Raw genomic sequence first — 56,747 nt, forward strand, 5'->3', positions numbered from 1 at the left:
AAATGCGCCGCGTTCATCCGGTTAACACGCGTAATCGTTAACGACCATCGCAGGCAAGCCAGCTCCCACAGGGGACCGTGCCCACGCTGAAACTGTAGGAGCCAGCTTGCTGGCGATGGATTCAAATGCGCCGCGTTCATCCGGTTAACACGCGTAATCGTTAACGACCATCGCAGGCAAGCCAGCTCCCACAGGGGACCTTGCCCACGCTAAAACTGTAGGAGCCAGCTTGCTGGCGATGGATTCAAATGCGCCGTGTTTATCCGGTTAACACGCGTTATCGTTAACGACCATCGCAGGCAAGCCAGCTCCCACAGGGGACCGTGCCCGCGCTGAAACTGTAGGAGCCAGCTTGCTGGCGATGGATTCAAATGCGCCGCGTTTATCCGGTTAACACGCGTTATCGTTAACGACCATCGCTGGCAAGCCAGCTCCCACAGGGGACCGTGCCCACGCTGAAACTGTAGGAGCCAGCTTGCTGGCGATGGACTCAAGTGCGCCGCGGTTATCCGGTTAACACGCGTAATCGTTGACAACCATCGCTGGCAAGCCAGCTCCCACACGGGACCGCGTCCGAGTCCAACCCAGCGAAAGAACCGATCAAAGCGTCGGCAATTGCCCGATGCGGCCCATCATTTCGGTCACGATCTGCAAGTCCAGCAGGAACTGTTCGGTCGTCTTGAACTCGTTGTCGTTGTGACCGGTGTATTTGACGTCCGGCATGGCCAGGCCGAATTGCACGCCGTTAGGCAGTTCATGCACGGACGTGGCGCCGGCGGAGGTGCCGAACTTGTGTTCCATGCCGAGGTTTTCGCTGGCCACCGCGAGCAGGGCCTTGACCCATTCGCCCTCGGGGTTGCGGTACATCGGTTCGGCAATCGACAGGTCGAAGGTCGGGGCGATCCCGGTCTTCTTGCTCCAGGCGTCCAGCTTGGTGGCGATTTCGGACTTGAGCGCTTCTGGCGTCTTGCCCTTTGGCACGCGCAGGTTGACGGCGAGTTTGAAGGCTTTGTCATCCATTCCGACATACGTCAGGGAGGTGGTCAGCGGGCCCATGAACGCATCGGCAAAACCGACCCCCAGCTTGCCACCCAGGTAGTCCAGCCCCCAGTTGTCGGCGGCGTAGCGGGCGGCGTCGGTGATCTGGTTGTGCTTGAGCGCGACCTTGCCGTCGAGGCTATTGATGAAGTCGAGCATCCTGGCCACCGGGTTGACGCCAGACTCGGGCTCGGAGGAGTGGGCGGAAACGCCGGTGACCGTCAGTTTGACGTCCTTGCCGTCGACCTTGGCAGCCACTTCGAAGTTGCCGCCGTTGCGCTTGGCGTACTCAGTGCCGGCCTTTTGCAGGCTGGCAGCCAGTTCGGCGGGCTTGTCGGTCACCAGGGTCGCGACCGATGTCGATGGAATCTGGTTGGTGGCCAGGCCGCCGGTCATCGAAATGATTTCTGCGCCTTTGCCCTCGCCAGCGCGCTTGGCGAAGCTGGCCATGACGGTGCCGTAGCCTTTCTCGGCGATCACCACCGGGTAGCCGCCATCCAGCGCCAGGTTGTAGTTGGGTGTCGGGTTGCGCTCGAAGTAGTAGGGGATGGCATCACCGGTGGTTTCTTCGGTGGTGTCGACCAGCAGCTTGAAGTGGCGCGCCAGCGGCAGTTGCTCTTCCTTGATGATCTTCATGGCATAGAGCGCGACCACGATGCCGTTTTTGTCATCTTCGGTGCCGCGGCCATACATGCGATCGCCGACCAGGGTGACCTTGAACGGATCGAGGCGGGTGCCGTCCTGCAGCACCCAGTTCTCCGGCGTCACCGGCACCACATCGGCGTGGGCGTGAATGCCCACGACTTCATCGCCCTTGCCTTCGAGGGAGATCTCGTAGACGCGGTTGTCGATGTTGCGAAAGTTCAGGTTGAACGCCTGGGCGAGGCCCTTGATCTTCTCGGCAATCTTGAGGAATTCCGGGTTGTCGTGCTGGTCAACGCCGTCCACGCGCACGGTCGGAATGGCCACCAACTCCTTCAGGGTCTCGGTGGCCGCGCTGCCGTACTTCACCCGGGCATAAAGACCGAGCAAACGATGGATTTCGTTCTGCTGCTCAGCGGACAGCGTCTTGTTGCCGAGGAAGGCACTGATGGCCGGGCCGAGGTCGTTGGTTTTGGCGACATCGCTCTTCGCCAGGGTTTGCAGGAACTGGCGGAAATCCTTGACCGACGCATCATTGAACGTCTTGAGGATGATCGCGCTCTGTTGCGGTGTGATGTTGGCGTGGGCAGCACTGGTGAACGACGAAAGGCTGGCGAGCATCAGGGTGGTCGCAGCCAGGTGCTTGAGTGAAAAATCCATTGCTGGGGGCATTCCTTTGCAGGCGGGTTGTAAGAAATATCTGATCGTTTGATCAGAAACATTTCAAAACTAACACCATGAGTCGGTGAAGCGGGAGTCCCTTAAGTGGGATCTGTCGCACAAAAATGCAAAAGCGACGCAGAAACGAAAAAACGCTCTTTCAGTGTTTACATTCCGCCAACACCACCTGGCAGGTATCCGGCGTGCCACCCGATCGGCCGGCATAGCGTTTGCAATTAGCCAGGGATTTCTGGCGAGCGATGTTCAAGGTGTTGCCCCAGGCGAGGCCTCCTTCGCCGACAGTGGGAAGTGCCTTTGCATAGCAGGTTGAGCCGATGCTTGAGGCTGCAGGGCGAGCCGTGGTGGTTTTGCCTGAACATCCGGCTGTCAGCGCCAGATTGGCGGCGAGCAGGGAAAGCAGGAGCCATGACGAGCCTTGGCGTGCTGTATGTCCCGTCATTGCGGTTCCCCTGTATCAAGAGGCGTGCTCAAGGTCGTGCCTATTCAGATTAGGCCTCTTTCAGGACATCCTCCACCTTCGGCTGGACCTGCCTCATTCAATTGAATTATGTGATTTTGGTATTACTGCTATCCGATTGGGTCTATTCATTAATTAATACCTGGGCGGTAGTTTGCCTCTCTGCGATGACACGTCGAGAGCCACTCATGACCCGGGATTCCATCCGCAAGTACGCACATGCCGCCGTCAGGGCGGGCACCCTCTGTCTCACCCTGACTGGCGGGGCGCTGGTGGAGGCTGCCGAGTGCAGCGAGCGCAGCCCGCTGATCATCAAGGATCAAGGCAGCCTGATTGCCGGCGGGGGACTGATCACCCAGCCGGGTCGCTTTGATCCTTACAAACCGCTGATGCCGGATGGCCAGACCTACCATGGCGACCATGTGTATGCGTTCTATCAGGTACCGGTCGATGCGCACCCCTTGCCCATCGTCATGTGGCATGGCGCGGGGCAATCGGCGAAGTCCTGGGAAACCACGGCCGACGGCCGCGAAGGCTTCCAGAACATCTTCCTGCGGCGCGGGTTCTCCACCTACCTGATTGACCAACCGCGCCGTGGCGATGCGGGGCGCAGCCTGGTGGAAACGACGATCAAGCCAGTGCCGGATGAGCAACTGTGGTTCAACCAGTTCCGCATCGGGCTGTGGCCCGAGCCTTTCGAGGGCAGTCAGTTTCCCCGTGGGCCGCAGGCGCTGGAGCAATTCTTCCGTTCGATGACACCCAACACCGGCCCTTATGACATTGAAGTCGCCTCCGATGGCGTATCGGCGCTGCTGGACAAGACCGGGCCCGCCGTCCTGTTCACTCACTCTCAGGGCGGTGGACCCGGCTGGATGACCGCGATCAAGAGCCAACAGGTGCGGGGCATCGTCGCGTTCGAGCCGGGTAGCAGCTTCGTATTTCCCGAAGGCGAGGTGCCGGCGCCGATTCCCAGCGCGTTCGACACGCTCTCGGCGCAGGTCGTATCGAAGGCGCAGTTCGAAGCGCTGACGCATATCCCCATCCTGATCATCTACGGCGACAACATCCCCGACAAGCCGGTTCGTTTACCGGCACAGGACAGCTGGCGTGCCCGGCTCGAGATGGCGCGACTGTGGCGTGACACCGTGAACCGCCATGGCGGCGACGTGCGGCTCATTCACTTGCCGGAGATCGGCATCAGGGGCAACAGCCACTTCCCGTTTTCGGACCTGAACAACGTCGAGATCGCGGACCTGGTTTCGCAGTTTCTCACCGAGAAAAACCTCGATTGATAGCGAGCAGGGCAATCGCTGCCGCACACCCTTGGAAACTGGAATAGTCAGGAGTATTCACAAGATGCGAACCACGCTGAAGGCCACACTCATGGCCGCCATGATCGGCATGTCGGGCGTTGACGCCGAGGCCGCGGACTACAAACACAATCCCTACACCTTGACCTACGCAGGCGCGCTGGTGAAGAACGAACCAGGCAAGGTCAACATCCATCCGGTCACCTACAGACTCAACGGCCTGGACATCGCCGCCAACGTCTACACCCCGGCCAATTATGACGCGGCGAAGCAATACCCGGCCGTCGTCGTGGCGCATCCCAATGGCGGGGTGAAGGAACAGGTCGCCGGCCTGTATGCCCAGCGCCTGGCCGATCAGGGCTACATCACGATCACGGCGGATGCGGCGTATCAGGGGGCCAGCGGTGGCGAGCCGCGCAACATCGACAAGCCCGCGTACCGCATCGAGGACATCCATGGCATGGCGGACTTCATCGCCCGCTATCCGGGCGTCGACAGCGCGCGACTGGGCTTGCTCGGTATCTGCGGCGGCGGGGGGTATTCGTTGAAGGCGGCGCAAACCGACAAGCGCTTCCAGTCGATCGCGACCTTGAGCATGTTCAACTCCGGGCTGGTACGTCGCAATGGCTACCGGGACTCGCAACTGTCGACGATCCAGGAGCGCTTGCGACAGGCTTCGGCCGCCCGCGCGCAGGAAGCGGCGGGCGGGGAGGTGCTCTACGTCGGCGACGCCAGACTGACCGATGAACAGATCGCCAGGCTGCCGTTCGATCTGTATCGGCAGGGTTTCGAGTATTACGGCAAGACCCACGCCCATCCGAACTCGACCTTCCGCTACACCCAGAGCAGCCTGCTGGACCTGATGAGCTTCGATGCCACGGACCAGATCGAACTGATCGACCAACCCTTGCTGATGATCGCCGGCAGCAAGGCCGACAGCCTGTACATGTCGGAGCAGGCGTTCGCCAAGGCCACTGGAACCCGGGACAAGAAACTGTTCACGATCGATGGCGCGACCCATATCGAAACCTATTGGGTGCCTGAGTATGTGGACGTTGCCATTGGCCAGTTGAACGCGTTCTACGCCAGAACACTCTGACTCGAGGGATCCTTCATCATGAAAAACACGCTTTTTGGCATCGCGGTGTGCGCCGCGGCGCCTTTTGCCGGCGCAGCAGGGGCCGACAGTGTCAGTGAGCCCAGGGCCGCCCAGCAGATCAGTCGTGCAGGCAGCCATGCTTCGGTCGTGGGCCCGGCGGATTATTTCACCGGACAGGTGCGCGTCGATCCGTTGTTTCCTGCCACGGGCGAGAACAATGCGTCCGGTGCCTACGTCACCTTCGAACCGGGCGCGCGTTCGGCCTGGCACACCCATCCTGCCGGCCAGCGATTGGTGGTGACCTCCGGTGTCGGCCTGACGCAGGAGTGGGGCAAGCCCGTGCAGGAAATCCATCCGGGCGATGTGATTGTCTGCCCGCCGGGCGTCAAGCACTGGCATGGTGCCGCTGCGACGAGCCGCATGACGCACCTGGCTGTGACCGGTTCGGTAGAGGGCAAAAGCGTGCAATGGCTGGAGAAGGTCACCGATGCCCAGTACAGCGCCCAGCGTCCTGTTGCGCCGCAATCCTTGCCTGCTACGCAACCCGTTTCCGAGACATTGTCGTCCAGGCAACAGGCCATCCCGTTGATTGCCGCTGCCATGGCCACGAGCAATATTCCCCGACTCAATGCGGCCCTGAACCAGGGGCTTGATGCGGGCCTGACGGTCAGCGAGGCCAAGGAAATACTGGTGCAGCTCTACGCCTACAGCGGTTTCCCGCGCAGTCTCAATGCCCTTGGCGAGTTGATGAAAGTGGTGGATGCACGCAAACAGCGGGGCATCAAGGATGTTGCGGGGCGCGAGCCCGGTCGCGTCATTCCCGTCGGCGATGAGTTGCTGGCAGTTGGCAAGGCGAACCAGACGCGCATTGCCGGGGCGCCTGTCCAGGGGCCGCTGTTCGACTTCGTCCCAGTCATCAATCAGTACCTGCAAACGCATCTGTTCGGCGACATTTTCGAGCGCGACAACCTTGACTGGCAAAGTCGAGAGCTGGCGACCGTCGCGGCGCTGGCCGCCACACCGGGCGTAGAGTCACAACTGCGCTCGCACATGGCCGCCAGCCTGCGGGTTGGCCTGACTGTCGGGCAATTGCGTCAGTTGACCCGGTTACTGGCCGATCAGGGGGATGCTGAAGCCGCCAAGCGCGCCGCCGAGGCGCTGGACGCCACCCAGGCCAATCAGCCCGGATAGCGCAAGGCTTCGCGCAGCAGGGTAAAGGCCGGCGAGCTTTGCCGCCGGCTCGGGTAATAGAGGTGGTAGCCAGAGAAGGGTTCGCACCAGTCCGTGAGCACGCGTATCAACCGGCCCTGCGTGACATGCTCCTGCACCAGGTCTTGCGGCATGTAGGCCAGGCCCAACCCCTGCAGGGCAGCCTGCAGGCGCATGGCGATGTTGTTGAACACCAGTTGGCCCTCGACGCGGACGTTCACTGGCTGGCCATTCTTCTCGAACTCCCACGAATACAGCCCGCCGTGAGTCGGCATGCGCAAGGTGATGCAATTGTGCTGCATCAGATCAATCGGGACGACGGGCTTTGAGTATCGGGCGAAATACGCCGGGGAGCCGACCACCGCCATGCGCATGTCGGGGCCGATGCGCATGGCGATCATGTCCTTGGCGACCTGCTCACCCAACCGTACGCCAGCGTCGAAGCCTTCGGCCACAATGTCGGTAAAGCCGTAGTCGACGATGATTTCGATGTTGAGGTCAGGATAGTCCGGCAGCAATTTGGCCAGTACGGGGTGCAGAACCGTGATCGCTGCATGCTCGCCGGCCGTGATCCGCAATTTGCCCGCCGGCTTGTCGCGGAACGCGCTGAGCAGGGCCAGTTCGTTGTCGATCTCTTCGAACCTGGGGGCGATCACCCGCAGCAGATGCTCACCGGCTTCAGTCGGCGAAACGCTGCGCGTGGTGCGAGACAGCAACCGGACACCCAGTCGATCCTCCAGCTGGCGCATGGCGCGGCTCAAGGCCGGCTGCGACATACCCAGCCTGGCAGCGGCACGGGTGAAACTGCGCTCCTGTGCCACGGCCGAGAAGATCGCCAGTTGGTCGTAGCTTTCGACGGTCATTGATACGCACCTGTTATGAACCGGTTGCGATTATGCCATCTGAAGTGAGTAATGGTGTTGTCCTGGAACGCTTACGGTCTGGTCAAAAGAGTGCCCCTGGGATCTCTGCTCGAAAAAACGATTTTTCAATCCCCTGGTTGCAGAAAGTCGACAAGTACCGTCCTCAAGCCAATGCCTCCTGCGCCGAGCCTTGTTGAACGAAGCGTTCAATCAACCATCGCGCCGCCGGCCCCGGTGGCACATCCGTGCGGTAGATGACGTCGAAGGCATATTGGCCGCTTTTGTATTCCGGAATGTTCAGTTGCACCAGTCGGCCGCTCTCCAGATCTTCCTGGACCATCGGGGCCGGCATGTTGCCCCAGCCGATGCCTTCACGCAGCAGCATGTGCTTGGCGCCCAGGTCCGCCAGCCGCCAGGTGCGGTTGCTGAGCACGGCGAAGTCCTTGTCTTTGGTCAGCACCGAACGGTCGGACAGCACCAGTTGCGTGAACTCTCGCCCGGCGCCCGGAACATTCGCGTCGCTCGATGCCAGTGGATGATTGGGGGCTGCCACCGGAATCAACTCGACACTGCCGACGCCCATTCTTTCGATACCGTCGATGCCTTCATTCATGGGCCCACTGACGCCGATGATCGCGCCACGGTTGATCACCAGCTCGGTGACGGCGCCGAGGGCCTCCATGTGCAAGTGCAGGGCAACGGTCGGGAATGCTTCGCGAAAGGATTTGAGTGCGTCCACCACGCGATCGGGGGGAAGCATTACATCGAGTACCACGTGAACCTCGGCTTCGAGCCCCTGGAGCAGGCCCTTCACTTTGGCGCGTAATCCATGAATACCGTTGGCGATGGTCCTGGCTTCGGCCAGCACGGTGCGGCCGGCATCGGTGAGCTGGGGTTTGCGGGTGGTCTGACGGTCAAACAGCGACACGCCGAGCTGCATTTCCAGGTTGGCGATCGAGTAACTGATGACCGAGGTGGCCCGGTGCAGTTTTCTGGCCGCTGCGGCAAAACTGCCGACTTCCACGACCGTCAGGAACACGCGCAGCTGGTCCAGTGTCGGTGTTCCGGGGTCAGAGATCATGCCAATTTCCTCGAACGTAATGGCCAATTTTATCCCGGTACATCGTATAGCGTCATGCATCTGCCCGGTGTGCTGAAAAAATGAAACACCAGGCAGATAAGCGCAAAACCACGACAGGTTGAACAAGGCTCCTAAAGAGTGGCGAACCGTGATCGGCGACAGTTGAGTCGTCGAAAGCGACACCCGCATACGGCGTATGCGCAGCGGCTGGAATGGTTCAGCTGCTCTCTGGAAAGGAGAAACGAAATGACTGATTTTATGCCTACCCCCAACGAAATCGCCGGCAAAGTCGTGATTGTGACGGGCGCCGCCAGTGGTATCGGGCGTGCCATCGCCGAGCTGTTCCATGCCCGTGGCGCCAAGGTCATTGCCGAAGACATCAACCCTGAAGTGAACGCCCTCGAGCGTCCGGGCCTGGTGCCATTCGCGGCCGACATCACGGTCGATGGCTCGGCGGAACAAGCGGTTGCCCTGGCCGTTCAGCACTTCGGCAAGCTCGATGTGCTGGTCAACAACGCGGGACGGATCATCTACAAGCCTCTGGTCGAGATGACGCGCGAGGACTGGAGCTGGCAGATGGAGACCAACGTGACGGGCGCGTTCCTTCATTCCCGTGAAGCGGCGAAGGAAATGATGAAGCGCAAGTCCGGCGCCATCGTCAACATCGCGTCCTATGCCTCCTACTTCGCGTTCCCGGGCATCGCGGCCTACACCGCATCGAAAGGGGCCCTGGCGCAACTGACCCGAACCCAGGCCCTGGAAGCGATAGAGCACGGTATTCGGGTCAATGCGATTGGCGTGGGCGACGTGGTCACCAATCTGCTCAATCACTTCATGGAAGATGGCCCGGGTTTCCTGCAAGAGCACGGCAAGTCGGCACCGATCGGCCGTGCGGCTTCGCCCGATGAAATCGCCGAGATCGTGGCGTTCCTGGCCTCCGAGCGCGCCAGTTTCATTGTCGGCTCGGTGGTCATGGCCGATGGCGGCATGAGCATTCCCGTGGGCAGTTGATTGGCCGGTTGTACTTGCGGCACGGCGAGCGCCGTGCCGCGTTTTCATTTGCGGTAATGACTGGGCGGAACGCCGACCTCCCGTTTGAATGCCTGGGAAAAATGGCTGGCGCTGCTGTACCCGACCTCAAGTCCCGCATCGATGATGCTCATGTCGGTTTCGATCAGCAGTTGCCTGGCCTTGGTCATTCTCAGCCTGATGAAGTAGCGCGAGGGTGAAAGCCCCGTGGCGCGCTTGAACAGACGGCTGAAGTGGTACTCGCTCATCCCGGCTGCGTCGGCCAGATCCCCTAGGCAAAACGTCTCTCCCAGCGACGTCTCCATCGCAGTCACCGCACGCTTGAGCTTGAAGGCCGGCAGGGCGTTGCGCTGAACGATGTTATCGGCTTGCGCATCCAGATAGTGGCGCGCCAGGTGCACGGCGATGCACTGGGCGATGCCTTGCATCAGCAGCGGGCTGGTTTCTCCCCGGGATCGCAGTTCGACTCTGAACTGTTCGAACAATAACGATAAAGTCTGGTCACGCCCCCCGGATATCTCACGCAGACCAATCGAACCCGTGACGTGTTTGCCGGTTTCCTGAATCGCTCGTTCCAGCAGGGGCAGGCCGAGGTAAATGTGCATCACTACAAAGGGCTCCGCACTGGTCACTTGCCAGCGCATTTCGTAGGGCACGGCGCTGGTGGTGAGGAAAAAATCCCCCTTTGTCACTTCACTCGCCCGCCACGCTTCGCCAGCCTCCCGTTCCTCAATGGTGGCGCTCCCGGAAAGTACCCAGACAATCAGCGGCTCAGCCACGGCGGGAACGATGACGCTGTGCTCGATGCGCTCGCGGGTAAAGATCTGCACCAGCACATCGTTGGAAAAAACCTCGTCGGAGGCGGCCAGGCGCTGACCGCGAATGTGGGCCTCCAGGCCTGTTGCAGACGTTCGCTCAGCGGTTTGCACGATTGAGCTCCCTTTCGATGGGGTGATTGGCTTGTCTATTTTGTCGAATCTAATGATCTAAATTAGTCGGCTATTCAGATGAGCTGGCCGAGAGCAACATTTCCTCACCAGGGCGGTTCATGTCGAATCGCACCCCCATTGAAGGAAATGCCTCATGTCGACTTCCGCAAACATCGCTCATTCCGCCACCGCTGAACAGAGCCGTAGCGACGTCACCCAGGCCTCGGCCTCGTTGATCGGCCGCGTACTGCTCAGCGCAATCTTCATCCTCTCCGGTTTTTCGAAACTGGCCGCTCCGGCCATGATGGTCGGCTACATCAGCTCTGTGGGTCTTCCCCTTCCGCAATTGGCGCTGGCGCTGGCGATCGTCGTTGAAATCGGTGGTGGCCTGGCACTGATCGCCGGTTACCGCACCCGCACCGTTGCCGCTGTGCTGGCTGTGTTCAGCGTGTTTACCGCACTGGCCTTCCATAACGCCCTGGGCGATCAAAACCAGTTCATCCACTTCTTCAAGAACATCGCGATGGCCGGTGGCCTGTTGCAGGTCGTGGCCTTCGGTGCCGGTCGTTTCAGCCTCGACGCCTGCCGTCGTTGATACCCCCGCGCTGCGAAGGCCAGCCCCTCGCAGCGCAATGTTCTTCTCCCTTCTTTTTTAATAGTCGAGACCTCCATGAAAGCCATACGCGTGTACGAATACGGCAGCCCTGAAGTTTTACGTCTGGAAGACATTGCCGACCCGGTGGCCGGTGTCGGTGAAGTGCTGATCGATGTCGCCGGAGCCGGGGTGAACCCGATTGACTGGAAGATTCTCTCCGGTGCCATGAAAGCCTTCATCCCTTTGCCGCTGCCCTTTACCCCCGGGGTTGAAGTGGCCGGTACCGTGATCGCGCTGGGGCAGGGCGTCACTGAATTCAGCCTTGGCGATGAAGTGTTTGGCTTCATCAACATCGTCGGAGGGTATGCGACCAAAGCCGTCGCCCAGGTTGCAAAACTGGCGCTGAAACCCAAATCACTCAGTGCCTTGCAGGCCGGCGCTGTCCCCGCGACGGCCCTGACGGCCTGGCAGGCCCTGACCGAACACGCGGGTGTGCAACGTCGGCAGAAAGTGTTGATCCACGCCGCGGCCGGTGGTGTGGGCAGCATGGCCGTGCAGATTGCCAAGTACCTGGGCGCCGAAGTCTACGCAACGGCCTCCGCGCATAATCATGCTTACCTGAAAGACCTCGGCGCTGATTACACCATCGACTACAGGACCCAGGCATTCGACGAACTGGTGTCCGGTGTCGATGTGGTACTGGACCTGGTGGGCGGCGACACACAGACCCGTTCCTTTGCGGTGCTGAAAAAACACGGCTTGCTGGTATCGCCCGTGAGCCTGCCGAACATGTCGCTGGCCAACGACTACGGTGTGACCCCGGCCAACTTTGCCACCCGCTCCGATGGCCGGCAGCTTTCGCTGATTGCCGAACTGTTCGACAAGGGACACCTCAGGGGCGACGTCGAGGCATTCCCGTTGAGTGAGGCGAAAGTGGCGATCGAGAAAAGCATGGGCCGGCATTTGCAGGGCAGGCTTGTTCTCGACGCCACGAAGTAAGGGGTTCCCCGACAGGATCAGGCAAGTTGTCAGAAGGATCTGACTAACTGGCCGAGCGCCGTTATCCCTAATCTGGACTGGCAGCGAGACACCGCTCTCGCGTCACCAGGCACTCAAGTGAGGGATTAGGTCATGTCGGATATCTCGAAAAAAGTCGTTCTGATCACGGGCGCGAGCAGTGGCATAGGCGAGGCGACAGCGCGCCTGTTGGCCAGCAAGGGGGCGCATGTCGTGCTCGGGGCGCGTCGTACCGAGCGCCTCGAAATACTCTGTGGCGAGATCAACGCGAGCGGTGGAGTCGCGCACTTCCAGGCATTGGATGTCACCCGCCGAGACGACATGCAAGGGTTTGTGGACTTTGCGTTGAAGCTGCATGGCCGGGTCGATGTGATCGTCAACAATGCCGGGGTGATGCCGCTGTCGAAACTCGAGGCGCTGAAAGTCTCCGAGTGGGACCGGATGATCGACGTCAATATTCGCGGGGTTCTGCACGGTATCGCGGCCGGTTTGCCGCTGATGCAAAAACAGCAATCAGGCCAGTTCATCAATATTGCCTCGATCGGTGCCTACACCGTCAGCCCGACGGCGGCGGTCTACTGCGCGACCAAGTTTGCCGTGCGCGCCATCTCGGAAGGGTTGCGCCAGGAGGTCGGCGGGGACATTCGTGTCACCGTGATTTCCCCGGGCGTTACCGAGTCCGAATTGGCCGAGAGCATTTCCGATGAAGGCGGGCGGGCCGAGATGCGCGAGTTCCGCAAGATCGCCATCCCTGCAATGGCGGTCGCTCGTGCGATCGCTTACGCCATTGAACAACCTGCCGATGTGGACGTCAGTGAGCTGATTGTCCGCCCGACCGCCAGTGCGTTCTGAACGGAGGACCTGAACATGACGAGGAAAAAATCCGCTGATCAGGCTAAGTACGTCGGTCTGTGGGTCACGGCAGACGGGCTCATCCGCCATGAGCTGTTACCCGGTGGCCGGTACGATGAAGCCCGGGGCCGCAAGACGAGTGCCTACCAGGGCCGCTATTGGCTGGAGAGTGACCACATCGAGTACGTCGATGACACCGGCTTCACGGCTGACGGGGAGTTCCGCGACGGGATCCTGTATCACGCGGGCATGATTCTTTACCGCCAGATGTAGATGCCTGAGGCCGCAGTGGCGGGTGCTCATCCGACTAAGAGTGAGCACCGCCGCCATCCGTCATCGAGCATTGCGCCCGTTATGCGTGTACCGACCTCACCACTCGCCTCACATGGCTCAACAGGTGATCGACATCCTCGGCGGTGGTGGCGAACGAGGTGACAAAACGCACGATGTTGGGGCCCCAGCGATCATGGTAGAAGACGAACCCGGCCTTCAGCAGCGCATCGATCACGGCTGAGTCCAGCCGACAGAACAGGATATTCGCCTCGGTGCCGCCCAGCACTTCAACGCCGCTCAGCCCGGCAAGCCCCTGCGCCAGGCGCTGGGCGGCATCGTTGGCCTTGCGGGCATTGCGCAGCCAGAGATCATCGCTCAGGTACGCATCGATCTGCGCCGAAAGAAAACGCATTTTGGAGAAGAGGTGACCTGCACGCTTGCGGCGGTACCTCATTTCGGTGGCGAGCGAGGCGTTGAACAGGACGATGGCTTCCGCCGCCAGCACGCCATTCTTGGTGGCGCCAAACGACAGGGCATCCACGCCGGCCTTCCAGGTCATCTCTGCCGCCGAGCAATCCAGGGATACCAGGGCGTTGGCGAATCGGGACCCATCCATATGGAACCCAAGGGAAGCCGACTTGCAGACCTCACCGATAGCCGCGATTTCGTCCAGGGTGTAGAGGCTGCCGACTTCGGTGGCCTGGGTGATGCTGACGCAGGCGGGTTGGGTCGTGTGCACGTCACCCAGTTTTTCGCGGGTGCGCTCACGCAGTCGGTTGATGTCCAGCTTGACCGACGGGCCGTCGATGGTCATCAGCTTCGCGCCGTTGGAGAAGAACTCCGGCGCGCCACATTCGTCGTTGTTGATGTGACTGGCGGGATGGCAATAGATATTGCCCCAGGGGGGCGTCATCGCACTCAGGCACAGGCCATTGGCGGCGGTGCCGGTGGGCACGAGAAGGACCTCCACGTCGCGCTCGAAGATCTCGCTGAATTTGCGCTGGACCTGCGCCGTCAACTCGTCGCTGCCATAGGGGCCCGCCTGGCCCGTGCTGTGTTTCAACATGGCGTGTGCCACCTCAGGCGATGCGCCTGCGATGTTGTCACTTGAAAAACCCAGGGCGGGCGGTCTGTTTGTTTCACCGTTCATCATCCAATTCTCGGCTGCGCAGGCGAAGGTGTTTCGCCTGGATTGGCGCATCCTAGGGAGAGGGACGGTTGTCGCGCTTGTAAAAAATTGACGCTCGCCTGATGCGACGCCCTAAGTCCTGTAGCGCGAGGGTGCAACGCCGAATGCCTGGCGAAAGGCGCGGTTGAAATGGCTTTGATCGTAAAAGCCGACGGCGTGGGCGACATCGACGATCGGTTGCCCGCTGCGCGATAGCAGGCCACACGCCCGTTCCAGACGCAGCCGAAGCAGCCATGCGTGCGGCGTCATGCCAATGGTCCGCTTGAACTGCTTGAGGAACGGGAATCGGCCCAGACCGCACAATCCGGCAAGATCATCGAGCGTGATTCGCTGATCGATGTGACTGAAGCAATAGTCCCTGACGCGCGACCATTGCAGGGCTGAGAGCGATCCGGGAATGCTTTCGGGCGTGATTGTCCGTGACTGGTGCAACAGGCGTTCAAGCAGGGTGATCCATTGTGTCTGCAGCGCGAGGCTGCCAGGCCCAACGGCCTGCTGCATCGCTTCGTGCAGACCGCGCAGGTTGCCCACAAGCCGCGGGTCTTCCAGCAACACACTGGTCAACTCAAGCTCCCTCGGTTGACCGCTGATCTCCTCGGTCATGTCCGCGATCAGTGCCTGCGACAGGCGGAACGTCTTGAGCGTATAGGCGCCGCCGCCTTCAGACGCACCATCGTGAATTTCACCCGGCGGCATCAGGGCAATGCGTCCCGGCCCCAAAAGAAACGACTCGCCTTTCGAACGATGACGCTGGATGCCTTCGGTGACAAAGCCAATGTGGAAGTCGAGGTGGTAATGGCGATCGAAGCCGACATCGGCAAAGCGTGCGGAACCCAGCACCAGACCTGGTACTTCGGACACGTGATGGTACTTGGCATGCTCAGTCATGGGACCCGTTCAACAATCGGCGAGGAGGGCAGGGGCGCCCAAAGTCTAGGTGCTCACGCGGTTCAGATCCATGGGGTGCCAGTAACGGAGGTGGTTACTGAGGCACCCGCGGTCGCTACAGGCCACTGAACAGGCTGATGATCACGGCATTGACCAGGTCAATGAAAAAACCACACACCAGTGGCACGATCAGGAAGGCCTGGTGCGCCGCGCCGTACTTCTGTGTCACGGTCGACATGTTGACGATGGCTGTCGCCGTGGAGCCGAGGGCGATCCCGCCGAATCCGGAAGCGATCACGCTGGCTTCGTAATCGCGCCCCATGAAACGGAAGACCACAAAATACGTATAGGCGACCGTCAGCAGAATTTGCAGGGTCAACGCACACAGAATGAACAACAGCGCGCCGCTGAGCTGCCATAGCTGAAGCCCCATCAGGGCCATGGTCAAAAACATGCCCAGGCAGATATCGGAGATCAGTGACAGACCCAGGCTGGCGCCGCTCCAGCTTTTCAGGCGTTGATCACCCACGAAGGCGAGTACCAGGTGGTGAATGACGATGCCCGCGAACAGGCAGCTGACAAACTTGGGCAGGGTGATGCCGGCATCGACCAGCAGCAGGTTGAGTCCATAGCCGAGCATCAGGGTCAGGTTGAGCCACATCCACGCCCAGAGCACGTCGTAGTAGTCCAGCGCCTTGCTCGGTTGTTGCTCGAGAATGCCGACTTCCAGCTCCGCATCCCTGGACGGCGTCAGTCGGTAACGATCTATCAGTCGGTTGGCGATAGGGCCGCCGATGACACAAGCGGCAATCAGGCCGACGGTGTTGCTGGCGATGCCCAGTTCATGGGCGTTACTGATGCCCAGTTTCTCGACGAAAAGCGGCGCCCAGGCCAGGGTGGTGCCCACTCCGCCCGTGAGGGAAATGGAGCCCACCATCAGGCCCGCCTTGGGATCAAGCCCGAACGCCTGGGCCACACCCATGCCCAGCGAGTTCTGCAGGAGAATGAACACGGCGGCGAGTAACAGCAGGATCAGCAGCGGGCGCCCACCCTTGAGCAGTTGGCGCATGTCCGATTTCAAGCCAATGCCGGCGAAGAAATAGAGCAGCAGGGTGTCGCGAACCTGCAGGTCGAATTCGACCTGGATATTCAGGCCAAAGTAGAGCAAGGACGTCACCGCCGCACAGACGAAGCCGCCGACCACCGATTCGGGGATGCAGTATTGACGGAGAAAGGCGTTGTGCTGGACGAGGGTTTTGCCGAGGAAAAGCAGGAGGATGGCAAGGGTAAAACTCACGAGGCCGTGAACCTGGAAGAGCTGTGAAGTCATTTAAGGCCTACCTAAAAACTGATCAATCATTATCAGGATTCGATCATTCAATGTTTAGACCTGGATCAATGAATGGTCGATACAGCCACTGCCAGCCTTGCTCGTCCAGATAGTCCAATCATCAGCTACGTCTGTGCGCCAGCAGTGAGGACAGCCTAGCCTGAATGGGAAAACCCACCAGTATTGGCATAGGCCGCCATCACGCTCCCGATGGCCAGTCAAACGGCTGAGTTCAGCGCTTGATCAGGGAAATCTTCGTTCCCTCGATACTGACCCCCGCCATTAGCCCTTGCTGGTCGAAGATGAACGCGTAGGCGTCGTCTTTCAGCGTCGAGCTGGACAGGTTCTTCGCCACCCCTTCATCAACCACGACAACCGTTGGCCCCACACCAATTTCCCAGCCTTTGGTTTCGGCGACATATTTCACGGCTTTATCGGTCATCAGGAAAACCGCATAGCCGTACGACTGGGCGCCGGCCTGCAGCCCCCATGAACCGCTGACGGAGTTGTAGTAATTGTCGACTGTGGTGCCTTTCATCATGACGCCTTCGCCGTAGCTGCCACCGAACACAAGACCCGCCTTGATGATTTTCGGGAAAACCAGCACCGCTTTGGCTTCGTGCGAGATTTTTTCGGAAAACGGATGGGCCTTGTAAAGCGTTTGCAAGGCTTGTTTGGCATCGGCATTCAGATCCTCGGCGGTGGCCGCTCCTGCATTGTTCAGGAAACCGGTCGATGCCAATGTTGCAGTGGCGAGGAAAAACGAGAGGAAGAACCGCATTGATTGAGTCATTTGCATACTCCGCTGAGGGAGCATTGGATGAGAGCAGCGGCAGGCGCCTGCATTTGGCAGCAACTGAATCCGCTGAGGTTATCCGGCGCACCCTGAAATGTGTGAATTCAAGCGTCGCTTTTGGATGAAGCAGGTTCGTAACCAGCTGTCATTTGCGATGCCATCAGATGTTGTGACCACTGCGTAATGGCGGTGTTCGTTCGCCGGGCCTTTCTTTGGGGGGGCTGTCGAGAAAAAAGGTGTGCGGTAGAACTTTTGTCAAAGTTCACGCAGGGGAAGTGTTTAGTGTTTCTTAATGTTTCCTCTGGTCGCCGGAGATAGCAGATTTTCAAACCCTCCTACCCTGAAACCCCCGAACCAGCCATGTTGCGATATTGAAGGTGGGCGAGGGCTCCAGAACCCCCGTCTGTATTCGCGATAAACGGTGAGGCCCAAATGGCGCACTGGCGACCCCTTGGGATTGTCTAATTCACCCAACCCGCTGTAACGCAGTTAACGCGTACCATTTCCTTTAATGGAGGGTAGTACCATGGCTGTTATCAATGGGACTGAACAAGGCGACTTCATATTTGGCAACCCCGAGGATGATCAGATCTTCGGCCTTGGCGGCGACGACTTCATCCTGGGTGAGGGAGGCAACGACACGATAGAAGGGGGTGACGGCAACGATGAACTCGTCGGTGGTGACGGCGATGACCTCCTGCGCGGTGGCGCCGGACTCGACAGTCTCACGGGCAATGTCGGTGCCGATACCCTGACCGGGGGCGCGGATAATGACGCTTTCAACTGGTTCGTCGGCATTGGCGCGGATTCCACTTCCCTGGCCCGCGACACGGTGACCGACTTCCAGGGGGCCGGCATTGCCGGTGGTGACAACCTGCTTCTCTCCGCGAGTAACCGCCTGGTTTTCGAGGGGGCTCGCCCCACGGTGCCGACACTGGGCGCTTCGCTCGGTTTCGGCGGCAACGGCTTTACCGAGGTGTTTTATGCCGTAGGTGCCGCCAGCACGCTGCTGTTCGCGGACTCCAACGACAATGGCGTGCTCGACGCCAGTGACTTCTGCGTAGAGTTGACGGGACAGCACAACCTCACAAGAGCCGATTTCGGCACCACGGCCTTCGTCCTGCGTGGCACCGAGGGTAATGACGTGATCAACGGCACCCCGGACCCCGATACGATCCTGGCGCTCGGTGGCAATGACGTGGTCAACGCCGGCAACGGCAATGACATCGTCGACGGCGGCGCCGGCAACGACATCCTCAACGGTGGCGCGGGAATCGACCGGCTTACCGGGGGGCTCGGCAATGACACCCTCAACGGCGGCGATGACCGCGACCTCATCACCGGGGGCGACGGCAACGACATCATTGACGGTGGCGCCGGCAATGACACGACGCTTTCCGGCGGCAATGGCACTGATATCGTCAATGGCGGTGCCGGCAACGATACCCTCGACGGCGATGCCGGTAACGACCAGTTGTTCGGTGGTGTCGGTAACGACGACTTCTTTGGCGGAGAGGGTAACGACCAGATCTTCGGCGAGGACGGCAACGACGAACTGTTCGGCGATGCCGGCAACGACCAGCTGTTCGGCGGCAATGGTGACGACGCGCTCGAAGGCGACGCCGGGGCAGACCAGTTGAACGGCGGTGCCGGCAATGACGAGTTCGAGTTCTTCCTTGCCTCGTTCAACCCGAGCTCGACCTTCGCGACCTTCGATACGATCCAGGACTTCCAGGGCGCAGGTGTGGCCGGGGGCGATACGCTCGAGCTGAACGATGAGTTCGTGTTTCGTGGCCAGGTCACGTTCAATCCACAGCTTGGCGCGGCACTGGTCGGCGGCGGCAATGGCATCACCGACCTGTTCTACACGGTCCGCCAGGGCAACACCTGGCTGATAGCGGACAACGATGACAACGGCCGGCTCGACAGCACCGACTTCACGGCGAACTTCCTTGGCGTCAACAACTTCACGGTGGGCGACTTCGGTAACAATACCGAGTTCGTCACGGCGGGCACCGATGGCAACGACATCATCGTCGGCACCGATGGTGACGACAAGATCTTCGGCCTCGGCGGCAACGACCAGTTGTTCGGACAGGCAGGAGAGGACCTGCTCGATGGCGGTACGGGGGACGACGTGCTGCTCAGCGGCACTGGCCTGGATAATTTGTTCGGCGGCGAGGGTAACGACACACTCACCATCGAGGATTTCGGCAGTGCCTTCGGCGGAGCCGGCAACGACCTGGTGATCGGCAGCAGCGCCGAGTTCGCCTTCCAGACGACCCTTGAGGGCAATGAAGGCAACGACACACTGCAATCGGGCAGCGCAGGCGCCTTCATGATTGGTGGCACCGGGGACGACCGGCTGGTGGGCAGCGCGGCGGGTGATTTCATGGTTGGCAGCGTCCAGTTCGAACCCGGCCTCGATGCGGACAGGTTCCAGTTCGGTGCCCTCTGGGGAACGGACACCATCGCCGACTTCGAGGACGGCATTGACCTGATCGATCTGAGCGCCAGCGGTCTGACCTTCGCCAACCTCACCGTTGCAGAACAGTCCGGCGAGGCCGTCATCAGCGTCACGGGCCAGCCGGGGGTGGGAACCATCACCTTGAGCGGCGTGCCACAGGCCGCCATCACCGAGTCGGATTTCGCCTTTACCTGAGTGAACGACGCATGCTCGCGCCTGATGAGGGCGTGAGCATGCCTCAGGCCGGGCGACGGGCCCCTTCAAGCGCCAGGGAGACATCATGACCGTCAAGCGCATGGACAACATCGGCATCGTTGTAGAAGACATCGACGCTGCCATTGAGTTTTTCACCGAACTGGGCCTTGAGCTCGGGCAGCACGCTTGTCGATGAGCACCTGCGACAGTTGCTGAGCGTCACCACCAGGACCGGTTGCAAGCACGAGATAACTTGGGTGCCTTGCAAATCGCTGATCTTAACGATGGAAACTCAGTATTAACCTGGTTGGCTTGTCGGTTTTATTATTGATGTTCCAATAGTTAAACAGTCGGTTTTTGCATTTGATGGGATCCGATACTGCATAAAAATCTAGCAGATATCGCATATTGACAGGTAGTCAAGCCAAAACTACCATCCGGCGTCATGAGCTTTAAGGCAGCTAATAACGGGTATCTTGCATTTGCTCGGGCACCCGGGTGTAAATATATATTCATCTGCTGTTGTGCCTGCAGTATTGCTGAATGCCGAGCCTGTCAGATTCAAACTCAATGTGCGTCAAGGCGAGCCAAAGTGAAAAAGTCACTCATCCTGTTGACCCTGCTTGCACCCCTTATCGCCATTGCTGGCGAACCTGATCACCTGGCCATTTGCGACGAGCTCAAGCCAGATATCACTCGTAGTTACGGCGTGCACAACTTGATGCTGGTGGATAACGGTAGTTCATACGTGCCAAGTGAAGGGGTTGTGCTCTGTGTGTATGACGGCATTATCCAGAAGTTCTACGCTGATCGTTCTGTCCGGGTTATGGCAACACTGAACATCGCCAATAATAAATACAACGTCCTGTTCTAATAGTGGGTTGTAATTCGTGAACTAGTGGTTCTGATGCATCTTCTGCTGGTTATTGAAGCCATGCTCTTTCATCAGGCGCTCCAACCCGGCTTGTTGAATATTACGCTCTGCCCCTTAACCTGGTGAGTCCAACGGCTTTCGTATGAAACCTGGCGCGCGCGGCCAATGAGTTTTTTTATCAGGGAAAGGAGCGCAGAATGATCAGCCGGGCGTTCGAATGTAGTGCCGCAGGCGGGGCTGGCGTGTGGTCAACTCGAGCAGCCGGGGAGGGACTCTCTCGGCGATGATGAGCGCTTGCCGACGACGGCAAGGGCTGGAGACGCGCTTTGAAACCATTCCCGCTCAGACCAGGCGCCTCAACTCTGGACATGTTTCTTCAAGCGTGTCTGCCACGTCGTGACGCTGTTCCGCCAACCTTGACGGAAAAAGCGGTCATCCCGGACATTCCCAATGCTCGCTACAGGCTGGACCACGACCTGACGCCTTTCATTGAGGATGCGGTTCAGTCCAACAAGCGTGAGAGCGAGGTGCTCGCCAAGGCCGGGAAGCCGAACCATATCCTTCCGCTGGCCAATATGCTGGCGGTTTCCGGTGGCGGCGATGCGGGCGCTTTCGCAGCGGGATTGATTGCGGGATGGACGACGCATGGGACTCGCCCCCAGTTCAAGGTCGTCACAGGCATTAGCGCGGGTGCCTTGGTCGCCCCGTTCGCTTACCTGGGGGCCGATTACGACAGCGTGATTCGGTATGTCTCCAACGCAATCGGTCCCAAAGACATTTTTCATTCGCGAAACGTATTAACCCGTTTTGCCAGCGACGGTATAGCGGACAGCAAGCCACTGTCGCGGCTCATCGCAAAATACGTCACGGCACAGACTCTTGAGGCAATTGCGACGGAGTACGCCAAAGGACGAATCCTGCTGATCGGCACAACAGACCTTGATTCCGGCCGGCCAGTCACCTGGAACATGGGCGCGATTGCTGCAAGCCGGGCACCGGGAGCGCTCGACCTCTTTCGCAACATCATGCTCGCGTCAATGAGCATTCCCGGTGCAGTCTCACCCGTCATGATTGATGTGGACGTGGACGGCAAACAGTTCCAGGAAATGCACGTGGACGGAGGGGTTATCACCCAAGTGTTTCTTTACCCACCCAGCACCGTGATGGCGCTAAGCAAAGCCACCGGAGCACCGTTGCGATTCGACCGCCATTTCTATGTCATTCGTAACGGGACACTGGAGCCACAGTGGTCCGGGACCAAGCGCCGCACATTGAGCATCGGCGGTCGAGCCATCAGTGCCTTGATTCAAACCCAGGGGATCAGCGATCTGGAGCGTATCTACCGTATGGCGCAACAGGATGGGGCGGATTTCAATCTTGCGTACATTGGCTCCGACTTTAACTTTGCGCACGATCGGAAATTCGATGGCGAGTACATGAAGCGTTTATTCGATTACGCCTTTCAACTCAGCGCGAAGGGCTATCCGTGGCATAAATTGCCGTACCTGGAAAACGCTAAACGATGAAACAAGCGCGTCATCGAACATTCAGATTTTTTCCGGAGAAACCACCCACACGCTGCAGGGCAACTTGTACAGCAGATGTTCCACCGTGCTGCCAACCAGCCGCTCCATGCCGCGATGACCAATGCGTCCCATGACAATCACATCGATGTCATAAGTCTGCGCGTAGCTGGAAAGCACCTTGACCGGATTGCCCATGATCATGTGCTGGTGCTCCGACGGGATACCGTTGCGCTCAGAAAGTTCGCGAAACGCATCAGCCTGCGCCTCGAACAGCGACTTGGCTTTTCCCGAGGAGAAAAAAGCCGATCCATTGCTGAAACCGAATTCGTCCGCACTGATGCTGGAAAGGTCATGGGCGTAGATCACGTCCAGTTCTGCATTACAGGTGCTCGCCAGTTTGGAGGCCTCGCGCAGAATGCTGTCGTTGAAGCCTTCGTATTGCTCATCAGAATGAAAAGGGTCAACGGCGGCGACGATCTTGCGCGGCAAAGCGTTGTGCAAATGACTGACAAAATGCAGGGGCACCGGGCATTCACGTAGCAGGTGGATATCCAATGGCGTAAACATCAGGCGTGACAGCAGCGATTCGTGTTCCAGTGCCTTGATCAATACGGCCATTGGCTGTTCTTTGAGATGAATGAGGATTTCCTGCAAGGGCCTTTCGACCCAGACGACTTCCGTGGTGACGTGCACACCGATCTTGCGCAGGGGGCGGGCCTGGTCTTCCAGCCACTGGCGATGGCGCTCGACATAGCCCAGCCGCATCTGTTCCAGCGCCTGTCCATTGACCATTCCTGCAGTCGCCAGCCCTTCAAGATAATCGAACGCCACGATGTGCAGGGCAGCACCTGAGGCCTTGGCCAAGGCAGCGGCCCGGTCGAAGGCGGGGCTGTTTTCCATCAACGGCGAAACGACCAGCATGAAGCGTAATTGATCAGACATGACAGATCTCCGGTAGGCAATCGCGCAGTCGCTCGCCCGAATGCTGCGGCGTTATTGGGCAGTGAAACCTTTCCTTTAGCTTGCCGCTGTTCAGGGCGTCGGGTTTGATCTTTGTCAAATGGAAGGGAATGGAGGGTGTTGCCCGACGTGCGGTTGTCCGGGCTTCATCCAGTGCCCTGAAGGATATCGCGCGCGCATCTGATAAAAATCAAGTGGTCGGAACAAGGAGTAATCAATCTGTGGTTCTATTCCTGGATTGAAATGGCCGTGTGCCGAGGTGCTCCATGTCGCAATCTCAGCGTTTACTCTTGATCGCTCCTGCCGCCATGACTCGGACACCGGCATTCGACCGGGCTGCTGCGCTTGCGATCGCGATGCAATTGCCGTTGCACATCGTGGCGTTCGACTATTCCCAGGCCTTGGCGGTGGCCGGGTTGTTCGCCCCGGAACAATTCAGTCGGGCTCGGGACGGCTACTTGCAAACCCATCGCCAATGGCTCGTGGATCAGGCCGGATTGATGAGCAAGCAGGGTGTCGAGGCCACCAGCGAAGTGGTGTGGGTACAGCATCCTTATGAGGAGATTCTGAACTTCATCAATGAGATGCCGCTGACGCTGATCATCAAGGACGCCCAGGAAGAATCGGCGTTAAAACGAGTATTTTTTACTCCGCTGGATTGGCAGCTGCTGCGCGATTGTCCTGTGCCGGTGCATCTGGTGACTACTGCGCTGTATGCCCGACCACGCAACGTGCTGGCCATCATTGATGTGTTGCGCGATGAAGATCAGGACCGCGTGTTCAACGACCAGGTTATCGACGCCGCGGCGAAACTGGCCTCAGTCTGTGATGCCAGTCTTGAGTTGCTGCATGTGTATGACTGGACGGCTGTATACGTACAGGACATGGGCATTGCCGCATTGCCGCTGGCCAGCGGGATCCATGAAATGTTGGGAGCGGCTCAGCATGAGGCATTTGCGGCCATCGCTGAGCGCCACGGCGTGTCACCGGAGCATCGTCACTTCATAGTGGGGGCACCCGTACCGAGTATTTGTGAGTTTGTCTTCAAGCACCGCTGCGATGTCATTGTCATGGGCACGGTACAGCACAAGGGCTTGAGCAGACTGCTAGGAACCACGGCCGAGCAACTCCTGCATCGGGCGCCGTGCAGTGTGCTGGCGATCAAGCCGGGAAGAATGCTGCAATCCTGAGGGCTTGATCGCCCCGCGACGAGTCGTTGGCCGGAACATCGCGCAGCGATTGTCTACAGGTAAAGATGATGAATCACCTGACGGCTGTCGTCGGGATCATTGTGTGTCTCGAATCCGAGCGCCTTGGCCAGGTCGCGCATGGGGGCATTGCTGGAGGCGTCCATCGAATACATTTGACGAAAGCCGTTTTTGCGCGCCGCCTTGATCAGATGGTCCATCAGCAATGTGCCCAGACCCAAGTACTTCCATTCATCGGCGACCGTTACGGCACATTCACACTCATGGTCGCCAGTGGCCGCGTAACGGCTGATGCCGATCTCGACCAGATTCCCTTTGTCATGGACCAGGGCGATATAGGCCACGCGCTGTTTATTGTCCGTGTCCATCAACTGATCGAGCATCGCAGCGCCGGGTTCGCTGATCTGCGCGAGAAAGCGCATGTGCCGGGATTCGGGAGACAGCCGTTTGATGAAAGCGTATTCACGGTCGCGATCCTTCTGCGCCAGTGGTCGGATCAAAACGTGGCGACCGTCCCTGAGCGCTTCTATCCAGTATTGGCCGTCGACCGCTGCATAGGTGGCCGCGGCCCGATCATTGTGGTCTTTGACGGTAAGCATGAGGTGTTCCTCCAGTGCGGTTTGCAAGGTTGGCATGGGGTAAAAAGGTCGCGTTTGAGTACTTTTCTACACCGCTGTCGATGCTTGAATCTGATCTGGATCAGATAGCCGTGCCGGCGGCACTGGTTTGCGTGGGCTTGATGTAAATCAAACCGCGCCAGGTGATAGAGCGCAGTCTGGAAAATATGCCGGCACTGTATGACCGGAGTCGAACGGAGGTGTGTGATGGGTCAATATCAACGTTTTCTGCTGATCGCTGACCAAACCCTGCATCAGTCTCCCGCCCAGTTGCGTGCCGTCGCATTGGCCAAGGCAGCCGGGGCCGTACTGGATGTGCGGGTCTTTGTCGAACCGGCACCGGTGGTGCATTTATGGCAAGAAAAAGTCGATGACGCAGAGCAACAGCGGTATTTGCGTCGCTACCGTCGCTGGGAGGTCGAAGAGCTTGATCGACTCAGCGACCTGGGGCTGCAGGTGACGGTCAAAGCCGTCTTCACCACCCATGCGCTGCTGGATATCTTGAAGACGGTAGAGGATCTCAAACCCGACCTGTTGCTCAAGGATGTAACCCTTGAACCTGTGCTCAAGCGAGTGTTCATCACCCCGCTTGATTGTCACTTATTGCGTGAATGCCCGATCCCCGTGCATCTGGTCAACCACGTTCGTTACAGCTTGCCGCACCGAATCGTGGCGGCAGTGGATCCGTTCGATCCGTCGACACAATTAAGCGGTTTGAACGACACCATCATTCAGACCGCCAATGCCCTGGCCCTGCAATGCGATGCGCCGCTACACCTGCTTTACGCCTATGACCTGTCACCTGCTTTCAACAGCGACGCGCCATTGGCCGGGGGCGGTTGGGGCGTGGATCTGAGCGAAGAGCTGCGTCAATCCTTGCACCAGGCGTTTGTTGCACTGGCGCAGCGCTACGGGGTGCCACCGGAGCGACGGCATTTCGTCATGGGGCTGCCGGTGCCGGTGATCAGTGAGTTTGTCGAGCAATACCTGACCGATGTCGTGGTGATGGGCACTGCGCATCGGGTGGGGCTCGACCGGTTGATCGGCAGCAACACAGAGCGGGCGCTGTACTCCGTGCCAGGTAGTCTGTTGGTGGTCAGGCCGCATGTCAGGGATTGAGCACTGTCGCACCGTTGAACTGACCTGTGCGCAACAGCGCCAGCTGGCACAAGGGCACGCATGAAGATTCTCCAGGCTGCAGGTGTCAGTGGAGGTTGCGATGGCAGCCCACGATCAGTTGCTTGAGTCCGTCCATGTTCAGGATGTTGACGTCGCGGCCGTTTATTTCCACCAGTCCCTGGTCACGCAGGTGCGCGATGCCCCGACAGATGGTTTCAAGGCGCAGTCCCAGGTAGGAGCCAATTTCCTCCCGACGCATTTTCAGCACAAAGCTGCGGGATGAATAACCGCGGGTATTCAAGCGCTGCGACCAATTGAGGAGAAAAGCGGCCAGGCGTTCTTCCGAGTTCATGTTGCCCAGCATCATCAGCATGTCGTGATCGCGAACGATTTCCCGGCTGAGGATTTTGTTCAGGTTGTGCTGCAATGAAGGCAGTTGTCGAGCAAGTTTTTCCAGGTGAGCAAAATGGACGGGGCAGACCTCGCTATCTTCCAAAGCAACGGCATTACACGCATGCAGATCGGTGCTGATGGCGTCCAGACCGAGCATTTCGCCGGGGATCTGGAACCCTGTGACTTGCTCGCGACCATCGACCGACAGCACGCTGGTCTTGAACGAACCGATTCGCACCGCATACAGCGAACGCAACGGGTCGCCTGCGCGGTAAAGCGTCGCGCCCTTTTTGACCTTGAATCGTTGCACGATCAGTGTGTCGAGACGTTCGATTTCCGGACTGGTCAGGCCAAGCGGCAGGCACAGCTCCAGGACGCTGCAGTTGGAACATGCAGACTTGAGGTTCTGACTTTGAAACGGCCTGGCTTCAGACATGATCTAAATGCCCCCGTATGGATGGGCTTAGCATAGGTGCTACCTGCCCAAACCACCGGTTGTTCCGAACTATTGTGGATGTAACAGACAAACGGGTAAAAAACCGCTCCGTCGGCTGGCTCCCATGAGCAATCATCCAAGTGCCGGGCAACTGCAGGCACATGACGTTCAGGCTGAGCGGCAATTGCCATTGATGGACAGGCGCTTTCGTCTACACAGAGTCCGCCTGCGTCGAATTTCCACCCCACGGGAGATTTATCATGAGCCAGTATCAAAGCCTGTTACTGATCATCAACCCGGCCTTGCGCCATTCTCCAGCCATGAGTCATGCAGCGGCGTTGGCCAAGGCCAGCGGTGCAAGTTTGCATGTCGCGGCGCTTATCCCGTCGTTCAAATGGTTATCGCTGCTTGAAGAGGGCGATCGAGAATCGGGTCGAGAGCGCTACCTGCAGGATCATCACGGCTGGCTTGAGGCTCAGGCCGAAAATTTGCGTGGCAGGGGGATAGAGGTGACCACCGAGGTGGCCTGGGCTGAGGACATGAAGCAAGACATCATTGAACACGTCACGGACATGCAGCCCGACGTGTTGATCAAGGAGATTCAGCATGAGTCCGCGCTCAAGCGGGCCTTCTTTACCCCGTTGGACTGGCACTTGTTGCGTCACTGTCCGGTGCCGGTTTTTCTGGTGGGCGGGAGCAGCTTCGTTTTGCCTCGCAAGGTTGTCGCAGCGGTCGAGGTATCGGATATCGAGTCTACCGACAATGAACTGAACGACCGAATCATCAAACAGGCTTGCAGCCTTGCGATGCAGTGCAACGCCGAGCTGCATTTGCTGTATGCCTGCGATATCTCGGCCGCTTTTCTGGCGGACATGGGCGGCCTGACACTGGCTGACCTGACCAAAGCACTTCGCAGAGACCTGGAAAAGTCTTTCATTGAGTTGGCAGATCGGTTCGGAGTGCCCTCCGATCGTCGACATTTAATTGAGGGAAACCCGGTCACGGTGTTGAGCGAGTTTGCCAATGAACACAATGTGGATGTGATCGTGATGGGCAGAGTCCAGTCCCATGGTGTGGGCAAGTTTCTAGGCAGCACGACCGAGCATATTCTGTATCAGGTGCCATGCTGCGTTCTGGCGGTCTAGATCCTGTCTGTACCAGACTTGATCCAGACCGTCAGTTCGATAGTTGAGTCTGATATGAGTCAGAAAGAGATTATTTGCGCTTCCAGTATTTTTGCATTTCCAGAAACAGGAAGGATGCGGTCCATGTGATGAGCACCAGCCCGGTAAGGGCTTGTAGACCGGTCAGGTATTTGAGGTTGCCCACTGGCGAAATATCGCCGAAGCCGATTGTCGTGTACGTCGTAAAGGAAAAGTAAACGCAGTCCATCAGCGAACCGTCGAAGTTACCCGTCAGGTTGCCCCATTTCCCTGAGTGCACCATCAGGTAATAGACCAGCGCAAAGCACCAGACCTCTATGGCGTGGGCCAGGAGGGCGCCGAATACGCCAACCACGATTCTGAAGCGGTTCCACACCTTGAGCCGGGGCAGCCAGTCATTCAGGCGTAACAGGCATTCGTAATGGATCACTACGGCGATGACCACCACCAGTGTATTGATCAGCGTGACTGCCAGCATGGCAAATCTCCAGCGATAGGGGAGGTGGTGCATCAGCGTAGTTCTACGCCAGGAAGCCGGAAAATCGTTGAGCTGAATCAACAAGGGTTTAAGTCATCGAAAGCCAGTCGCTCCGTTAACGATAGCTGTTGATTAGTTGATAAAAGTCAGATCCCCCACGGCATAACGCCAAATAATCGAACTGCCGCTTTCCGGTCGCAACCAGTCGACAGGACGATTATGAACACGTACCTGTTCATTCTATTGCGGGGCATTTTTTGCTGGCTGCCGTCACGAGTTCGCTCGAACTAACAAGCATTTGACTCAAGGCCCAGACAGCCAGTCGGGTTTGCACTCAGGCAGGTTTCAGGGCGAGGTAGGTGATGCTCAAGCTCAAACGCATTCTATTGATAGCCCCCAGCGAAATGACCCTGACCCCGGCGTTTGAGCGTGCACATGCCTTGGCGGGTGCAACCGGTGCCTTATTGCACATTGTCGCGTTCGATTATGTCCAGGCCCTGGCGGTAGCCGGTCTGCTTGACCATGACGCGATGGCGCAGGCACGAGAAGGCTATCTGCAGGTTCACCGTCATTGGCTGGAGCAGCAGGCCCGGTTTCAACGATGCGGCGGCATACAGGTGACCACGGAAGTGGTCTGGGCCAAGTCGAGCCTGACAAACCTGCTGGAGTACGTGAACGACTTTGTTCCGGACCTGGTGATCAAGGACACCCATTATGTGCCGGCACTTGACCGTGCCTTTCACCGGCCTGTGGACTGGCGACTGCTTCGCGAGTGTCCGACCCACCTGCACCTGGTGACCAGCGCCAAAAATCCCAAACCCTTGAAAATTCTCGCGGCGATCGATCTGTCCCATCTGGAGGAACTCACTCAGGGATTGAATGACCGAATACTCGACCTGGCCTCTACTCTGGCGGCCAGTTGCGGTGCGCAGTTGCACTTGCTTAACGTCAGTCGTTGGTCAGAGATAAGCGATGCGCCGATGAGTGTACCGACAGAGAGTCTTGATGAGAGTTTGAGAGACGCTATCGAGGATGTCCAACAAGAGGCTTTCGATGTGCTTGCCGAACGCTACTGCATCAAGGATGCCCGTCGACATTTATTGACGGGCTCCCCCCACAAGGTTATCGCACTGTTCGCTCAACAGCATGCTTTCGACATGGTGGTGCTGGGCACGGCTTATCACCATGGGCCTGACCAGTTTATCGGCGATACCGCCGAGAGCGTGTTGAGCCGGGCACCGTGCAGTTTGATGATCGTCAAACCATTATCGGGGGCAGGATGTAGGAAGGCGGGAATACGGGATGGTTTTGCCACGCTTTGAGTGTGGTCGCATGTTCGCCAAACCCCGGAAACGACAAAGCCCTGAAAAATCAGGGCTTTGTCGTATAAAGATGGCGGAGGCGATGGGATTCGAACTCATGGACCTGTTACAGTCGACGGTTTTCAAGACCGTTGCCTTAAACCACTCGGCCACACCTCCGTTTGCGTTGCGGGCGCCATAATACCTGAATGAAACACACTGTCAAACTCTCTGCATAGCTAGTTACAGAGTGTCTGTTATGATCTTTGCGACTGAACGTTTCAAACCAACAGGAGTGTCGCCATGCGCGAACAGGATTACGCAGTTAATAACAGCGTGCAGGCTGAGCAGCTAGAGGTTAGCCGCGTCCTGCGCAACACATACGGCTTGCTCGCCCTGACCCTCGCATTCAGTGGTGTGATGGCCTACGTTGCCCAGCAGATGCGTGTTGGCTACCCGAATATCTTCGTGGTGCTGATCGGCTTCTACGGTCTTTTCTTCCTCACCAACAAACTCCGTGATTCCGCCTGGGGCCTGGTGTCGGCATTTGCCCTGACCGGTTTCATGGGTTTCCTGCTTGGTCCGATCCTCAACCGTTACCTGGGTATGCAGGGCGGCGCTGAAGTGGTCAGCTCGGCCTTCGCGATGACCGCGCTGGTGTTCGGTGGCCTGTCGGCCTATGTGCTGATTACCCGCAAGGACATGAGCTTCCTCGGCGGTTTCATCACGGCAGGCTTCTTTGTGCTGCTGGGTGCGACGCTGGCGAGCCTGTTCTTCCAGATCAGCGGTCTGCAACTGGCGATCAGCGCAGGTTTCGTGCTGTTCTCCTCGGTCTGCATTCTGTTCCAGACCAGCGCCATCATTCACGGCGGCGAGCGCAACTACATCATGGCCACCATCAGCCTGTATGTATCGATCTACAACCTGTTCGTCAGCCTGTTGCAGTTGTTCGGCATCATGAGCCGCGATGACTGATCGTCGGCTTTGAAGTAAAAAACCCGCTCAGGCGGGTTTTTTATTGCCTGGAAACCAGGGTTACTCGGTAATGACAATGCTGCCGTCAGCTTGCTGGCGGTAGAGGGTGTAGGGCAGCAGCAAGGTGTCCATCGCCCCGGACACGACCACGTCAAGCAGCACGACGGCGGGGGCGGGGCCATGTATCTGTGCATCCCGACCCTCTTCGAGGGGCGCGTTCAGCATGCAAAAGTCGTAGGTCACGCCGCTGTAGATTCGCGGTACCGCGCCGCAGTAACTCTTTTGTTCCTTGAGACTTTTCGACGCTACTTCATCACTGCGCACAACCGTCTGAATCGTGCCGCAACCCGCAAGCATCATAGCCACCAGTAGCATTGCCTGAGTTTTCATACCGTCAATCCTTCGCCGGAAACCATCAATCTACTGCAGCCTGAAACAAATATCACTCACGCCATGGGCGGTAACCGGCGCTTGACCGGGGTTTTCTTGACGATGGCCGTGTTGGTTTCAGCGTGGGTGTTGAGGCGGTCGAGCAGGGTGTCCAGTTGCTCCATCGAGCGCACGTGCAGGCGTGCGATGAAACAGTCGTCGCCGGTCACCTTGTCGCACTCGGTGAATTCGGGAATGGCCATGATTTGCCGCTCCACCTCTTGCAACTGGCCCGGCAACGGGCGAATACGCACGATGGCCTGGAGTTGATAGCCGAAGCTTTTCGGGTCGATTTCAACGGTGTAGCCCTTGAGCACGCCGCGCTCTTCCAGGCGGCGCAGGCGCTCGGCGACGCTGGGGGAGGACAGGCCGCTGATTTGCGCCAGGGCCTTGAGCGAGCGTCGCGAGTCTTGCATCAGGGCCGTGATCAGCACTTGGTCGATGTCATCGGTCATGGCGAAACCCTCTGTTAGGCATTTTTTCAAAACCGCCTTTATAAAAAAGGCAGATTCAGAGTTTAGCCTGCTTTCTGCTATGGAGTAGCCCCCGGCTGCATTGGCATACTTTGGCCACAAACACAGGAGTCTGATGATGGACAAAACCCTACGCCGCGGTTCGTTTGAAATGACGGCCGCCATGCTGATCTCCGGCACCATCGGTTGGTTCGTGCTGGTGTCCGGGCAACCGGTGCTGGATGTGGTGTTCTGGCGCTGCCTGTTCGGTGCCGGCACCTTGCTGCTGATTTGCGCCGCCTTCGGCTTTCTGCGCCCCGGCATTCTGACCCGCACCACGTTTTTGCTCGCCGTGCTCAGCGGGGTGGCGATCGTCGGTAACTGGGTGTTGTTGTTCGCGTCCTATTCCCGGGCGTCGATTGCCATCGGCACCGCCGTCTATAACGTTCAGCCGTTCATGCTGGTCGGGCTGGCGGCGCTGTTTCTCAACGAAAAGATCACCGCGCAGAAATTGGTCTGGCTGGGCGTGTCGTTTCTCGGGATGCTGGCCATCGTCAGTGCCCATGGCAGCCAGGGCGAGAGCGGCAGCGATTACCTGACGGGCATTGCCCTGGCATTGGGCGCAGCGTTTCTCTATGCGATAGCCGCGCTGATCATCAAGCGTTTGACGGGGACGCCACCGCACCTGATTGCGCTGATTCAGGTCAGCACCGGCGTGTTGTTGCTCGCGCCATTGGCGAATCTTTCGACACTGCCGCAGGCGCCGAGCGCATGGGCCAGCCTGGTGACACTGGGCATGGTGCACACCGGTGTGATGTATGTGTTGCTGTACGGCGCCATTCAGAAACTGCCCACTGCGCTGACGGGGGCGCTGTCCTTCATCTACCCGATTGCGGCGATTTTCGTCGACTGGTTTGCCTTCGGCCATCGTCTGGAGCCGCTGCAGTGGATCGGCGTCGCGGCGATTCTGCTGGCCGCTGCCGGTATGCAGCAAGGCTGGTCACTCAAGTTTCGGCGCACGGTGACGCCGTAACCCGCTTCGCTTGCGTCAGATGTTCCAGCGCGGCGCGCTCCTGGCCAGGCGCTGGTGCATCTCGCCGATGTTGGCGGCCAGTTGCCGGGTCAGCAGGCGATAGCCGTCCAGCCTGCTGTAGACCGGTGCATCGAGGCTGACCAGCGGCACCTCCACTGGCCGATCGAGGCGCTGGGCGGCGCCTGATTTCAACGCCCGGGCCATGCCGATCAATTGCACGCGGATCTGTCGATGTTCGGCTATCAATGCCGTTTGCAGGAGCGTCATGGCCTCGGGGTCATTGGCATCGGGTCGGGTATTGCCAAGGATTTCCAGGGTGCTGACGCACATGCGCAGGTTGCGCTGGATGGCATCGAGCTCGGTCATGGAAATCTTCACTTCCTTGGACACCGACGGCATCAGTGAGCGCAGTTGCACCATCGCCGCATTCAGGCGCGTCATGAGCTTGAGGTGTTCATCAGCGGTGATGGCCTGGCCGTCAATGATGCGCCCGTAGACTTTCGCGCAATCACGCAGGGCATCGGCCAGGTTGTAGCGCCAGGAATACACCGCGTACAGCGGCAGAGCGAAGGAAAACGCCAGGGCCAGGGCAATGCCGATCAGGATATCCACCCCGCGCCACAAGCCATCGGTGACCGGGTTGTCGCCATGCCCGGCGACGATGAACACGGTAATCGCCGACAGCAGCGCGGTGTAGCCGCCCTTGCCGATGGCGTGATACGAGAAGAACCCGCAGACCACCGACATCGCGAAATAGGTCAGCCAGGGCATCCCGAGCCAAGCCTGTTGTGCCACCAGCGCCAGGCCGACACCGGCGCCGATCAGGGTGCCGATGGCACGCTCGGCGGCTTTCTTGCCGATGTTGCCGTGGTGCTGCAAGCCGCCGATCACCACCAGCATGGTCACCGACGCCCATTCACCGTGGGGCAGTTTGATCCCGGTGGTCAGCAGGATCGTCGCCAGCAAGCCGAGCGACACCCGCACCGCATGGATCACCCGCGCATGGCGGTAGCGCCGGTACGGGTCCAGCAACGGACGCAGCAATCGGCGCAGCAGCGGTGGCAGTCGATCGGCTCTGGATGTACTCAGGCTGGCTCTCCTCAGAAGATGTAGTCGGTGGTCAGGAAGCTCGAACTGCGGCCACTGATGATCTCGCTGATCAGGTCCTTGTTGGTCTCCTGGAACTTGGTGGCCACCAGCGTGCGGATCGAAAACACCCGCAGAGCGTCATGCACCGACAGGGTGCCTTCGGCCGAGTTCTTGCGACCATTGAAGGGGTAGGTGTCCGGGCCGCGCTGGCATTGGGCATTGAGGTTGATGCGCCCGACCTGGTTGGCAAAGGTGTCCACCAGCCGGCCGACCGCCACCGGATTGGTGCCGAAGATGCTCAACTGCTGGCCGAAGTCCGACTCCAGCACGTAGTCGATCACGGTATCCAGGTGGCGGTACGGCACGATGGGGATGACCGGGCCGAACTGTTCTTCCTGGTAAACCCGCATCTGCGGCGTAACCGGGTACAGCACCGCCGGGTAGAAGAACGACGCACGGGCCTCGCCGCCGTTGGGGTTGACCACCCTGGCGCCTTTGCTCTCGGCATCCGCCACCAGTGCATGCAGATAGTCGACCTTGCCCGATTCCGGCAGGGGCGTCAGGGCTACGCCACTTTCCCAGGGCATGCCGGGCTTGAGGTTGGCGAGCCTGGCATTGAATTTGTCGATGAAGGACTCGACCACGTCTTCGTGGACAAACAGGATCTTCAGGGCGGTGCAGCGCTGGCCATTGAAGGACAGCGAACCGGTCACCGCTTCACTGACCGCATTGTCCAGATCCACTTCCGGCAGGACGATGCCCGGGTTCTTCGCATCCAGGCCTAGCGCCGCGCGCAAGCGGTGGGGTTTGGGGTGGAGTTTTTTCAGGTCGCTGGCGGCCTTGTTGGTGCCGATGAAGGCGAAGATGTCGATCTTGCCGCTGGCCATCAGCGCACTGACCGTCTCGCGGCCGCTGCCATAGATGACGTTGATCACCCCGGCCGGGAAGCTGTCGCGGAAGGCTTCCAGCAGCGGGCGAATCAGCAGCACGCCGAGTTTCGCCGGTTTGAACACCACGGTGTTGCCCATGATCAGTGCCGGGATCAGCGTGGTGAAGGTTTCGTTCAACGGATAGTTGTAAGGCCCCATGCACAGGGCGACGCCCAGCGGTACGCGGCGGATCTGGCCGAGGGTGTCCTGTTCCAGTTCGAAACGGCTGGAGCGGCGATCGAGCTCTTTGAGCGCGTTGATGGTGTCGACGATGTAGTCGCAGGTGCGGTCGAACTCCTTTTCCGAGTCCTTGAGGTTCTTGCCGATTTCCCACATCAGCAACTTGACCACGGCGTCGCGCTGCTCGCGCATGCGCCCGAGGAAGGTTTCGACGTGCTGGATGCGCTCGGCCACGCGCATGGTCGGCCACAATCCCTGGCCGCGGTCGTAGGCGCGCACGGCTGCGTCGAGGGCGGTCAATGCGGTATCGGCATCGAGCAGCGGCGTGCTGCCAAGGATCACTTGCTCGTCGCCGTTGGCACCGGTCAAGTACACCGGGCTGCGGACCTGGGCCAGTGGCCCGTTCCAGGTTCTCAGGACGCCATCGACCAGGTACTCACGCTGTTCGGTCTGGCCGTCAAGGCGATACTTTTCCGGGACGTCGGCGGGGCTCGGGAACAGGTTCTGGAGAATATTGGCTGTGGTCATGTCGTTACCCCTCTGGATTGGGTGATGCACTGATGAATCGTTTTAGCAGACCTCAGCAACCCTTGTCATGACTCATCTCAGCGTTTTGCCGTTCGCGGGTTTATCGGTGCCCTGCGTCATGGCCTCAGAAGCGCCCCTTGTTGGCCCCCAATGCCCTCAACCCGCCCGCCTGGCATTGGTAGGGGCTTTTGTGGTGGGTGGACTTCTGTGGTGAGTGGGCTTCTGTGGCGAGGGGGCTTGCCCCCGTTGGAGCGCGCAGCGCTCCCCCTACATTTCCAGTCATACCGAAGCTGCAGGTTTTGGGGCTGCTTCGCAGCCCAACGGGGGCAAGCCCCCTCGCCACAGAAGCCACTTGCCATATTAGTCCACTTACCACCGAAGCCCCTTTGCCACAGGTTCCTGGCCTCCGATGGCACACAAAACCTCACACACCGGTTAAACTCCATGCTCTTTTCAAGGAGTTCATATGAGTCATTACCAGCCGGGCATTCTCGCCACCCCCGTTCCACCTCAAGCCCGCCATATGTTCTTCGCGCTCGAATCCGCCGCTGCACTGCCGGCCGCGCTCGATAACCTGCAAGGGCTGGTGGACGGCAAGTCGGTGGTGGCCGGCTTCGGCGAGTCCCTGGTCAGGGCGCTGGACGGGCAGATCGAAGGTCTGCGGCCGTTCCCGGCGTTGACGGGCGTCGGCGTCGACAATCCGTCGACCCAACACGCGCTCTGGTGCTGGCTGCACGGTGAGGACCGTGGCGAGTTGCTCAACCGCAGCAACGCCATCGCCGCGGCATTGGCCCCGGCGTTGCGCCTGGTGCAGATGAACGAAACCTTCCGCCACATGACCGGCCATGACCTGACCGGCTACGAAGATGGCACCGAAAACCCCCACGATGAAGCCGCAGTAGCCGCCGCACTGGTGGCTGAGGGCGCGGACGGCCTGGTGGGTGGCAGCTTCGCCGCGATCCAGCAGTGGCAGCATGACTTGAAAGGTTTCCACGGGCTGTCGGCGGATGAGAAAGACAACATCATGGGCCGCCGCCTGAGCGATAACGAAGAGATCGACGATGCGCCGGTTTCCGCCCACGTCAAACGCACCGCCCAGGAAAGTTTTGCGCCTGAGGCCTTCGTGGTGCGCCGCTCGATGCCGTGGATCGAAGGTGACCGCGCCGGCCTGATGTTCCTGGCCTTCGGTTTCTCCCTCGACGCCTTCGAAGCCCAACTGCGCCGCATGAGTGGCCTGGAAGACGGCATCACCGACGGCCTGTACCGCATCAGCCGTCCGGTCACCGGTGGCTACTACTGGTGCCCGCCGCTCAAGGACGGTCGACTGGACCTGCGCGCATTGCGTAGCGACTGAACGGCAAGGAGAGCCTATGAACCTGGTGCGTTGGGGCATGATTGGTTGTGGCAGTGTCGCTGAACGCAAAAGCGCACCGGCCTTCTACAAGGCGCCCGGATCGGCGCTGGTGGCGGTGATGGGGCGGCGCCTGGAAGCCGTAACCGACTACGCCGCGCGCCACGGCATCGCGCGGGTTTATACCGATGCGCATGCGCTGATCAACGATCCCGAGGTCGACGCCGTATACATCGCCACACCGCCCGACAGCCATCACGCCTATGCCTTGCAGGTGGCCGCCGCCGGCAAGCATTGCTGCGTCGAGAAACCGATGGCGCTCAACGCCGGGCAAAGTCGCGAGATGCAGCAGGTGTTTGCCGATGCCGGGTTGCATCTGTTCGTGTCCTATTACCGGCGTTCGCTGCCACGCTTCCGGCAAGTGCGGCAATGGCTGGAGGAGGGGCGGATCGGCGAGGTTCGGCACTTGAGCTGGACCCTCACCAAAACCCCGTCGGCAGCGGATCTTGCGGGTGCGAACAACTGGCGCACCGATCCGGCGATTGCCGGTGGTGGCTACTTCGCCGATCTGGCCAGCCATGGCCTGGACCTGTTTCAGTACCTGTTCGGCGATATCGTCGAAGTCGCCGGGTTCACCGCACGGCAGGCCGGTTTGTACGCGGCCGAAGATGCCGTCAGCGCCACTTGGCGGTTTGCCAGCGGGGCACTGGGGATGGGTTGCTGGAACTTCGCCGCCGATCGTCGCGAAGACCGGGTCGAAGTGATTGGCAGTCAAGGCCGGATCACTTTTTCAGTGTTCGATGAGCACCCGGTCGAACTGCACGCCGACGAGCACCTCAGCCTGACCATCGAGCATCACGCCCACATTCAGTGGCACCACGTGTTGGGCATGAATGCGCATATTCGTGGTGAGGCGCAGCATCCGGCGGTGGCCGCAGAGGCGCTGAAGACTGATTGGGTGATGGACCAGATTCTCAAGCGCGGCTGATTCTTCAGATCACACATCACCCCTGTGGGAGCGGGCTTGCTCGCGAAGAGGGAGTGTCAGGCGACGTCAATGTTGTTTGATACACCGCCTTCGCGAGCAAGCCCGCTCCCACATTTGTTCTTGCTTCGCGAATCTAACCTTATTCTCAAACAGTATTTCTCAATCCCCACACGGCCTCTCTAAGATCACGTCATAACTCGTTATAACAAGTGATCTGCCATGCCCGATAACGTTCTATCCCTGAGCAGCGTCCCGCTGCACACCCAGCTGCGAGACGTGCTGCGCGCCCGCATCCTCGACGGCCAATACCCGCAAGACAGCCAGATGCCTTCCGAAAGCGAGCTTGGCGCCTTGTTCAAGGTCAGCCGCATCACCGTGCGCCAGGCCTTGGGTGACCTGCAAAAGGAAGGGCTGATCTTCAAGATCCACGGCAAGGGCACTTTCGTCGCCAAGCCGAAAACCTTCCAGAACGTCAGCACCCTGCAAGGCCTGGCCGAGTCCATGACCGGTCGCGGCTATGAGGTGATCAACCGCCTGCGCAGCTTCAAATTCATTGCAGCCGACAAGCTTGTCGCCGAGCGTTTGCAGGTCGAGGAAGGCGAGATCGTGGCGCAGATCAAGCGGGTGCGCCTGATCAATCGCGAGCCGATTTCCCTGGAAATCACCTACCTGCCCAAGGCCGTTGGCGAGCGTCTGGAAAAGGCCGATCTGGTCACCCGCGACATTTTCCTGATCCTGGAAAACGACTGCGGCCTGGCGCTCGGTCACGCTGACCTGGCCATCGACGCGGTACTGGCCGACAGCGACCTGACCCAGGCGCTGAACGTCGAACCAGGCTCGCCGATCATGCGCATCGAACGCCTGACCCACGACGCCGAAGGCCGGCCAGTGGACTTCGAACACCTTTACTACCGTGGCGATGCCTTCCAGTACCGCCTGCGGATCGACCGGCAAAAAGGGGATCAGGCATGACGTGCAACACGTTGGAGCAGGAATACGACATCGTCGTGATCGGCGGCGGCACCGCCGGGCCGATGGCGGCGATCAAGGCCAAGGAACGCAACCGCGACCTGCGGGTGTTGTTGATCGACAAGGCGAACGTCAAGCGCAGCGGCGCGATCAGCATGGGCATGGACGGCCTGAACAACGCGATCATTCCCGGCCACTCGACACCGGAGCAGTACACCAAGGAAATCACTATCGCCAACGACGGCATCGTCAACCAGGCGGCGGTGTACGCCTATGCCACTCACAGCTTCGAGACGATCGAGCAACTGGACCGCTGGGGCGTGAAGTTCGAGAAGGACGAAACCGGCGACTACGCGGTGAAGAAGGTCCACCACATGGGCGCTTACGTGTTGCCGATGCCGGAGGGGCACGACATCAAGAAAGTCCTGTACCGCCAGTTGAAGCGCGCGCGGGTGAGCATCACCAATCGGCTGGTCTGCACCCGTTTGCTGACGGACGAGGAGGGCGCGGTCAACGGTGTGATGGGTTTCGATTGCCGCACGGCGGACTTCCATGTGATCAAGGCCAAGGCGGTGATCCTCGCCTGCGGTGCCGCCGGCCGCCTGGGCCTGCCGTCCTCGGGCTACCTGATGGGCACCTACGAAAACCCGACCAATGCCGGCGACGGCTACTCGATGGCCTACCACGCCGGGGCCGAGCTGGCGAACCTGGAATGCTTCCAGATCAACCCGCTGATCAAGGATTACAACGGCCCGGCCTGCGCCTACGTCACCGGTCCCCTGGGTGGCTACACCGCCAACAACAAGGGCGAGCGCTTCATCGAGTGCGACTACTGGAGCGGGCAGATGATGTGGGAGTTCCATCAGGAGCTGGAGAGCGGCAACGGTCCGGTGTTCCTCAAGCTCGATCACCTGGCCGAGGAAACCATCCAGAACATCGAAGAGATCCTGCACAGCAACGAGCGTCCGAGCCGGGGCCAGTTCCATGCCAATCGCGGTACCGACTACCGCACGCAGATGGTCGAGATGCACATCTCGGAAATCGGTTTTTGCAGCGGGCATTCGGCGTCGGGGGTATGGGTCAACGAGAAGGCCGAGACCTCGGTCAAGGGCTTGTACTCGGCGGGGGACATGGCGGCGGTGCCGCACAACTACATGCTCGGTGCGTTCACCTATGGCTGGTTTGCCGGCAACAACGCGGCGGATTTTGTCGACGGGCGTGAGTTTTCCGCGCTGGATGCCGCGCAGATCGAAAGCGAAAAACAGCGGGTCTATGCACCGCTGGACCGCGAACACGGCCTGCCACCGGCCCAGGTCGAGTACAAGCTGCGGCGCTTCGTCAACGACTACCTGCAACCGCCGAAAGTGACAAAGAAGATGCAGATCGGCCTGCAACGCTTCAGCGACATCCAGCGCGACCTCGACCAGATCAAGGCCCACAACGCCCACGAACTGATGCGCGCCATGGAAGTCAGCATGATCCGCGACTGCGCCGAAATGGCCGCCCGCGCTTCATTGTTCCGCGCCGAAAGCCGCTGGGGGCTTTACCACCATCGCGTCGATCACCCGCAACGCAACGACCGCGACTGGTTCTGCCATTGCCACTTGAAGAAGGACGAAAACGGTTTGATGAGCAGTTTCAGGAAAGCCGTCGAGCCTTACATCATCCCGCTGGATGCCGACGAGATGCAGGCCTACGACCGGCTGCGGGTCGGTGCCGATGCGGCTTGATGCCGACAACCAGAGAGAGACCGAACATGGCTTACCAACCCCAGGAAATCTTCTTTCGCTCCAACGCTCCGGTCACGGTCGATGAAGACAAATGCATCGCCCACAAAGGCTGCACCGTGTGCGTCGACGTTTGCCCGATGGACCTGCTGGCGATCAACCCGGCCACGCAAAAGGCCTACATGGCGTTCGACGAATGCTGGTACTGCATGCCCTGTGAAAAGGATTGCCCGACCGGGGCGGTGAAAGTGGAGATTCCCTATTTACTGCGCTGAAATACCGTCCATGTGGGAGCGGGCTTGCTCGCGAAGAGGCCGGCACAGCTGGCATCTCCATTGACTGTACGGACGCATTCGCGAGCAAGCCCGCTCCCACAGTGAATCGAGTTCAAACAACCCAAAAAGCCATCCGGCAACCACCGGACGCCTGATCCAGAACACCCCTCGTTTCCCACCACGCCCTGATCGTGGCGGAGACGAACATCCTATAAATGATTCGAGGGGAAACACTCATGATGTTGCGTGCAGCTTTGGCCGGTCTGGTACTGGCTTCCTTCACCCTGTCGGCCTCGGCCGAAACCATCCGCATTGCCATCGGCACCCAGGACACCACCATCAACTGCGCCGCCGGCGGATTGTTGATTCGCGAGCTCGGCCTGCTGGACAAATACCTGCCCCACGACGGCCCCTACAAAGACGCCCAATATGACGTGCAGTGGAAAAACTTCACCAGCGGCGCACCGCTGACCAACGAGATGGTCGCCGGCAAACTCGACTTCGGCGCCATGGCCGATTTCCCCGGTGCGTTCAACGGCGTGGCCTTCGAAACGGCGGGCAAGCACAGCCTGTTCATCAGCGTATTGTCGGGCAGCACCAAGGGCAGTGGCAACGGCATCGTGGTGCCGAGTGCGTCGGGCGTGCAGTCGCTGGCCGAACTCAAGGGCAAGACCATCTCCGTGCCGTTCGCTTCCACCGCCCATGGCATGCTGCTGCGCGCCGTCGCGGCCCAGGGCTGGGACCCGCTCAAGGACGTGAACATCATCGCCCAGCCGCCGGAAGTCGCCGGTTCCGCGTTGCAGGCCGGCAAGATCGATGCTCATGCCGACTTCGTACCCTTCGCCGAGCTGTTCCCCAGCCGTGGTTTCGCCCGCAAGATCTATGACGGTTCCCAGGCCGATGCGCCGACCTTCCACGGTGCGCTGGTCGATCAGGCCTATGCGAAAAAGTACCCGGAAATCGTCGTCGCTTACCTGCGGGCGAGCATCGAAGCCAACCAGTTGCTGGCGGCTGAACCGGAGAAATACAGCGAGTTGATCGCCAAGGTCACCGGGGTTGATGCCGAGGTCAGCTACCTGTTCCATGGCCCCCTCGGCGTGCAGACCCGCGACCTGAGCTGGAAGCCGGAATACCGCCAGGCCGTGGGCACCGCCATCGATACCCTCAAGCTGTTGAAGAAGGCCGATCGCGGGCTCGATCTCAACACCTTCATCGACGACCAGTACATCCGCGCCGCCTTCAAGGCCTCGAACCTGGACTACAGCGCGCAGCTTGGGAATTACCGGCAGACGCCGCTCAAGGCCGTCGATGCGGCAAGCGGCAAAGCCATCACCGACTTCAGTCATGTGGCGGAAATCTGGGTGCGTGGCGAGCCGAAGGTTCGTCAGTACGCCTCGGCGGAATCGGCATTTACCGCGCTGACAGCGTTGAAACAGGAAGGCAAGAACATCCGCGCGGTGTACACCCAGGCCAGCGACAGCGGGATCAAGTTGCTGGCGGATCAGGCGTGGTTTGCCACCGACGCCAAGGGGCGGCTGAGCGCGTTCCTGCTCAAAGGCCAGGCCCAACAGTTCGCCAGCGCCCAAGGCGGGAAAGTATTCGACTTCACCGATGCCACGACCCAGGCCGTAGCCACCCGCTAACCCCCAAACACCACAGCTCCCTGTAGGAGCGAGCTTGCTCGCTAAAAACGTCCGGACAACGCGATCCGTCAGACAGAGCGAGTAATCGTTGGCGTTCTTCGCGAGCAAGCTCGCTCCTACAGGAGGTGGGTTGAGAGGAAAAATTGTGTACCGATCATATTCTCGCTGGATTCCCAGAGCCGCTTCACTGCTGCTCTGCCTGCTGTTCTGGCAACTCGCCGCCAGCCACCACTGGAACCTTGGCCTGGTGACCTTCGCCAACGTCCCGACACCCTTGGCGGTCATTGAAGCCGCCCTCGGCCTGGGCGACTCGGGCAAACTCGCCCAGCACCTGGGCAGCAGCCTCGGGCGGGTATTCGCCGGCTACCTCGCGGCGCTGATCATTGGCGTGGCTCTGGGCCTGGCCATCGGTCGCTCGAAATGGGCCGAAGATCTGTTGCTGCCGCCCCTGGAAGTCCTGCGGCCGATTCCGGCCGTGGCCTGGATTCCCCTGGCGATCCTGATGTTTCCCTCGTCGGAACTGTCGATGGTGTTCATCACCTTCACCGGCGCCCTGTTCCCGATCCTGCTCAACACCGTGCACGGCGTCGAAGGCGTCGACCCACGGCTGATCGCCTCGGCGAAAAGCCTCGGGGCAGGGCGCCAGGCCATCCTGCTGGAGGTCGTTCTGCCGGGCGCGGCGCCGAGCATCATCACCGGCCTGGCCATCGGCATGGGCACCTCGTGGTTTTGCCTGGTGACGGCGGAAATGATCTCCGGCCAATTCGGCATCGGCTATTACACCTGGGAGTCCTACACCATCCAGAACTACGCCGACATCGTCGTCGGCATGTTGCTGATCGGCGTGCTCGGCATGGGCAGCAGCCTGTTGATCAAGCGACTGGGCGGGCTATTCACGCCTTGGCATCGACCACGAGGAAAAGCCTGATGAGCGTTTTTCAACACCTGGAAGGGCGTATCGATATCCGCGGGTTGTCGATCAGCCTGGGCGAGGGCCACGGGGCTTTCGAAGCGGTGCAGGGCCTCGACTGCCAGATCGAGCCAGGGCAGTTCGTGTGCATCCTCGGGCCGTCCGGTTGCGGTAAATCCACCTTGCTCGGGGCGCTGGCCGGCCACCTGCAACCGTGCACCGGCAGCTTGAGCGTGGATGGCGCGCCGGTGTCGGGGCCATCGCCACAACGGGGCATGGTGTTCCAGCAGCACACGCTGTTTCCGTGGCGCACGGTGCGTGACAACGTGGCGTTCGGCCTGAAAATGCGTGGCGTCGGCAAGATCGAACGACTCAAGGCGGCGGATGAAATCCTCGCCCTGGTGGGCCTCGAAGGGTTTGCCGGGCGCTGGCCTGACCAACTGTCCGGCGGCATGCAGCAGCGGGTGGAAATCGCCCGGGTGCTGGTCAACCGTCCGCGCCTGTTGCTGATGGACGAGCCCTTTGGCGCCCTCGATGCCCTGACCCGATTGAACATGCAGGAACTGCTGCTGGACATCTGGACGCGCATCCGCACCACCGTGGTGTTTGTCACCCATGACATCGACGAAGCGCTGTTCCTCGCCGACCGCTTGCTGGTCATGAGCTCACGCCCCGGGCGAATCATCGAAGACCTGCGCCTGGATTTCCCCCGGCCGCGCAGCACGGAGCTGATGACCCGCCCTGAATTCTCGCATCTGAAGCGCCATTGCCTCGAACTCCTGCGGCACGAAGACGGCCGGCAACTGCCGCGCCTGAACCCGCTCGGACTTCCCCCTGAAAACAAACTGCCGCGATTTGCCCTATGACCTCACTATTCGATGTAACCGATAACGACGACATTCTGGCCCTGCAACCGCGCCTGACCGATGACGACCCCGGCGTGCGCCGGATCGCACTGATCGAGCTGGCCGATCTCGAGGAGCCGGACGGCCTGCAGTGGTTGATCGATCGACTGGCCGAAGACCCGAGTGCAGACGTTCGCGCCGAAGCCGCCCGGTTGATGGAAGCCTGGGAGGACGCGCCCGTGGTCGAAGCCTTGTGCCAGGCCCTGACGGATCCATCCCCGGCGGTGCAGGCGGCCGCTGCGCAAAGCCTCAGCCTGCTCAAGAGCGAAGCGGCGGGGCGGGTCATTCTGCCCTGGACCGGGCACGCCGACAGCGGCGTACGCATTGCCGCGTTCCGGGCGTTGCGCGAGTTGCGCTGCCCCGATGCCGCCGCAGCAGCTGCCGCTGCATTGGACGATGAAAGCGCCAGCGTGCGCCGCGAGGCGGTGGGCGTACTCGGCTGGCTCAAGCAGCTTGATGCCTTACCGGCACTGGCGCGACTGGCCAGCGCCGACCCGGACACCGACGTGCGGCGGGCCGCCACCGGGGCGCTGGGCCTGGCGTCTGACGCCCATGTGCTGCCGGCCCTGCGCCAGGCCTTGCGGGACGATGCCTGGCAAGTCCGCGAAGAAGCCGCCACCACCCTGGGCAAGGTCGGCCACCCCGACGCCGGCCCGGCCCTGATCGACGCCCTGGACGACGATTACTGGCAGGTGCGTCTGCGCGCCACCCGCAGCCTCGGTCGCTTGCGTTATGGACCGGCGCTCGAAGCGCTGATCGACACCCTCGGCCATCGCATCAGCAACCTGCGCAAGGAAGCCGCGCTGGCCCTCGGCGAACTGAACGACCCACGGGCCATTGCGCCATTGCAGGCCGCGCAACACGACGGCGACCCTGAAGTGCGCAAGGCCGTGCGCATTGCCTTGAGTCAACTGCAATGAACCCGCTGGCGGTGGGTAATTCGCAGGGTAGGCAGCAGCTGCGATTGAACTGGCCCGATGGCCGCGAACAGTGGCTGGACCACGCCGAACTGCGTCGTCAGTGTCCATGTTCGCAGTGCCGGGCCTTTCGTCTGCGGGGGATGGCGCCGATGGTGGATGCCCGGGTGCGGGTAATCGAACTGAACCCGCAGGGCTATGGCCTGCAACTGGTCTTCAGCGATGGGCATGAGCGGGGGATTTATCCGTGGGCGTATCTGGCTGGACTTACCGACTGAATCGTATTCCATTCCTCAGCGGGAGTTGTCGCGGTCTGCGACAGCTCCCCCCGTGCGCTTTCAGTGGTTTATGTGGCGAATACAGGTTCAGTAACGGCCCGGATAAACACATCGTCCACAGTCTTTACTCCATACTTTTGCATGAACTCACTGCCGTTGTTAAAGCGATTGAAGCGTTGCTGGCTGATCATATAAAAATAATCACAATGGTTAATGACTTCATCAACATTGTGCGAGGAAACCAGAATGGCGGTGCCCTCCCTGGCGGCGCCGTGAAGACATTGCCAAATATAGTGACGAAATTCGGGATCTACACCGGCAGTCGGTTCGTCGAGAATTACAAAGTCTGCGGAAATTGAAAGAAGGGAAAGAGTAAAGAACCAGCGTGTCTCTCCGTAGCTGCACAGCGATGATTTTTTGTTCCATATGTCTTGGTATCGGTCAACTATCGCAGGGCTCCATGCACTTAGTTTTTTCAGGGTTTTATCTTGTGTCATGGGCTCGTTTGATGACAGCGCCGATACCATTTTAAAAATGTCACGCATGCGCAGCGGTGGGGGCGTGGAGATGATTTGGGAAAGGTATAAAAAACGAATGAAGTCGTTTTTTATGAAGCCGGATTTTGCTTTTTTAAGGTCGCAGACGAGATCGAAAAAAGTTGTTTTTCCAGATCCGTTGGGCCCCAGAATGCCGACAATGTCACCTTGAGCAACCTCAAGAGATGCTTGGGTTAAGAGGGGCGTGTCTGTATAGGAGAAGTCAATGTTCTGCGCCGTGAATTTTTTCATCAGTACCGGCTCCATACGGGATTGATTCTTAGGTGTTTGAACGTTTTGTACAGTGCAAAAATAAACAAAAGAACGATTGCGGCTGTGATGGGTTTGTTGGGGCCAAGGCCTTGTTCCATTATTTGGCTTGCAAGTGTCAGTGGGTTTGCGAGGTTCAAAGCGTCGGTGATGGGGTTTGGTCTGCTGGCACTCATGACTCCGAGGATCAACATGCAGAACGAAAAAATGGAAAGCAAAGTGTTCGAGTTCTGAAAGTTGATCGGTAGCAATGAGAAGGCAGCCCCGAGAGCGCAAAACATGATAAAGCAGATGTAGAAGCGTAGTGCCAGATTCAGTAGTTCATCGAAGGCGTAGTTTCCAAATGGAAGCTTGGTCGTCAAGTAGAAGGTTGCGCAATAAGATATTGATATTAGCGAGTAGGCAATGAAGTGCGATAAAAGAAAAAATAGTTTCGATTCACGGGAGTAAATAAATGAACGGATGAACCCGCTTTCCCTTCTTCCGATTATGTAGAAGGCGAATCCGAATAATGCGACACTTGAAGATATGTAGGCATAAAACCATGCCGAAATCGTAATGTAATTGCTAGGGAAATAGTTGGGGTCTTGCCTGGTTGTTGCGAAAAAATAGAACATCGCACAAGGTGATATCATGATCCAGAAAAAGGCGATGGGTTCTTTCAATTGTTCTTTGATGAGTATGGATGTTAGGGAGAACACTCTGGGTAAAATATTTTTAGTCATTGGATGGTGTTTTCCAAGGTTGTTGTTTTTTATTTTGCTTTCGTTTGTGGTTTGCCATCTGGCATTAAGTGATGTTGCAATGGTTGGTTGATTTTAGTGTTAAATGCAAGTGAGGGGGGTTTATGTTGTAGGGGTTTTCCTATGGTCTTTTAAGATGTCTCCTACATGATGTTGGGACCCTTGGTTTTTTGGTTTTTCTCTACTGTGGTTGGTTTTTAGTGTGGATCTGTGGAATTCCTTTTTGAAACTGTGTTTTAGTTTTCGGCAGGCAGAAATGATCTTTCCATGTTGAGTAGAATATTTCTGTAGGAGTAAATGGGCGGTTTCTACTTTTTTTATGGATTTTTATTTTCTTGAGATGCTGATTTTTTTAGAAAGTCGACGAACGGTATGCCTCATTTTTTGATCGTCCGTTTTGTTCGAGTAAGTAGCGATGGGCGTTGCGTCTTCGGGTTGTCGAGCGGCACGCTCAGGGGTATGACCTGCAACAGGTGTTTAGCGACGGGCATGAACGGCGTATCTGGCGCAACTGACCCCTTGAGCCAATGAAATCCAGTGTGGGAGCGGGCTTGCTCGCGAAAGCGGTGTGTCTATCGATACTTCATTGGCTGATCCACCGCTTTCGCGAGCAAGCCCGCTCCCACAGGTTATCGACCAGATGATTGACGGTTCTTGCCAGGAAAAAGCCAAAAGAGTACAAATGTACTCCATGACGACTCTGACTCCCCGCCGTACCGCCATCCTGACCTTCATCCGCGATCGCATCGCCGAGCACGGTCAGCCTCCGAGCCTCGCCGAGATCAGCGAGGCGTTCGGTTTCGCCTCCCGCAGTGTGGCGCGCAAGCATGTGCTGGCGCTGACCGAAGCCGGGTTTATCGAGGTCAACCCGCATCAGGCCCGGGGCATTCGCCTGCTCGGGCAGCCGTCGCGTCCCGAGTTGCTGGACATCCCGGTGCTTGGTCGGGTGGCGGCCGGTGCGCCCATCGGGGTCGATGCGCAAATCCATAGCCGCTTGCTGCTCGATCCGTCGATTTTCTCGCGGGTGCCGGACTACATGTTGCGGGTGCGCGGTGATTCGATGATCGAGGACGGCATTCTCGACGGCGATCTGGTAGGCGTGCACCGCAACCCCGAGGCGCTCAACGGTCAGATCGTCGTGGCGCGGCTCGACGGTGAAGTCACCATCAAGCGCTTCGAGCGGGTCGGCGATGTGGTTCGCCTGCTGCCGCGCAACCCGGCCTACCAGCCGATTATTGTGCACGCCGATCAGGACCTGGCCATCGAAGGCGTGTTCTGTGGTTTGGTGAGGCAAGGCTGATGGGTGCCGTCGTTGCGCTGGATACGCTGTTCAATGGCGGCCAGGTCTGGAGGGGCCGGCCTGCGCCGCCGGCCGCCAGCCCGCAACCCACCGGGCACGCCGCGCTGGACGCGGCATTGCCCAGTGGCGGCTGGCCGGAGGCGGCGCTGACGGAAATCCTGCTGGCCGGGCAGGGCGTGGGCGAGTTGCAGTTGGTGTGGCCGACGCTGGCACGGCTGTCGGCGGCGGGCGAACGCATTGTGCTGGTGGCGCCCCCTTATGTGCCGTATCCCCAGGCGTGGCAGGGCGCCGGGGTCGATCTGCGTCAGTTGTCGATCATCCGGGCCAGCGAGCGCGATGCGCTGTGGGCCGCGGAACAATGCCTGCGTTCGGGCAGTTGCGGCGCGGTGCTGTGCTGGCCGCACAAGGCCGATGACCGCGCCTTGCGCCGTTTGCAGGTGGCGGCGGAAACCGGCCAGACCCTGGCCTTCGCCTATCGTCCCCTCAGTGAAGCGATCAACCCTTCGCCGGCGGCCCTGCGCATCGCCATCGATGCCCGGCCGGCACAACTGCGCGTGCTCAAGTGCCGCGGCGGCCTGGCCCGTTCGGCGCCGATTGCCTTCGCCGTGGGGCATTGAGGTTGCCATGCGCTGGGTCTGCATTGTTTTCCCGCAATTGGCGCTGGACGCGGCATCGCGTCAGCGCGCCGATCCCGATGAACCCCTGGCGTTGCTGACCGGCCCGGCCCAGCGCCGGGTGCTGCAGGCCGTCAACGCTGCGGCGCGGGCGCTGGGTTTGCGTCCCGGCCAGTCCATGAGCGCGGCACAGGCCTTGAGCAAGGGGTTTGCCACGGCTGAATACGACGCCAGTGAAATCGAGCGCTGGCAGCAGTTTCTCGCCGCCTGGGCCTATCGCTTCAGTTCCCAGGTCAGCGTGCATTACCCCCGGGCCCTGGTGTTCGAGATCGAGTCCAGCCTCGGCCTGTTCGGCGCCTGGCCGCAATTCGAAGCGCTTTTGCGCCGTGAGCTCGGCGAACTGGGATTTCGGCACCGCATCGTGGCCGCGCCCAACCCGGTGGCGGCGCGGGTGCTGGCCAATGCCTATGACGGCCTGGTGGTACCGGATGATCAAGCCTTGCAGCATCACTTGGGGCAGATGCCCGTCGACCGGATTGGCCTCGAAGCACAGGTTGCCACGGCCTTGTCGCGAATGGGCCTGCGCACCTTGAGCCAGGTGCAGGCGTTGCCCCGGCAGAGCCTGGCCCGGCGCTTCGAGGCCCAGGTGCTCAAGCATCTGGATGCCCTGCTGGGTGTGCGGCGGCTGGCACTGGCGTTTTACCTGCCGCCGGACCGCTTCGATGTGCGTATCGAGCTCAATTTCGATGTGCAGTCCCATCAAGCCCTGCTGTTTCCGTTGCGCCGGTTGACGGGCGACCTGTCGGCGTTCCTCTGCGGTCGCGACAGCGGCGTACAGCGTTTCGACCTGCATCTGGAGCACGCCGGGTTGCCGGATACGCTGATCAAGGTCGGCCTGCTCAGCGCCGAGCGTGATCCGGCGATGCTCTTCGAGCTGGCCCGTGGGCGGCTGGAGCAAGTCCAGGTCGAGGCGCCGGTGCGCGGTTTTCGCCTGTGTGCCGAGGATTTGCCGACCTTCGTGCCCCAGCATCAGGAGCTGTTCGACGATCGCCCGCAGCAGTCCTTGCCCTGGGAGCAACTGCGCGAACGCCTGCGGGCACGGCTGGGGGATGACGCGGTGCATGGCTTGCGCTTCCAGGCCGATCATCGCCCCGAGTGCGCGTGGCAGGCCAGTGCCGACAGCCAGCCTTGTATAGCGCTGGGCGCCGTGAAGCGGCCGGGCTGGCTGCTGACCGAGCCGCTGGCTGTGCACCAGGGCTCGGCGCGCATCCTCATGGGGCCGGAGCGTATCGAGTCCGGCTGGTGGGACGGTGACGACGTACGCCGCGACTATTACCTGATCGAAACCCGTGCCGGCCAACAGGGCTGGGCCTACCGGGCGGTCGGCGAGGACGGCCCGTTGTGGTTGCAGGGCTGGTTTGCATGAGCCGCGACTATGCCGAATTGCACTGCCTGTCGAACTTCAGCTTCCAGCGCGGTGCCTCCAGTGCCCTCGAGCTGTTCCAGCGCGCGAAAAAACAGGGTTACCAAGCCCTGGCGATCACCGACGAATGCACCCTGGCGGGCATCGTTCGTGCCTGGCAAGCGGCGAAGTCCGTGGAGTTGCCGCTGATCATCGGCAGTGAAATACGCATCGAGAACGGTCCGAAACTGGTGCTGCTGGTGGAGAGCCTCGAGGGCTATCAGGCGCTGTGCCGATTGATCACCCGCGCCCGGCGCCGTACGCAGAAAGGCCAGTATCAGGTGCTGCGCGAAGACTTCGGCGAACCGTTGCCGGGGCTGTTGGTGTTGTGGGTGCCGGACGCTGTCGATGCCTTTGCACAGGGCCACTGGCTCCAGCAGGTCTTCGGCGAACGCCTGTGGCTGGCGGTGCAGTTGCATCGCGGTCAGGATGATGGGCAACGCCTGAACGATTTGCTCACACTGGCTCGGGAACTGCGAATTCCAGCCGTGGCCAGTGGCGATGTGCACATGCACGCACGCGGGCGCCGGGCCTTGCAGGACACCATGACCGCGATCCGTCATCACCTGCCGGTGGCCGATGCCGGGTTGCGCCTGCATCCCAACGGCGAGCGCCATCTGCGCAGCCTCGATGTGCTGCAGGCGCTTTACCCGCCAGACTTGCTGGCGCAAACGCTGGTCATTGCCCGGCGCTGCACCTTCGACCTCGGCCAGCTGCGTTATCAATACCCTCGCGAACTGGTGCCGCAAGGGCACTCGGCCACCTCGTGGCTGCGTCATTTGACCAAGGAAGGCATCGAGTGGCGCTGGCCAAAAGGGCCGAAAAACGAAGTGTTGGTGCAGATCGATAAAGAGCTGCAACTGATCGCCGAACTGGGCTATGAAAGTTATTTCCTGACGGTCCACGACATCGTCCGCTTTGCCCGCCAGCAACAGATTCTTTGTCAGGGTCGTGGTTCTGCCGCCAACTCGGCAGTGTGCTTCGCCCTGGGGATCACCGAAATCGATCCGGATCGCACCACGTTGCTGTTCGAACGCTTTCTGTCCAGGGAACGTAACGAACCGCCGGACATCGACGTCGATTTCGAACATGAACGCCGCGAAGAAGTCTTGCAGTACGTGTTCCAGCGTTATGGCCGGGCCCGCGCCGCGCTGACGGCGGTGGTCAGCACTTACCACGCCGCCGGTGCGGTACGGGATGTGGCCAAGGCCTTGGGTTTGCCGCCGGACCAGATCAACGCCCTGGCCGATTGCTGCGGTCACTGGAGCGATGAAACGCCCCCCGTTGAACGCCTGCGTGAAGGTGGCTTTGACCCGCAGAGCCCGGTGCTGCACCGGGTGTTGAGCCTGACGGGGCAGTTGATCGGTTTCCCCCGGCATTTATCCCAGCACCCCGGCGGTTTCGTGATTTCCGAGCAGCCGCTGGACAGTCTGGTGCCGGTGGAAAACGCCGCCATGGCCGAGCGCACCATCATCCAGTGGGACAAGGATGACCTCGACGCAGTGGGCCTGCTCAAGGTCGATATCCTGGCGCTGGGCATGCTCAGCGCGATTCGTCGATGTTTCGATCTGCTGCGCCGGCATCGGGGCCTGGACCTGAGCCTGGCGACCATCCCGCCCGAGGATGCGGCCACCTACGAAATGATCGGTCGGGCCGACACCATCGGCGTGTTCCAGATCGAGTCCCGGGCGCAGATGTCGATGTTGCCGAGGCTCAGGCCCAAGACGTTTTACGATCTGGTGATCGAGGTCGCCATCGTTCGGCCGGGGCCGATCCAGGGCGGCATGGTGCACCCGTATCTGCGGCGACGGAACAAGGAAGAACCGGAGGCGTATCCGTCGCCGGAACTGGAAGTGGTGCTCAAGCGCACCCTGGGCGTGCCGCTGTTTCAGGAGCAGGTGATGCAGATCGCCATCGTCGCCGCCGACTACAGCCCCGGCGAGGCCGATCAGCTACGCCGCTCCATGGCCGCCTGGAAACGCCATGGCGGGCTCGAACCGCACAAGGAGCGGCTGGCCGCCGGCATGAGGAAAAACGGCTACACCGCCGAGTTCGCCGCGCAGATCTTCGAGCAGATCAAGGGCTTTGGCAGCTACGGTTTCCCCGAGTCCCACGCCGCCAGCTTTGCCTTGCTGACTTACGCCAGTTGCTGGTTGAAATGCCACGAACCGGCGGCCTTCGCCTGTGCGCTGATCAACAGCTGGCCGATGGGGTTCTACAGCCCGGACCAGATTCTGCAGGACGTTCGGCGTCATCATTTGCAGGTTCGCCCGGTGGACGTGCGCGCCAGTGACTGGGATTGCAGCCTGGAACCGATCAGCGGTGCGCAACCGGCGATTCGCTTGGGGCTACGCATGATCAAGGGCTTTCGTGAGGACGATGCCCAACGTATCGAAGCGGCCCGTTCGCAAGGCGCGTTCGCCGACATCGCCGACCTCGGCGAACGGGCACGGCTCGATGCCCGCGCCCAGGAGCAACTGGCCGATGCCGGCGCGTTGCGTGGCCTGGCCGGCGACCGCCACCGGGCACGCTGGGAAGTGGCCGGAGTACAAAAGCAGCTGGGTTTGTTTGCCGGCCTGCCGCGTCAGGAGGAAGACGCGGTGGCGTTGCCAAAACCCACCGTGGGCGAGGACCTGCAAGCCGATTACGCCAGTGTCGGCACCACCCTCGGGCCGCATCCGCTGACCCTGTTGCGGGGTGAGTTGAAGGCGCGGCGCTGCCGCAGTTCGAAAGAGCTGCTGGACGTCGAGCACGGTCGGCCGGTCAGCGTCGCCGGGCTGGTCACCGGCCGGCAACGCCCGGCCACCGCCAGCGGCGTGACGTTCGTCACCCTTGAGGACGAGTTCGGCAACGTCAACGTGGTGGTCTGGCGCGACCTCACCGACCGGCAACGCCAGGTGTTGGTCGGCTCGCAACTGCTCAAGGTCGATGGACGCTGGGAGAAGGAGGGCGAGGTCCGGCATCTGATTGCCGGGCGCTTGAGTGATCTGAGTGCGTTGCTCGATGGCATTACTGTGCGCAGCCGGGATTTTCACTGACGCCGCAAACCTGTGGGAGCGAGCTTGCTCGCGATGACGGTTTTACAGTCAACATCTGCGCTGCCTGACAGACCGCTATCGCGAGCAAGCTCGCTCCCACAGGGTTTGTGTTAATGCCTGCTATTTGGCCAGCGGCCAAAACCGCTCGCCACCCCCCGGTGCATCCGTCCACGCCTGCAACGAACGCGTCGGCAGATCGAAATAATCCCGGGTTCGCGCATAGCCATGCCCACCCATGCGTCCGATCGCATCCAGCCCCAACTGATCGATGTACAGGGTTTTCGGGTCGATCAGTTCGTCACGCACATGCGCCATCAGCACTTCACCAAAGATGATCTCCCGGGATTGGCCGATGGACAGCGCCATCATCCGCCGGCACTCCAGCGCCACCGGGGCTTCGCCGATGCGCGGGCATTTGACCGTGGTGCCGGGGATGGCGGTGAGGCCGGCGGCGGTCAGTTCGTCGAAGCCGGGGGCGAAGGGCACGGCACAGACGTTCATGGCCTCCACCAGGGCGTCGCTGACGATGTTCACGGTGAATTCCTGGTTGAACTGGATATTGCGGGTGGTGTCCTTGGGACTTTGGTCGCCGTAATTTTCCACGCCAAGGGCGAGGATGGGCGGATCGGCCGACAGCGCATTGAAAAAGCTGAACGGCGCCGCGTTGATCCGGCCTTCGCCGTCGACGGTGGTGACCAGAGCAATCGGTCGTGGCACGACGCTGCCGATCAGAATCTTGTATTTGTCCCGTGGGCTCAGTGTGCTGAAATCGAAGCTTTGCATGAGCAGAAATCTCTAAAGAAGTGGATCGATCGCGCTCAGTGGCGTGTGGGCGCTGTAGTCGTCGGCGAACGGGATGGCTGGCTGGAACAGGCTTTTCCAGTCCGGTTGGCCGAAGGCCCGGTCGCTGTGGCTGCGCATCAGTTTTTCGAATTGGCGTTGGGCCTGACGTTGCAGGGCGGGGTAGTCGACGCCCTCGACCTGGCCGTCCTGCATCACACAGCGGCCATCGATGTAGCTGGCGATGCAGTCGTCGCCGCGACCGGCCAGAACAAGATTCTTCAGCGGATCGAAAAGCGGCCCCAGGTGCATCCCGCGCAGATTGAACACAGTGATATCGGCCTTGCAGCCCGGTGCGAGGCGACCGATATCGTCGCGGCCCAGAGCCCTGGCGCCGCCGAGGGTTGCGGCGTTGTACATATCCAGTGTGCTGGTCAGCGAGTTGCCGCCCTCCATCAGTCGGGCGATGTTCAGGCCCTGGCGCATGTTGTCGAGCAAGTCCGCCGGCCAGGTGTCGGTACCGAGGGCGAAGTTGACGCCCTTGGCCCGATAGCGGCCAAACGAATTCAAGGCCTCTCCGTCCCGGGCAAACACCACCGGGCAATGCACCAGACTCGCGCCGCCATCCACCACACGATGCAGGTCGTCATCACCCTGGGTGTAGATGCCGTGGGGCAGCAGGCTGCGTGGGGTCAGCAGCCCAAGCTGCTGCAACCAGCCCAACGGCGAGGTGCCGCGCAGTTGCTCGACCATCGCCACTTCACCGAGGCCCTGGCAGCAGTGCAGGCGCATCGGTGCATTCAGTTCCCGGCTCAGCGCGGCGGTGCGTTGCAGCAGCGCCGGGGTGCAGGTCTGGATGCGATCGGGCAGCAGCGCACCACGAATCAGGCCGTTGTTCGCGCCGTCGAAATCCCGGAAAAACCGTTCGGCGGCGTCGAGGCCGGCCAGGCCCCGGGCTTCGTCCCAGTGGTGCGCCAGGGTGCCATCAGCGCGCCAGTAACTCATGCCGCTCATGTAGCAGGGGCCCAGGTAAGTGCGCAGTCCCAACTCGGCCGCCACGCCGGCGACCGCCGCAAATTCGTCGTAGGTCTCGGCCCACTCGCGGTAATACATCGAGGTGATCGGCATGGCCGTGGTGATGCCGTTGCGGATCAGTTGCGTGAAGGCGTAGCGGTATTTGAAGACTTCCTCTTCGGGGCTGTAACTTTCCCGCGATCCACGCGCCAGATACTGCGCCGACCACATCCGGCCCATGTCGCGCTCGTCGCCGTTGTCCAGGGTCAGCACCGTGGAGTCGAGATCGCCAAGGGCATCCAGGTCGATGAAGCCGGGGCCGATCAGCGCGTTGCCGTAATCGATCCACTGATCCACCGGGCCCGGATAACCGCGCCCGACAAACTCGATGCGCGAGCCTTCGAACACCACTTCGCCGTCGCGCCACAGCACATGCTGCGTGCCGTCGAAGCCGACCACGCAACTGGCCCGCAAGCCGATGCGCTTCACAGACGGCTTTCCAGCAAACGACCGCCCGCAGCGATCAAGCGACCCGCGCGATAGACTTGACGCGGCGGTCGCGAAACCACCGCTTCACCCAGCGTTTGCACGGGCATCAGCAGGAAGTCCGCTGGCTGGCCGACCTGCAGGCGATTGGCTGCGCAACCCAGCGCCTGGGCGCCGTTGACGGTCGCCGCCTCGAACGCCGCCGCGAGTTCTTCGTCCTTGTTCAAATCGAAGCGGAACGCCAGCAGCATCGCGCGCTCCAGCATGTCGCCGTTGCCCATGGGCGACCAGGCGTCACGAATGCCGTCCGAGCCCAGGCACAGATTCACGCCAGCTTCGCGCAGGGCCAGGAACGGCGGCACCGCGCAATCGGCCGGGGCCGAGCTCATCAGCGAAATACCCAGCGTCGCCAGGCGCTCGGCCACCGGTTTGACCAGGCTCCATGGCAGCATGCCGAGGCAATAGGCGTGGCTGATCATCACTCGACCTTGACGGCTGAAACGCTCGGTGTAGTCGGCGATGAGCGCGATCTGCCACAGACCCAGCTCACCCTTGTCGTGCAGGTGAATGTCGACGCCACGGTCAAATTCGCTGGCCAGCTTGAAAACGAAATCCAGTTGGGCAATCGGGTCGTTGTCGATGCCGCACGGGTCCAGGCCACCGACGTTTTCCACGCCCAGGGCCATGGCTTCGCGCATCAGTTCGGCGGTGCCGGGGCGGCTGATCAGGCCGGTTTGCGGGAACACCACCAGTTGCAGGTCGATCAGGTCGCGGTATTGTTCGCGCAGTTGCTGCATGGCCTCGACATGCCTCAGGCCGAATTCCGGATCGATGTCGACGTGGCAACGCATGGTCAGCGAGCCGCGGGCGATGCAGTTTTCCAGCAGGGCGCCGGCCCGTTGCGCAATCGG

The 56,747-nt window shown here is 60.2% G+C and carries 53 protein-coding genes and 1 tRNA gene (1 of these 54 running past the window's edge); 32 read left to right on the plus strand and 22 right to left on the minus strand.

From position 1 onward, the window contains the following. Window positions 1–600: 600 nt before the first annotated feature. Both AC3WN7_RS08370 and AC3WN7_RS08375 read right to left on the minus strand, forming a co-directional pair. Entirely contained in the window at window positions 601–2,340 is a 1,740-nt protein-coding gene (locus AC3WN7_RS08370) for a dipeptidase (protein WP_102674012.1), read from the minus strand. 160 nt (window positions 2,341–2,500) lie between these two features. Further along, the gene (locus AC3WN7_RS08375; protein WP_095966883.1) at window positions 2,501–2,800 is read right to left on the minus strand and encodes a DUF4189 domain-containing protein; all 300 of its coding nucleotides are present in this window, start codon (window positions 2,798–2,800) and stop codon (window positions 2,501–2,503) included. 206 nt (window positions 2,801–3,006) lie between these two features. Between AC3WN7_RS08375 and AC3WN7_RS08380 the strand changes: the two genes are divergently transcribed. From AC3WN7_RS08380 to AC3WN7_RS08390, 3 genes are all read left to right on the plus strand, one after another. Next, window positions 3,007–4,110, plus strand: a complete 1,104-nt coding sequence (locus tag AC3WN7_RS08380) for an alpha/beta hydrolase (protein WP_102674013.1) — start codon at window positions 3,007–3,009, stop codon at window positions 4,108–4,110. Between the two features lie 64 nt (window positions 4,111–4,174). Further along, a complete protein-coding gene (locus AC3WN7_RS08385) occupies window positions 4,175–5,227 on the plus strand; it encodes an alpha/beta hydrolase (RefSeq protein WP_102674014.1) in 1,053 nt (350 codons plus the stop codon). 18 nt (window positions 5,228–5,245) lie between these two features. Beyond that, complete coding sequence (locus tag AC3WN7_RS08390) at window positions 5,246–6,418, plus strand: (R)-mandelonitrile lyase (RefSeq protein ID WP_102674015.1); 1,173 nt, start codon at window positions 5,246–5,248, stop codon at window positions 6,416–6,418. Here AC3WN7_RS08390 and AC3WN7_RS08395 read toward each other — a convergent pair. Both AC3WN7_RS08395 and AC3WN7_RS08400 read right to left on the minus strand, forming a co-directional pair. Then, on the minus strand, window positions 6,406–7,299 hold the full coding sequence (locus tag AC3WN7_RS08395; protein ID WP_095966879.1) for a LysR family transcriptional regulator: 894 nt from the start codon (window positions 7,297–7,299) through the stop codon (window positions 6,406–6,408). The genes AC3WN7_RS08390 and AC3WN7_RS08395 overlap by 13 nt on opposite strands. A gap of 163 nt (window positions 7,300–7,462) precedes the next feature. Next, window positions 7,463–8,380 carry a LysR family transcriptional regulator gene (locus AC3WN7_RS08400; protein WP_102674016.1) on the minus strand — a complete coding sequence of 306 codons (918 nt, stop codon included), beginning with the start codon at window positions 8,378–8,380 and terminating at the stop codon, window positions 7,463–7,465. A gap of 246 nt (window positions 8,381–8,626) precedes the next feature. Between AC3WN7_RS08400 and AC3WN7_RS08405 the strand changes: the two genes are divergently transcribed. Next, on the plus strand, window positions 8,627–9,391 hold the full coding sequence (locus tag AC3WN7_RS08405) for an SDR family NAD(P)-dependent oxidoreductase (protein ID WP_102674017.1): 765 nt from the start codon (window positions 8,627–8,629) through the stop codon (window positions 9,389–9,391). 44 nt (window positions 9,392–9,435) lie between these two features. On the opposite strand, the gene AC3WN7_RS08410 is transcribed toward AC3WN7_RS08405, so the two are convergent. Further along, entirely contained in the window at window positions 9,436–10,338 is a 903-nt protein-coding gene (locus AC3WN7_RS08410; RefSeq protein ID WP_102674018.1) for a helix-turn-helix domain-containing protein, read from the minus strand. 154 nt (window positions 10,339–10,492) lie between these two features. Between AC3WN7_RS08410 and AC3WN7_RS08415 the strand changes: the two genes are divergently transcribed. From AC3WN7_RS08415 to AC3WN7_RS08430, 4 genes are all read left to right on the plus strand, one after another. After that, window positions 10,493–10,933, plus strand: coding sequence for a DoxX family protein (locus AC3WN7_RS08415; RefSeq protein ID WP_102674019.1), 441 nt, complete (start codon window positions 10,493–10,495; stop codon window positions 10,931–10,933). Window positions 10,934–11,008: 75 nt separating this feature from the next. After that, a complete protein-coding gene (locus tag AC3WN7_RS08420) occupies window positions 11,009–11,932 on the plus strand; it encodes an NADP-dependent oxidoreductase (protein WP_102674020.1) in 924 nt (307 codons plus the stop codon). A 132-nt stretch (window positions 11,933–12,064) separates the two neighbouring features. After that, entirely contained in the window at window positions 12,065–12,802 is a 738-nt protein-coding gene (locus AC3WN7_RS08425) for an SDR family oxidoreductase (protein ID WP_102674021.1), read from the plus strand. 15 nt (window positions 12,803–12,817) lie between these two features. Next, a complete protein-coding gene (locus AC3WN7_RS08430; protein ID WP_102674022.1) occupies window positions 12,818–13,075 on the plus strand; it encodes an Atu4866 domain-containing protein in 258 nt (85 codons plus the stop codon). A gap of 79 nt (window positions 13,076–13,154) precedes the next feature. On the opposite strand, the gene AC3WN7_RS08435 is transcribed toward AC3WN7_RS08430, so the two are convergent. The 4 genes from AC3WN7_RS08435 to AC3WN7_RS08450 all read right to left on the minus strand — a co-directional run bounded on the left by AC3WN7_RS08435 (window position 13,155) and on the right by AC3WN7_RS08450 (window position 17,275). Beyond that, window positions 13,155–14,276 (minus strand): threonine aldolase family protein, encoded by a 1,122-nt coding sequence (locus tag AC3WN7_RS08435; protein ID WP_331459850.1) that lies wholly within the window; start codon window positions 14,274–14,276, stop codon window positions 13,155–13,157. 60 nt (window positions 14,277–14,336) lie between these two features. Beyond that, a complete protein-coding gene (locus AC3WN7_RS08440) occupies window positions 14,337–15,152 on the minus strand; it encodes a helix-turn-helix transcriptional regulator (RefSeq protein ID WP_095966872.1) in 816 nt (271 codons plus the stop codon). 115 nt (window positions 15,153–15,267) lie between these two features. After that, on the minus strand, window positions 15,268–16,482 hold the full coding sequence (gene gltS, locus AC3WN7_RS08445; RefSeq protein ID WP_015094820.1) for a sodium/glutamate symporter: 1,215 nt from the start codon (window positions 16,480–16,482) through the stop codon (window positions 15,268–15,270). A 232-nt stretch (window positions 16,483–16,714) separates the two neighbouring features. After that, window positions 16,715–17,275 (minus strand): lipid-binding SYLF domain-containing protein, encoded by a 561-nt coding sequence (locus AC3WN7_RS08450; RefSeq protein WP_095966871.1) that lies wholly within the window; start codon window positions 17,273–17,275, stop codon window positions 16,715–16,717. A gap of 529 nt (window positions 17,276–17,804) precedes the next feature. Between AC3WN7_RS08450 and AC3WN7_RS08455 the strand changes: the two genes are divergently transcribed. The 3 genes from AC3WN7_RS08455 to AC3WN7_RS08465 all read left to right on the plus strand — a co-directional run bounded on the left by AC3WN7_RS08455 (window position 17,805) and on the right by AC3WN7_RS08465 (window position 22,340). Beyond that, window positions 17,805–19,940 carry a calcium-binding protein gene (locus AC3WN7_RS08455; protein WP_102674023.1) on the plus strand — a complete coding sequence of 712 codons (2,136 nt, stop codon included), beginning with the start codon at window positions 17,805–17,807 and terminating at the stop codon, window positions 19,938–19,940. Window positions 19,941–20,532: 592 nt separating this feature from the next. Then, the gene (locus AC3WN7_RS08460) at window positions 20,533–20,814 is read left to right on the plus strand and encodes a hypothetical protein (RefSeq protein WP_095966869.1); all 282 of its coding nucleotides are present in this window, start codon (window positions 20,533–20,535) and stop codon (window positions 20,812–20,814) included. Between the two features lie 326 nt (window positions 20,815–21,140). After that, window positions 21,141–22,340, plus strand: a complete 1,200-nt coding sequence (locus AC3WN7_RS08465) for a patatin-like phospholipase family protein (protein ID WP_102674024.1) — start codon at window positions 21,141–21,143, stop codon at window positions 22,338–22,340. Between the two features lie 21 nt (window positions 22,341–22,361). Here the strand turns inward: AC3WN7_RS08465 and AC3WN7_RS08470 are convergent, their stop codons facing one another. Continuing rightward, window positions 22,362–23,282, minus strand: coding sequence for a universal stress protein (locus AC3WN7_RS08470; protein WP_102674025.1), 921 nt, complete (start codon window positions 23,280–23,282; stop codon window positions 22,362–22,364). Between the two features lie 284 nt (window positions 23,283–23,566). On the opposite strand from AC3WN7_RS08470, the gene AC3WN7_RS08475 reads away from it, so the two are divergent. Further along, a complete protein-coding gene (locus AC3WN7_RS08475) occupies window positions 23,567–24,490 on the plus strand; it encodes a universal stress protein (protein ID WP_095966866.1) in 924 nt (307 codons plus the stop codon). Between the two features lie 53 nt (window positions 24,491–24,543). On the opposite strand, the gene AC3WN7_RS08480 is transcribed toward AC3WN7_RS08475, so the two are convergent. After that, window positions 24,544–25,107, minus strand: a complete 564-nt coding sequence (locus AC3WN7_RS08480; protein WP_095966865.1) for a GNAT family N-acetyltransferase — start codon at window positions 25,105–25,107, stop codon at window positions 24,544–24,546. A 225-nt stretch (window positions 25,108–25,332) separates the two neighbouring features. On the opposite strand from AC3WN7_RS08480, the gene AC3WN7_RS08485 reads away from it, so the two are divergent. Beyond that, a complete protein-coding gene (locus tag AC3WN7_RS08485) occupies window positions 25,333–26,244 on the plus strand; it encodes a universal stress protein (protein WP_102674026.1) in 912 nt (303 codons plus the stop codon). A gap of 85 nt (window positions 26,245–26,329) precedes the next feature. Here the strand turns inward: AC3WN7_RS08485 and fnr are convergent, their stop codons facing one another. Beyond that, window positions 26,330–27,073, minus strand: coding sequence for a fumarate/nitrate reduction transcriptional regulator Fnr (fnr, locus tag AC3WN7_RS08490; RefSeq protein WP_095966863.1), 744 nt, complete (start codon window positions 27,071–27,073; stop codon window positions 26,330–26,332). Between the two features lie 260 nt (window positions 27,074–27,333). Here fnr and AC3WN7_RS08495 point away from each other — a divergent pair, with 260 nt between their 5' ends. Further along, a complete protein-coding gene (locus AC3WN7_RS08495) occupies window positions 27,334–28,218 on the plus strand; it encodes a universal stress protein (protein WP_102674027.1) in 885 nt (294 codons plus the stop codon). 70 nt (window positions 28,219–28,288) lie between these two features. On the opposite strand, the gene AC3WN7_RS08500 is transcribed toward AC3WN7_RS08495, so the two are convergent. Then, window positions 28,289–28,714, minus strand: a complete 426-nt coding sequence (locus tag AC3WN7_RS08500; protein WP_095966861.1) for a potassium channel family protein — start codon at window positions 28,712–28,714, stop codon at window positions 28,289–28,291. Between the two features lie 362 nt (window positions 28,715–29,076). On the opposite strand from AC3WN7_RS08500, the gene AC3WN7_RS08505 reads away from it, so the two are divergent. Next, the gene (locus tag AC3WN7_RS08505; RefSeq protein ID WP_102674028.1) at window positions 29,077–30,036 is read left to right on the plus strand and encodes a universal stress protein; all 960 of its coding nucleotides are present in this window, start codon (window positions 29,077–29,079) and stop codon (window positions 30,034–30,036) included. A gap of 71 nt (window positions 30,037–30,107) precedes the next feature. Here the strand turns inward: AC3WN7_RS08505 and AC3WN7_RS08510 are convergent. After that, window positions 30,108–30,195 (minus strand) — tRNA-Ser (locus AC3WN7_RS08510). A 123-nt stretch (window positions 30,196–30,318) separates the two neighbouring features. Between AC3WN7_RS08510 and AC3WN7_RS08515 the strand changes: the two genes are divergently transcribed. Then, the gene (locus AC3WN7_RS08515; protein WP_015094846.1) at window positions 30,319–30,990 is read left to right on the plus strand and encodes a Bax inhibitor-1/YccA family protein; all 672 of its coding nucleotides are present in this window, start codon (window positions 30,319–30,321) and stop codon (window positions 30,988–30,990) included. Window positions 30,991–31,050: 60 nt separating this feature from the next. Here the strand turns inward: AC3WN7_RS08515 and AC3WN7_RS08520 are convergent, their stop codons facing one another. Together AC3WN7_RS08520 and AC3WN7_RS08525 are read right to left on the minus strand one after the other, a co-directional pair. Continuing rightward, window positions 31,051–31,380, minus strand: a complete 330-nt coding sequence (locus tag AC3WN7_RS08520) for a YceK/YidQ family lipoprotein (RefSeq protein WP_102674029.1) — start codon at window positions 31,378–31,380, stop codon at window positions 31,051–31,053. A gap of 56 nt (window positions 31,381–31,436) precedes the next feature. After that, window positions 31,437–31,874 carry an Lrp/AsnC family transcriptional regulator gene (locus AC3WN7_RS08525; RefSeq protein ID WP_015094848.1) on the minus strand — a complete coding sequence of 146 codons (438 nt, stop codon included), beginning with the start codon at window positions 31,872–31,874 and terminating at the stop codon, window positions 31,437–31,439. 136 nt (window positions 31,875–32,010) lie between these two features. Between AC3WN7_RS08525 and AC3WN7_RS08530 the strand changes: the two genes are divergently transcribed. Further along, window positions 32,011–32,904 carry a DMT family transporter gene (locus tag AC3WN7_RS08530; RefSeq protein WP_102674030.1) on the plus strand — a complete coding sequence of 298 codons (894 nt, stop codon included), beginning with the start codon at window positions 32,011–32,013 and terminating at the stop codon, window positions 32,902–32,904. 15 nt (window positions 32,905–32,919) lie between these two features. Here AC3WN7_RS08530 and AC3WN7_RS08535 read toward each other — a convergent pair whose 3' ends face one another. Continuing rightward, on the minus strand, window positions 32,920–33,960 hold the full coding sequence (locus AC3WN7_RS08535) for an FUSC family protein (RefSeq protein WP_102674031.1): 1,041 nt from the start codon (window positions 33,958–33,960) through the stop codon (window positions 32,920–32,922). Window positions 33,961–34,004: 44 nt separating this feature from the next. Next, window positions 34,005–35,630 (minus strand): NADP-dependent glyceraldehyde-3-phosphate dehydrogenase, encoded by a 1,626-nt coding sequence (locus AC3WN7_RS08540; RefSeq protein ID WP_102674032.1) that lies wholly within the window; start codon window positions 35,628–35,630, stop codon window positions 34,005–34,007. Window positions 35,631–36,096: 466 nt separating this feature from the next. Here AC3WN7_RS08540 and AC3WN7_RS08545 point away from each other — a divergent pair, with 466 nt between their 5' ends. The 10 genes from AC3WN7_RS08545 to AC3WN7_RS08590 all read left to right on the plus strand — a co-directional run bounded on the left by AC3WN7_RS08545 (window position 36,097) and on the right by AC3WN7_RS08590 (window position 45,593). Further along, entirely contained in the window at window positions 36,097–36,984 is an 888-nt protein-coding gene (locus AC3WN7_RS08545; RefSeq protein WP_102674034.1) for a Dyp-type peroxidase, read from the plus strand. 16 nt (window positions 36,985–37,000) lie between these two features. After that, a complete protein-coding gene (locus AC3WN7_RS08550; protein ID WP_102674035.1) occupies window positions 37,001–37,969 on the plus strand; it encodes a Gfo/Idh/MocA family protein in 969 nt (322 codons plus the stop codon). A 219-nt stretch (window positions 37,970–38,188) separates the two neighbouring features. Then, window positions 38,189–38,941 carry a GntR family transcriptional regulator gene (locus AC3WN7_RS08555; RefSeq protein WP_102674036.1) on the plus strand — a complete coding sequence of 251 codons (753 nt, stop codon included), beginning with the start codon at window positions 38,189–38,191 and terminating at the stop codon, window positions 38,939–38,941. After that, entirely contained in the window at window positions 38,938–40,668 is a 1,731-nt protein-coding gene (locus AC3WN7_RS08560) for a fumarate reductase/succinate dehydrogenase flavoprotein subunit (RefSeq protein ID WP_102674037.1), read from the plus strand. Before AC3WN7_RS08555 ends, AC3WN7_RS08560 begins: the two co-directional genes overlap by 4 nt. 26 nt (window positions 40,669–40,694) lie before the next feature. Beyond that, a complete protein-coding gene (locus AC3WN7_RS08565; protein ID WP_003180418.1) occupies window positions 40,695–40,940 on the plus strand; it encodes a 4Fe-4S dicluster domain-containing protein in 246 nt (81 codons plus the stop codon). A gap of 236 nt (window positions 40,941–41,176) precedes the next feature. Beyond that, window positions 41,177–42,583, plus strand: coding sequence for an ABC transporter substrate-binding protein (locus AC3WN7_RS08570; RefSeq protein WP_173862067.1), 1,407 nt, complete (start codon window positions 41,177–41,179; stop codon window positions 42,581–42,583). A gap of 145 nt (window positions 42,584–42,728) precedes the next feature. Next, on the plus strand, window positions 42,729–43,511 hold the full coding sequence (locus AC3WN7_RS08575) for an ABC transporter permease (protein ID WP_102674038.1): 783 nt from the start codon (window positions 42,729–42,731) through the stop codon (window positions 43,509–43,511). Beyond that, complete coding sequence (locus tag AC3WN7_RS08580) at window positions 43,511–44,359, plus strand: ABC transporter ATP-binding protein (protein ID WP_102674039.1); 849 nt, start codon at window positions 43,511–43,513, stop codon at window positions 44,357–44,359. The genes AC3WN7_RS08575 and AC3WN7_RS08580 overlap by 1 nt, the downstream gene beginning before the upstream one ends. After that, entirely contained in the window at window positions 44,356–45,318 is a 963-nt protein-coding gene (locus AC3WN7_RS08585; RefSeq protein WP_102674040.1) for a HEAT repeat domain-containing protein, read from the plus strand. The genes AC3WN7_RS08580 and AC3WN7_RS08585 overlap by 4 nt, the downstream gene beginning before the upstream one ends. Beyond that, a complete protein-coding gene (locus AC3WN7_RS08590; protein WP_015094860.1) occupies window positions 45,315–45,593 on the plus strand; it encodes a DUF971 domain-containing protein in 279 nt (92 codons plus the stop codon). Before AC3WN7_RS08585 ends, AC3WN7_RS08590 begins: the two co-directional genes overlap by 4 nt. A 68-nt stretch (window positions 45,594–45,661) precedes the next feature. Here the strand turns inward: AC3WN7_RS08590 and AC3WN7_RS08595 are convergent, their stop codons facing one another. Continuing rightward, window positions 45,662–46,381: an AAA family ATPase gene (locus AC3WN7_RS08595; RefSeq protein ID WP_102674041.1), complete on the minus strand. Its 720-nt coding sequence runs from the start codon at window positions 46,379–46,381 to the stop codon at window positions 45,662–45,664. Between the two features lie 651 nt (window positions 46,382–47,032). Between AC3WN7_RS08595 and AC3WN7_RS08600 the strand changes: the two genes are divergently transcribed. The 5 genes from AC3WN7_RS08600 to AC3WN7_RS08620 all read left to right on the plus strand — a co-directional run bounded on the left by AC3WN7_RS08600 (window position 47,033) and on the right by AC3WN7_RS08620 (window position 53,556). Further along, window positions 47,033–47,215 carry a hypothetical protein gene (locus AC3WN7_RS08600; protein WP_158247831.1) on the plus strand — a complete coding sequence of 61 codons (183 nt, stop codon included), beginning with the start codon at window positions 47,033–47,035 and terminating at the stop codon, window positions 47,213–47,215. Between the two features lie 609 nt (window positions 47,216–47,824). Then, window positions 47,825–48,442 carry a transcriptional repressor LexA gene (lexA, locus tag AC3WN7_RS08605; RefSeq protein WP_102674043.1) on the plus strand — a complete coding sequence of 206 codons (618 nt, stop codon included), beginning with the start codon at window positions 47,825–47,827 and terminating at the stop codon, window positions 48,440–48,442. Continuing rightward, window positions 48,442–49,059, plus strand: a complete 618-nt coding sequence (gene imuA / locus AC3WN7_RS08610; RefSeq protein WP_007973327.1) for a translesion DNA synthesis-associated protein ImuA — start codon at window positions 48,442–48,444, stop codon at window positions 49,057–49,059. Before lexA ends, imuA begins: the two co-directional genes overlap by 1 nt. Before the next feature lie 7 nt (window positions 49,060–49,066). Further along, window positions 49,067–50,482 (plus strand): Y-family DNA polymerase, encoded by a 1,416-nt coding sequence (locus tag AC3WN7_RS08615; RefSeq protein ID WP_095966820.1) that lies wholly within the window; start codon window positions 49,067–49,069, stop codon window positions 50,480–50,482. Then, on the plus strand, window positions 50,458–53,556 hold the full coding sequence (locus AC3WN7_RS08620) for an error-prone DNA polymerase (protein ID WP_207258306.1): 3,099 nt from the start codon (window positions 50,458–50,460) through the stop codon (window positions 53,554–53,556). The genes AC3WN7_RS08615 and AC3WN7_RS08620 overlap by 25 nt, the downstream gene beginning before the upstream one ends. Window positions 53,557–53,676: 120 nt before the next feature. Here AC3WN7_RS08620 and AC3WN7_RS08625 read toward each other — a convergent pair whose 3' ends face one another. The 3 genes in view from AC3WN7_RS08625 to AC3WN7_RS08635 are tightly spaced (at most 12 nt apart) and all read right to left on the minus strand, a layout consistent with a single transcriptional unit that may run on beyond the window. After that, a complete protein-coding gene (locus AC3WN7_RS08625) occupies window positions 53,677–54,339 on the minus strand; it encodes a flavin reductase family protein (protein ID WP_102674046.1) in 663 nt (220 codons plus the stop codon). 12 nt (window positions 54,340–54,351) lie between these two features. After that, window positions 54,352–55,839, minus strand: coding sequence for an amidohydrolase family protein (locus tag AC3WN7_RS08630; protein ID WP_095966818.1), 1,488 nt, complete (start codon window positions 55,837–55,839; stop codon window positions 54,352–54,354). Beyond that, window positions 55,836–56,747 carry the 3' portion of an amidohydrolase family protein gene (locus tag AC3WN7_RS08635; RefSeq protein WP_102674047.1) on the minus strand. 285 nt of this gene lie beyond the right edge of the window, so 912 of the gene's 1,197 nt are visible here — the last part of the coding sequence; the start codon falls outside the window, past its right edge; it ends in the stop codon at window positions 55,836–55,838. Before AC3WN7_RS08635 ends, AC3WN7_RS08630 begins: the two co-directional genes overlap by 4 nt.

This window comes from Pseudomonas sp. FW305-70 (assembly GCF_058783925.1).

Bases quoted from the DNA above. Each gene is read 5' to 3' on its own strand.
- AC3WN7_RS08370 (WP_102674012.1), bottom strand. From the start codon at position 2,340: ATGGATTTTTCACTCAAGCACCTGGCTGCGACCACCCTGATGCTCGCC.
- AC3WN7_RS08375 (WP_095966883.1), bottom strand. From the start codon at position 2,800: ATGACGGGACATACAGCACGCCAAGGCTCGTCATGGCTCCTGCTTTCC.
- AC3WN7_RS08380 (WP_102674013.1), top strand. From the start codon at position 3,007: ATGACCCGGGATTCCATCCGCAAGTACGCACATGCCGCCGTCAGGGCG.
- AC3WN7_RS08385 (WP_102674014.1), top strand. From the start codon at position 4,175: ATGCGAACCACGCTGAAGGCCACACTCATGGCCGCCATGATCGGCATG.
- AC3WN7_RS08390 (WP_102674015.1), top strand. From the start codon at position 5,246: ATGAAAAACACGCTTTTTGGCATCGCGGTGTGCGCCGCGGCGCCTTTT.
- AC3WN7_RS08395 (WP_095966879.1), bottom strand. From the start codon at position 7,299: ATGACCGTCGAAAGCTACGACCAACTGGCGATCTTCTCGGCCGTGGCA.
- AC3WN7_RS08400 (WP_102674016.1), bottom strand. From the start codon at position 8,380: ATGATCTCTGACCCCGGAACACCGACACTGGACCAGCTGCGCGTGTTC.
- AC3WN7_RS08405 (WP_102674017.1), top strand. From the start codon at position 8,627: ATGACTGATTTTATGCCTACCCCCAACGAAATCGCCGGCAAAGTCGTG.
- AC3WN7_RS08415 (WP_102674019.1), top strand. From the start codon at position 10,493: ATGTCGACTTCCGCAAACATCGCTCATTCCGCCACCGCTGAACAGAGC.
- AC3WN7_RS08420 (WP_102674020.1), top strand. From the start codon at position 11,009: ATGAAAGCCATACGCGTGTACGAATACGGCAGCCCTGAAGTTTTACGT.
- AC3WN7_RS08425 (WP_102674021.1), top strand. From the start codon at position 12,065: ATGTCGGATATCTCGAAAAAAGTCGTTCTGATCACGGGCGCGAGCAGT.
- AC3WN7_RS08430 (WP_102674022.1), top strand. From the start codon at position 12,818: ATGACGAGGAAAAAATCCGCTGATCAGGCTAAGTACGTCGGTCTGTGG.
- AC3WN7_RS08435 (WP_331459850.1), bottom strand. From the start codon at position 14,276: ATGCGCCAATCCAGGCGAAACACCTTCGCCTGCGCAGCCGAGAATTGG.
- AC3WN7_RS08440 (WP_095966872.1), bottom strand. From the start codon at position 15,152: ATGACTGAGCATGCCAAGTACCATCACGTGTCCGAAGTACCAGGTCTG.
- gltS (WP_015094820.1), bottom strand. From the start codon at position 16,482: ATGACTTCACAGCTCTTCCAGGTTCACGGCCTCGTGAGTTTTACCCTT.
- AC3WN7_RS08450 (WP_095966871.1), bottom strand. From the start codon at position 17,275: ATGACTCAATCAATGCGGTTCTTCCTCTCGTTTTTCCTCGCCACTGCA.
- AC3WN7_RS08455 (WP_102674023.1), top strand. From the start codon at position 17,805: ATGGCTGTTATCAATGGGACTGAACAAGGCGACTTCATATTTGGCAAC.
- AC3WN7_RS08470 (WP_102674025.1), bottom strand. From the start codon at position 23,282: ATGTCTGATCAATTACGCTTCATGCTGGTCGTTTCGCCGTTGATGGAA.
- AC3WN7_RS08475 (WP_095966866.1), top strand. From the start codon at position 23,567: ATGTCGCAATCTCAGCGTTTACTCTTGATCGCTCCTGCCGCCATGACT.
- AC3WN7_RS08480 (WP_095966865.1), bottom strand. From the start codon at position 25,107: ATGCTTACCGTCAAAGACCACAATGATCGGGCCGCGGCCACCTATGCA.
- AC3WN7_RS08485 (WP_102674026.1), top strand. From the start codon at position 25,333: ATGGGTCAATATCAACGTTTTCTGCTGATCGCTGACCAAACCCTGCAT.
- fnr (WP_095966863.1), bottom strand. From the start codon at position 27,073: ATGTCTGAAGCCAGGCCGTTTCAAAGTCAGAACCTCAAGTCTGCATGT.
- AC3WN7_RS08495 (WP_102674027.1), top strand. From the start codon at position 27,334: ATGAGCCAGTATCAAAGCCTGTTACTGATCATCAACCCGGCCTTGCGC.
- AC3WN7_RS08500 (WP_095966861.1), bottom strand. From the start codon at position 28,714: ATGCTGGCAGTCACGCTGATCAATACACTGGTGGTGGTCATCGCCGTA.
- AC3WN7_RS08505 (WP_102674028.1), top strand. From the start codon at position 29,077: ATGCTCAAGCTCAAACGCATTCTATTGATAGCCCCCAGCGAAATGACC.
- AC3WN7_RS08515 (WP_015094846.1), top strand. From the start codon at position 30,319: ATGCGCGAACAGGATTACGCAGTTAATAACAGCGTGCAGGCTGAGCAG.
- AC3WN7_RS08520 (WP_102674029.1), bottom strand. From the start codon at position 31,380: ATGAAAACTCAGGCAATGCTACTGGTGGCTATGATGCTTGCGGGTTGC.
- AC3WN7_RS08525 (WP_015094848.1), bottom strand. From the start codon at position 31,874: ATGACCGATGACATCGACCAAGTGCTGATCACGGCCCTGATGCAAGAC.
- AC3WN7_RS08530 (WP_102674030.1), top strand. From the start codon at position 32,011: ATGGACAAAACCCTACGCCGCGGTTCGTTTGAAATGACGGCCGCCATG.
- AC3WN7_RS08540 (WP_102674032.1), bottom strand. From the start codon at position 35,630: ATGACCACAGCCAATATTCTCCAGAACCTGTTCCCGAGCCCCGCCGAC.
- AC3WN7_RS08545 (WP_102674034.1), top strand. From the start codon at position 36,097: ATGAGTCATTACCAGCCGGGCATTCTCGCCACCCCCGTTCCACCTCAA.
- AC3WN7_RS08550 (WP_102674035.1), top strand. From the start codon at position 37,001: ATGAACCTGGTGCGTTGGGGCATGATTGGTTGTGGCAGTGTCGCTGAA.
- AC3WN7_RS08555 (WP_102674036.1), top strand. From the start codon at position 38,189: ATGCCCGATAACGTTCTATCCCTGAGCAGCGTCCCGCTGCACACCCAG.
- AC3WN7_RS08560 (WP_102674037.1), top strand. From the start codon at position 38,938: ATGACGTGCAACACGTTGGAGCAGGAATACGACATCGTCGTGATCGGC.
- AC3WN7_RS08565 (WP_003180418.1), top strand. From the start codon at position 40,695: ATGGCTTACCAACCCCAGGAAATCTTCTTTCGCTCCAACGCTCCGGTC.
- AC3WN7_RS08570 (WP_173862067.1), top strand. From the start codon at position 41,177: ATGATGTTGCGTGCAGCTTTGGCCGGTCTGGTACTGGCTTCCTTCACC.
- AC3WN7_RS08580 (WP_102674039.1), top strand. From the start codon at position 43,511: ATGAGCGTTTTTCAACACCTGGAAGGGCGTATCGATATCCGCGGGTTG.
- AC3WN7_RS08585 (WP_102674040.1), top strand. From the start codon at position 44,356: ATGACCTCACTATTCGATGTAACCGATAACGACGACATTCTGGCCCTG.
- AC3WN7_RS08590 (WP_015094860.1), top strand. From the start codon at position 45,315: ATGAACCCGCTGGCGGTGGGTAATTCGCAGGGTAGGCAGCAGCTGCGA.
- AC3WN7_RS08595 (WP_102674041.1), bottom strand. From the start codon at position 46,381: ATGAAAAAATTCACGGCGCAGAACATTGACTTCTCCTATACAGACACG.
- AC3WN7_RS08600 (WP_158247831.1), top strand. From the start codon at position 47,033: ATGATCCAGAAAAAGGCGATGGGTTCTTTCAATTGTTCTTTGATGAGT.
- lexA (WP_102674043.1), top strand. From the start codon at position 47,825: ATGTACTCCATGACGACTCTGACTCCCCGCCGTACCGCCATCCTGACC.
- imuA (WP_007973327.1), top strand. From the start codon at position 48,442: ATGGGTGCCGTCGTTGCGCTGGATACGCTGTTCAATGGCGGCCAGGTC.
- AC3WN7_RS08615 (WP_095966820.1), top strand. From the start codon at position 49,067: ATGCGCTGGGTCTGCATTGTTTTCCCGCAATTGGCGCTGGACGCGGCA.
- AC3WN7_RS08625 (WP_102674046.1), bottom strand. From the start codon at position 54,339: ATGCAAAGCTTCGATTTCAGCACACTGAGCCCACGGGACAAATACAAG.